The sequence below is a fragment of the Mesorhizobium sp. M0800 genome (assembly GCF_040320095.1).
Classification (GTDB): Bacteria; Pseudomonadota; Alphaproteobacteria; order Rhizobiales; family Rhizobiaceae; genus Mesorhizobium.
In genome coordinates, this window is sequence record NZ_JAMYOZ010000025.1 from 54,261 (window position 1) to 99,603 (window position 45,343).

50 protein-coding genes, 1 tRNA gene and 1 pseudogene (1 of these 52 running past the window's edge) are annotated in these 45,343 nt (G+C 62.1%); 30 read left to right on the forward strand and 22 right to left on the reverse strand.

The features are described from left to right. On the forward strand, positions 1 to 330 hold the 3' portion of the coding sequence (locus tag NKI18_RS24405) for a GlcG/HbpS family heme-binding protein (protein ID WP_023678502.1). It extends 102 nt beyond the left edge of the window; 330 of the gene's 432 nt are visible here — the last part of the coding sequence; its start codon lies off the left edge, out of view; its stop codon occupies positions 328 to 330. Positions 331 to 340: 10 nt separating this feature from the next. On the opposite strand, the gene NKI18_RS24410 is transcribed toward NKI18_RS24405, so the two are convergent. From NKI18_RS24410 to NKI18_RS24420, 3 genes are all read right to left on the reverse strand, one after another. Further along, positions 341 to 742: a hypothetical protein gene (locus tag NKI18_RS24410; RefSeq protein ID WP_352619710.1), complete on the reverse strand. Its 402-nt coding sequence runs from the start codon at positions 740 to 742 to the stop codon at positions 341 to 343. Between the two features lie 199 nt (positions 743 to 941). Next, positions 942 to 1,124, reverse strand: a complete 183-nt coding sequence (rpmF, locus tag NKI18_RS24415) for a 50S ribosomal protein L32 (RefSeq protein WP_006203806.1) — start codon at positions 1,122 to 1,124, stop codon at positions 942 to 944. Positions 1,125 to 1,263: 139 nt separating this feature from the next. Continuing rightward, the gene (locus NKI18_RS24420) at positions 1,264 to 2,022 is read right to left on the reverse strand and encodes a biosynthetic peptidoglycan transglycosylase (RefSeq protein ID WP_031212144.1); all 759 of its coding nucleotides are present in this window, start codon (positions 2,020 to 2,022) and stop codon (positions 1,264 to 1,266) included. Positions 2,023 to 2,101: 79 nt separating this feature from the next. On the opposite strand from NKI18_RS24420, the gene NKI18_RS24425 reads away from it, so the two are divergent. Then, positions 2,102 to 3,019, forward strand: coding sequence for a polyprenyl synthetase family protein (locus tag NKI18_RS24425; protein ID WP_352619709.1), 918 nt, complete (start codon positions 2,102 to 2,104; stop codon positions 3,017 to 3,019). Between the two features lie 169 nt (positions 3,020 to 3,188). Here the strand turns inward: NKI18_RS24425 and NKI18_RS24430 are convergent, their stop codons facing one another. The 3 genes from NKI18_RS24430 to tkt all read right to left on the reverse strand — a co-directional run bounded on the left by NKI18_RS24430 (position 3,189) and on the right by tkt (position 8,457). Next, positions 3,189 to 5,078: a potassium/proton antiporter gene (locus NKI18_RS24430; protein ID WP_352619708.1), complete on the reverse strand. Its 1,890-nt coding sequence runs from the start codon at positions 5,076 to 5,078 to the stop codon at positions 3,189 to 3,191. A gap of 217 nt (positions 5,079 to 5,295) precedes the next feature. Continuing rightward, positions 5,296 to 6,306, reverse strand: coding sequence for a type I glyceraldehyde-3-phosphate dehydrogenase (gap, locus tag NKI18_RS24435; protein ID WP_023678507.1), 1,011 nt, complete (start codon positions 6,304 to 6,306; stop codon positions 5,296 to 5,298). Between the two features lie 159 nt (positions 6,307 to 6,465). After that, complete coding sequence (tkt, locus tag NKI18_RS24440; RefSeq protein WP_352619707.1) at positions 6,466 to 8,457, reverse strand: transketolase; 1,992 nt, start codon at positions 8,455 to 8,457, stop codon at positions 6,466 to 6,468. Positions 8,458 to 8,717: 260 nt separating this feature from the next. Between tkt and NKI18_RS24445 the strand changes: the two genes are divergently transcribed. From NKI18_RS24445 to NKI18_RS24460, 4 genes are all read left to right on the forward strand, one after another. Further along, positions 8,718 to 8,990, forward strand: coding sequence for a DUF4164 domain-containing protein (locus NKI18_RS24445; RefSeq protein WP_023678509.1), 273 nt, complete (start codon positions 8,718 to 8,720; stop codon positions 8,988 to 8,990). Positions 8,991 to 8,994: 4 nt separating this feature from the next. Next, positions 8,995 to 9,360 carry a cell division protein ZapA gene (locus NKI18_RS24450; RefSeq protein WP_023678510.1) on the forward strand — a complete coding sequence of 122 codons (366 nt, stop codon included), beginning with the start codon at positions 8,995 to 8,997 and terminating at the stop codon, positions 9,358 to 9,360. Positions 9,361 to 9,534: 174 nt separating this feature from the next. Next, a complete protein-coding gene (locus NKI18_RS24455; protein ID WP_023678511.1) occupies positions 9,535 to 10,194 on the forward strand; it encodes a peroxiredoxin in 660 nt (219 codons plus the stop codon). Positions 10,195 to 10,344: 150 nt separating this feature from the next. Next, positions 10,345 to 11,217, forward strand: a complete 873-nt coding sequence (locus NKI18_RS24460) for an MBL fold metallo-hydrolase (RefSeq protein WP_352619706.1) — start codon at positions 10,345 to 10,347, stop codon at positions 11,215 to 11,217. Between the two features lie 190 nt (positions 11,218 to 11,407). Here the strand turns inward: NKI18_RS24460 and NKI18_RS24465 are convergent, their stop codons facing one another. The 3 genes from NKI18_RS24465 to NKI18_RS24475 all read right to left on the reverse strand — a co-directional run bounded on the left by NKI18_RS24465 (position 11,408) and on the right by NKI18_RS24475 (position 14,503). Beyond that, positions 11,408 to 11,917: a hypothetical protein gene (locus NKI18_RS24465; RefSeq protein ID WP_352619705.1), complete on the reverse strand. Its 510-nt coding sequence runs from the start codon at positions 11,915 to 11,917 to the stop codon at positions 11,408 to 11,410. 446 nt (positions 11,918 to 12,363) lie between these two features. Then, positions 12,364 to 13,275 (reverse strand): RNA polymerase sigma factor RpoH, encoded by a 912-nt coding sequence (gene rpoH, locus NKI18_RS24470; protein ID WP_023678514.1) that lies wholly within the window; start codon positions 13,273 to 13,275, stop codon positions 12,364 to 12,366. 187 nt (positions 13,276 to 13,462) lie between these two features. Continuing rightward, positions 13,463 to 14,503, reverse strand: coding sequence for an RluA family pseudouridine synthase (locus NKI18_RS24475; RefSeq protein ID WP_352619704.1), 1,041 nt, complete (start codon positions 14,501 to 14,503; stop codon positions 13,463 to 13,465). A gap of 26 nt (positions 14,504 to 14,529) precedes the next feature. On the opposite strand from NKI18_RS24475, the gene NKI18_RS24480 reads away from it, so the two are divergent. The 3 genes from NKI18_RS24480 (at position 14,530) to NKI18_RS24490 (ending at position 15,481) form a co-directional block, all read left to right on the forward strand. Beyond that, positions 14,530 to 14,913 carry a fimbrial protein gene (locus NKI18_RS24480; RefSeq protein ID WP_352619703.1) on the forward strand — a complete coding sequence of 128 codons (384 nt, stop codon included), beginning with the start codon at positions 14,530 to 14,532 and terminating at the stop codon, positions 14,911 to 14,913. Further along, complete coding sequence (locus NKI18_RS24485) at positions 14,910 to 15,317, forward strand: VOC family protein (RefSeq protein ID WP_352619702.1); 408 nt, start codon at positions 14,910 to 14,912, stop codon at positions 15,315 to 15,317. The genes NKI18_RS24480 and NKI18_RS24485 overlap by 4 nt, the downstream gene beginning before the upstream one ends. A gap of 89 nt (positions 15,318 to 15,406) precedes the next feature. Continuing rightward, positions 15,407 to 15,481: transfer RNA gene (locus tag NKI18_RS24490), tRNA-Glu, on the forward strand. 512 nt (positions 15,482 to 15,993) lie between these two features. Here the strand turns inward: NKI18_RS24490 and NKI18_RS24495 are convergent. Beyond that, positions 15,994 to 17,061 carry an adenylate/guanylate cyclase domain-containing protein gene (locus NKI18_RS24495; RefSeq protein WP_031212146.1) on the reverse strand — a complete coding sequence of 356 codons (1,068 nt, stop codon included), beginning with the start codon at positions 17,059 to 17,061 and terminating at the stop codon, positions 15,994 to 15,996. A gap of 116 nt (positions 17,062 to 17,177) precedes the next feature. Here NKI18_RS24495 and NKI18_RS24500 point away from each other — a divergent pair, with 116 nt between their 5' ends. The 4 genes from NKI18_RS24500 to tolA all read left to right on the forward strand — a co-directional run bounded on the left by NKI18_RS24500 (position 17,178) and on the right by tolA (position 20,278). Continuing rightward, entirely contained in the window at positions 17,178 to 17,618 is a 441-nt protein-coding gene (locus NKI18_RS24500) for an SRPBCC family protein (protein WP_352619701.1), read from the forward strand. A 417-nt stretch (positions 17,619 to 18,035) separates the two neighbouring features. Continuing rightward, positions 18,036 to 18,617, forward strand: a complete 582-nt coding sequence (locus NKI18_RS24505; RefSeq protein ID WP_352619700.1) for a VOC family protein — start codon at positions 18,036 to 18,038, stop codon at positions 18,615 to 18,617. Positions 18,618 to 18,644: 27 nt separating this feature from the next. After that, complete coding sequence (locus NKI18_RS24510; RefSeq protein ID WP_352619699.1) at positions 18,645 to 19,508, forward strand: glutathione S-transferase family protein; 864 nt, start codon at positions 18,645 to 18,647, stop codon at positions 19,506 to 19,508. 365 nt (positions 19,509 to 19,873) lie between these two features. Next, positions 19,874 to 20,278 (forward strand): cell envelope integrity protein TolA, encoded by a 405-nt coding sequence (gene tolA / locus NKI18_RS24515; RefSeq protein WP_352619698.1) that lies wholly within the window; start codon positions 19,874 to 19,876, stop codon positions 20,276 to 20,278. Between the two features lie 34 nt (positions 20,279 to 20,312). Here the strand turns inward: tolA and NKI18_RS24520 are convergent, their stop codons facing one another. Then, entirely contained in the window at positions 20,313 to 20,528 is a 216-nt protein-coding gene (locus tag NKI18_RS24520; protein ID WP_352619697.1) for a hypothetical protein, read from the reverse strand. 334 nt (positions 20,529 to 20,862) lie between these two features. Between NKI18_RS24520 and NKI18_RS24525 the strand changes: the two genes are divergently transcribed. Then, positions 20,863 to 21,834, forward strand: a complete 972-nt coding sequence (locus NKI18_RS24525) for a DUF2865 domain-containing protein (RefSeq protein ID WP_352619696.1) — start codon at positions 20,863 to 20,865, stop codon at positions 21,832 to 21,834. Between the two features lie 83 nt (positions 21,835 to 21,917). On the opposite strand, the gene NKI18_RS24530 is transcribed toward NKI18_RS24525, so the two are convergent. After that, positions 21,918 to 22,271: a hypothetical protein gene (locus tag NKI18_RS24530; RefSeq protein WP_352457960.1), complete on the reverse strand. Its 354-nt coding sequence runs from the start codon at positions 22,269 to 22,271 to the stop codon at positions 21,918 to 21,920. Between the two features lie 652 nt (positions 22,272 to 22,923). On the opposite strand from NKI18_RS24530, the gene pstS reads away from it, so the two are divergent. Genes pstS through phoB form a run of 6 tightly spaced genes read left to right on the forward strand, consistent with a single transcriptional unit; the run spans position 22,924 to position 28,134 of the window. Continuing rightward, positions 22,924 to 23,985 (forward strand): phosphate ABC transporter substrate-binding protein PstS, encoded by a 1,062-nt coding sequence (gene pstS, locus NKI18_RS24535; RefSeq protein ID WP_352619695.1) that lies wholly within the window; start codon positions 22,924 to 22,926, stop codon positions 23,983 to 23,985. 58 nt (positions 23,986 to 24,043) lie between these two features. Next, entirely contained in the window at positions 24,044 to 25,033 is a 990-nt protein-coding gene (gene pstC, locus NKI18_RS24540) for a phosphate ABC transporter permease subunit PstC (protein WP_353020789.1), read from the forward strand. A 3-nt stretch (positions 25,034 to 25,036) separates the two neighbouring features. Then, positions 25,037 to 25,888, forward strand: coding sequence for a phosphate ABC transporter permease PstA (gene pstA, locus NKI18_RS24545; RefSeq protein ID WP_352471130.1), 852 nt, complete (start codon positions 25,037 to 25,039; stop codon positions 25,886 to 25,888). Further along, entirely contained in the window at positions 25,885 to 26,688 is an 804-nt protein-coding gene (gene pstB / locus NKI18_RS24550) for a phosphate ABC transporter ATP-binding protein PstB (protein ID WP_352451144.1), read from the forward strand. Before pstA ends, pstB begins: the two co-directional genes overlap by 4 nt. Positions 26,689 to 26,720: 32 nt before the next feature. Continuing rightward, entirely contained in the window at positions 26,721 to 27,428 is a 708-nt protein-coding gene (gene phoU, locus NKI18_RS24555) for a phosphate signaling complex protein PhoU (protein ID WP_023678534.1), read from the forward strand. A 16-nt stretch (positions 27,429 to 27,444) separates the two neighbouring features. Then, on the forward strand, positions 27,445 to 28,134 hold the full coding sequence (gene phoB, locus NKI18_RS24560) for a phosphate regulon transcriptional regulator PhoB (RefSeq protein WP_031212149.1): 690 nt from the start codon (positions 27,445 to 27,447) through the stop codon (positions 28,132 to 28,134). A gap of 9 nt (positions 28,135 to 28,143) precedes the next feature. Here phoB and NKI18_RS24565 read toward each other — a convergent pair whose 3' ends face one another. Next, entirely contained in the window at positions 28,144 to 29,388 is a 1,245-nt protein-coding gene (locus NKI18_RS24565; RefSeq protein ID WP_352619693.1) for an ROK family protein, read from the reverse strand. A 286-nt stretch (positions 29,389 to 29,674) separates the two neighbouring features. Between NKI18_RS24565 and xylF the strand changes: the two genes are divergently transcribed. The 4 genes from xylF to NKI18_RS24585 all read left to right on the forward strand — a co-directional run bounded on the left by xylF (position 29,675) and on the right by NKI18_RS24585 (position 34,846). Beyond that, a complete protein-coding gene (gene xylF / locus NKI18_RS24570) occupies positions 29,675 to 30,715 on the forward strand; it encodes a D-xylose ABC transporter substrate-binding protein (RefSeq protein ID WP_352619692.1) in 1,041 nt (346 codons plus the stop codon). A 142-nt stretch (positions 30,716 to 30,857) separates the two neighbouring features. Then, positions 30,858 to 32,222, forward strand: a complete 1,365-nt coding sequence (locus NKI18_RS24575; RefSeq protein WP_352619691.1) for a sugar ABC transporter permease — start codon at positions 30,858 to 30,860, stop codon at positions 32,220 to 32,222. Between the two features lie 77 nt (positions 32,223 to 32,299). After that, a complete protein-coding gene (locus tag NKI18_RS24580; protein WP_292655543.1) occupies positions 32,300 to 33,094 on the forward strand; it encodes an ATP-binding cassette domain-containing protein in 795 nt (264 codons plus the stop codon). Between the two features lie 129 nt (positions 33,095 to 33,223). Continuing rightward, entirely contained in the window at positions 33,224 to 34,846 is a 1,623-nt protein-coding gene (locus NKI18_RS24585; protein ID WP_352619690.1) for a CHASE domain-containing protein, read from the forward strand. Between the two features lie 99 nt (positions 34,847 to 34,945). On the opposite strand, the gene NKI18_RS24590 is transcribed toward NKI18_RS24585, so the two are convergent. The 6 genes and pseudogenes from NKI18_RS24590 to NKI18_RS24615 all read right to left on the reverse strand — a co-directional run bounded on the left by NKI18_RS24590 (position 34,946) and on the right by NKI18_RS24615 (position 38,252). Continuing rightward, positions 34,946 to 35,191, reverse strand: a complete 246-nt coding sequence (locus tag NKI18_RS24590; RefSeq protein WP_006328050.1) for a YMGG-like glycine zipper-containing protein — start codon at positions 35,189 to 35,191, stop codon at positions 34,946 to 34,948. 82 nt (positions 35,192 to 35,273) lie between these two features. Continuing rightward, positions 35,274 to 35,480 (reverse strand): annotated as a pseudogene (locus NKI18_RS24595) (hypothetical protein); the annotation flags it as partial. Between the two features lie 57 nt (positions 35,481 to 35,537). Then, positions 35,538 to 35,708, reverse strand: a complete 171-nt coding sequence (locus tag NKI18_RS24600) for a hypothetical protein (RefSeq protein ID WP_352619689.1) — start codon at positions 35,706 to 35,708, stop codon at positions 35,538 to 35,540. A gap of 132 nt (positions 35,709 to 35,840) precedes the next feature. Next, entirely contained in the window at positions 35,841 to 36,875 is a 1,035-nt protein-coding gene (locus NKI18_RS24605) for a sensor histidine kinase (protein ID WP_352451150.1), read from the reverse strand. Positions 36,876 to 37,066: 191 nt separating this feature from the next. Continuing rightward, a complete protein-coding gene (locus NKI18_RS24610) occupies positions 37,067 to 37,231 on the reverse strand; it encodes a DUF1328 domain-containing protein (protein ID WP_023678541.1) in 165 nt (54 codons plus the stop codon). A 226-nt stretch (positions 37,232 to 37,457) separates the two neighbouring features. Continuing rightward, entirely contained in the window at positions 37,458 to 38,252 is a 795-nt protein-coding gene (locus tag NKI18_RS24615; protein ID WP_352451151.1) for a response regulator, read from the reverse strand. A 218-nt stretch (positions 38,253 to 38,470) separates the two neighbouring features. Here NKI18_RS24615 and NKI18_RS24620 point away from each other — a divergent pair, with 218 nt between their 5' ends. Together NKI18_RS24620 and NKI18_RS24625 are read left to right on the forward strand one after the other, a co-directional pair. Continuing rightward, positions 38,471 to 38,674 (forward strand): NepR family anti-sigma factor, encoded by a 204-nt coding sequence (locus NKI18_RS24620; RefSeq protein ID WP_023678543.1) that lies wholly within the window; start codon positions 38,471 to 38,473, stop codon positions 38,672 to 38,674. Between the two features lie 3 nt (positions 38,675 to 38,677). Next, the gene (locus NKI18_RS24625; protein ID WP_023678544.1) at positions 38,678 to 39,229 is read left to right on the forward strand and encodes a sigma-70 family RNA polymerase sigma factor; all 552 of its coding nucleotides are present in this window, start codon (positions 38,678 to 38,680) and stop codon (positions 39,227 to 39,229) included. A 30-nt stretch (positions 39,230 to 39,259) separates the two neighbouring features. On the opposite strand, the gene NKI18_RS24630 is transcribed toward NKI18_RS24625, so the two are convergent. Beyond that, positions 39,260 to 39,640 (reverse strand): response regulator, encoded by a 381-nt coding sequence (locus NKI18_RS24630; protein ID WP_023678545.1) that lies wholly within the window; start codon positions 39,638 to 39,640, stop codon positions 39,260 to 39,262. A 227-nt stretch (positions 39,641 to 39,867) separates the two neighbouring features. Here NKI18_RS24630 and NKI18_RS24635 point away from each other — a divergent pair, with 227 nt between their 5' ends. Together NKI18_RS24635 and NKI18_RS24640 are read left to right on the forward strand one after the other, a co-directional pair. Further along, positions 39,868 to 40,194 (forward strand): ElaB/YgaM/YqjD family protein, encoded by a 327-nt coding sequence (locus NKI18_RS24635; RefSeq protein ID WP_023678546.1) that lies wholly within the window; start codon positions 39,868 to 39,870, stop codon positions 40,192 to 40,194. 10 nt (positions 40,195 to 40,204) lie between these two features. Next, a complete protein-coding gene (locus NKI18_RS24640; RefSeq protein WP_352619688.1) occupies positions 40,205 to 40,684 on the forward strand; it encodes a hypothetical protein in 480 nt (159 codons plus the stop codon). Positions 40,685 to 40,740: 56 nt separating this feature from the next. Here the strand turns inward: NKI18_RS24640 and NKI18_RS24645 are convergent, their stop codons facing one another. Beyond that, complete coding sequence (locus NKI18_RS24645) at positions 40,741 to 42,267, reverse strand: sensor histidine kinase (protein WP_352619687.1); 1,527 nt, start codon at positions 42,265 to 42,267, stop codon at positions 40,741 to 40,743. Between the two features lie 146 nt (positions 42,268 to 42,413). Here NKI18_RS24645 and NKI18_RS24650 point away from each other — a divergent pair, with 146 nt between their 5' ends. Further along, positions 42,414 to 42,587 (forward strand): hypothetical protein, encoded by a 174-nt coding sequence (locus NKI18_RS24650; RefSeq protein WP_292659198.1) that lies wholly within the window; start codon positions 42,414 to 42,416, stop codon positions 42,585 to 42,587. A 58-nt stretch (positions 42,588 to 42,645) separates the two neighbouring features. Here the strand turns inward: NKI18_RS24650 and NKI18_RS24655 are convergent, their stop codons facing one another. Then, positions 42,646 to 43,566, reverse strand: coding sequence for a diacylglycerol/lipid kinase family protein (locus NKI18_RS24655; RefSeq protein WP_352619686.1), 921 nt, complete (start codon positions 43,564 to 43,566; stop codon positions 42,646 to 42,648). 252 nt (positions 43,567 to 43,818) lie between these two features. Here NKI18_RS24655 and NKI18_RS24660 point away from each other — a divergent pair, with 252 nt between their 5' ends. After that, the gene (locus tag NKI18_RS24660) at positions 43,819 to 45,195 is read left to right on the forward strand and encodes a PRC-barrel domain-containing protein (RefSeq protein ID WP_352619685.1); all 1,377 of its coding nucleotides are present in this window, start codon (positions 43,819 to 43,821) and stop codon (positions 45,193 to 45,195) included. Positions 45,196 to 45,343 lie beyond the last annotated feature (148 nt).

A 45,343-nucleotide genomic window follows, 5' to 3' on the forward strand; every position in this document is an offset into this window, starting at 1 on the left:
GCCGGCGCCCATCTGGTCGCGTTCCAGCGTCAGGACGGCGCCTCGTTCCTGCGTCCGCAAATGTCGGCCGGTAAGGCCTATGGCGCGCTCGCTATCGGCATGGGCTCGCGCCGGGTGGAAGCTTTCGCCAAGGAGCGCCCGCATCTGATCGCCGGCGTCTCCGACGTGTCGGGCGGGCGCGTCCTGCCGGTCGTCGGCGGCGTGCTGATCCGCGACAACGCCGGCACCATCATCGGCGCCATCGGTATTTCCGGCGACACGTCCGACAATGATGAAACGGCAGCCATCGCCGGCGTCGAGGCGGCTGGCTTCACCGCTGACCCGGGCTGAGTCGGGATCCTTAACTCATATTGATGTCGCGGGTGGCCGACCGCATCGACACCGAAAAGCCGGCCAGCACGTCGATCAGCGCTATGACCATCAGTGTGAAGAAAACGGAATGGGCGGCGCCCTTCACCAGCAGGAACTCGACCAGATAGGCCACAAAGACGAAGGTCGACAAAAGATGGTCCATGATCGAGGCATTTGTCGTGCGCGTCGACTTCACCACTTCGACGAACAAGAAGATCAGTGCGATCAGCACGATGAGGTCGCCGAGGGTCATCGAGAACACGCCACCCGACATCATCCGGACCGAAAACATTTCGGTGGCCCACGGATCGTCGCCGCTGCCGAATATTCCCAGAAGCCCGAGATTGTAGAGGATGAAAGGCACGATCAGCAGCGGGATGGCACTGAACATGTGGCGGCTCCGGTTGGACTGATCTTTGTAGAGTGCGCCCGGCGTTCGCCGTCAAGAATTTTCGTGCGGCCGATAAACACGGACAAAGACGGCGTGAAACAACAATGTCAGGCCCGGCTGATATGATCAGTTGTCGCAAACGCAAAAAGACCGGCCAATGGCCGGTCGTTTCGCAACCCATAAACCCTCGAAAGCTCTCTCAGCTTTCCTTCGGCTCCAGAACCTGGCGACCGCGATACATGCCGGTCTTCAGGTCGATATGGTGCGGACGGCGCATCTCGCCGGAGTTCTTGTCCTCGACATAGGTCGGGGCCTTCAGTGCGTCGGCAGAACGGCGCATGCCGCGCTTCGACGGAGAGGTTTTTCGTTTCGGAACGGCCATGGATATGCTCCACTACATGGTCAAAACGCCCCGGCGGCCCTCGTGAAAGGGCCACATCAGGGGCCGGAATCTGAGAAAGTCGGGTGCCTATACACGTCCGACGGCGTTTTGGCCAGCGTCGCCGTGTTTTTTTTTGACACTATCGCAGGCAACCGACATAGGCGCCGGCGCGGCCGGCGCGCCGTTCGATCAACGCGGCAAGCCGCCTCAGTCCCGGCCCGGGCTTCGCCGGATTGCGCACGATCGGATTCGGCAAGGTGACGGCAAGCAGCGCTGCCTGCCGGCGCGACAGCTGCTTTGCCGAGACGCCGAAATGATGCTGGGCGGCGGCCTCGATGCCGTAGATGCCCGGTCCCCATTCGGCGATGTTGAGGTAGATCTCCATGATCCGCCGTTTCGACAGCACCGCATCGAAATAGACGGCCAGCGGCAGTTCCACGACCTTACGGACCGAGCCCAACGGCCGCGACCATAGATAAAGATTCTTTACCGTCTGCATGGTGATGGTCGAGGCGCCACGTGTCATCTCGCCGGCGAGCGCATCGTCGACGACGCCGCGCAACTCGCCCAGATCGACGCCGCGATGGAAACAGAACTGCCCGTCCTCCGACATGATGACCGAATATGCCAGCACCGGCGCCACATCGTCGATGGAAACCCAGCGCCGATCGTAGCCAGAAAACGTCGCCAGGTCCTTCAGCATCAATGTCGACACCGGATGCACGAATGTCGGCAGGTACAGGAAGGTCAGCACCACCGGCACCAGCGCCAGCACGACCGCGACGGCGATGCCGCGCCGGACCCAGCGTTGAAGACCGATGCGGCTGCCGCGTCTCGGTCTCGCCATGTCCAACCCTTCGGTTTCGTGATCGACGATCGGTTCCGCCAAGCCACCCAGTCCGCGCTACTCCCTGCCCCCGGCATAATGGCGCTTGGCTTCTTGCGCAACGTCTGAGTGTCGGCTACCGCTCCCGGCCATGACGAAAGACGACCAAATGGCGTTCGAAGCTGCACTTATTGCCCGGGCAGTTCCGCTCGAGGCGCTGCTGAGGCGGTTGCTCGACGGACGGACGCTTTCGGGCGAGGTCGCGCGGCCCGAACGCCTGATGGCGGCAATGCGACATGGCGTGCTGAACGGCGGCAAACGACTGCGTCCCTTCCTGGTCATGGAAAGTGCTGCACTGTTTTCAGCCGACGGCGAGGCGGCGCTGCGTGTCGCGGCGGCGCTCGAATGCGTGCACTGCTATTCGCTCATCCATGACGATCTGCCGGCCATGGACGACGACGATTTGCGCCGCGGCCAGCCGACCGTGCACAGGGCTTTCGATGAGGCGACCGCCATTCTTGCGGGCGACGCCTTGCTGACACTTGCCTTCGACATCCTTGCCGACGAGGCGACAATGCTGCCGGCCGAGCGCAGGGCAACGCTGGTGCTGGCACTGGCCCGCGCCGCCGGGGCGGGAAGCATGGTCGGCGGCCAGATGTTCGATCTCGAAGCCGAACAAAGCCGGCCGGACGAGGCCGGCATCATCCGGCTTCAGGCGATGAAAACCGGTGCGCTGATCCGCTTTGCCTGCGAAGCGGGCGCTATCCTTGCCGGCGCGCCGTCGGGCGACCGCGAAAGGCTGGCCGAGTTCGGCTCGGCGATCGGGCTTGCCTTTCAGCTTGCCGACGATCTGCTCGACCTGACCGCCGACGCGCATCAGATGGGCAAGGCGACCGGCAAGGATGCCGCGGCCGGCAAGGCGACGCTGGTCGCGCTGCACGGACCGGACTGGGCGCGGGGCCAGCTCCATGGCCTCGTTGACCAGGCTCATGCGTTGCTCGAACCTTTTGGCGAGCAAGCTGCGCTTCTGAAACAAGCGGCGCAGTTCGTAGCGGCCCGCAACAATTAAGCGCGCCCCTATGGCGCGCCGGAGAATTGGCGACTGATCGGCCGGACGCCCTCGCAACCGGCCGATCGGGATCATTTCCGGCGATGTCGGACCACATGGACCCGCCACACCAGTTGCCGAGCCATTCTTCAGCCTCGCGGCAGGGTTCCGCGGCTCGGGTGGACAGCGGTCAGCCGTCGCCAGTTGTCTTTTCCACCACGGGCTGCGGAACCGGTTCCATCTCGGCCGCCGCCTCGACCGCCTGCGCCTCGGCCGGCTTGCGCCGGTTGCGGATGAAGCCGGCGATGCGGTCGCGGATTTCGCCGGCGCTGAGGAACACCGGAACGCGCGCCACCGGCGCGGTCGGCTCAAAGGACAGGCCAAGGCCGGTGATCCTGCCCTTGTCGTCGACGTCGCGGACGATCAGCTCGATCGGACCGAGCAGCACGCGGTCGGCGTATTCGGCGTGGCCGCCGAGCCGCGTAGTGACCAGGTCGCCAATGCTGAGCTTGCGTTCCGCTTCGGTCAGGCCCGGCGCGTAGGCGGTCTCCAGTTCCTCGGCGGGGCGTGACGGATCGACGGCGAAGGCCCCGAAGAAATCCGCGTCCTCGGGATCGACCACGGCACGGCTGGCGAACAGCTTGTCGAGCAGGCGCGGATAGCGGTCCGGCACGAAGATGTAGACATGGTCGCCGGCCGCCAGCCGGCCCATATCCTGGAAGCGCATCGAGCGTCCGTCGCGCAGCACCAGCGACGGCCGCGCCCAGCGCGGAATGCGTTCGCCGCGCGCCACCGGGCTGCCAGGTGCCACGCGGTAGGCGAGAAGCTCATGATGGGCGGAGCCCGGCAGTTCCAATTCGACCTTGTCGAGCGGTCCCAGGCGGGCCGGCACGATAAGGCCGAGACGGCGCGCCAGCGGCCCGACGGTCCATCCCTGGATGATCAGCGAGACCAGCACGATGATGAAGGCAGTGTTGAAGATGAGGCGGCCGTTCTCAAGACCGCCGAGCAGCGGCGTGATGGCAAGCAGGATCGACACGGCACCACGCAGGCCAACCCACGAGACGAAGGCGACTTCCGGGCGTGGCAGACGGAACGGCACCAGGCAGAGCCAGACGGCGATTGGCCGTGCCACAAATACCAGGAACAGGCCGAGCAGCACTGCCGGCACCAGGATCGCCGGAAATTGCGAAGGCGTCGCGAACAGGCCGAGGATCAGGAACATGATGATCTGCGCCAGCCACGACATGCCGTCCTGGAAGCGCTTGAGGATGGTGACGGCCCGGATATCGGAATTGCCGGCAATCAGGCCTGCGAGATAGACCGCCAGGAAGCCGGAGCCCCCGACGGCACCGGCGGCAGCGAACACCATAAGCGACAGCGTCAGCACGAAGATCGGCAGCAGGCCGTGATCGAGATTGAGGCGATCGACAAGGCGCACGATGGCCATGCCGCCGAGAATGCCGATGACCGCGCCGAGCCCCATGTTGACAAGGAAGCCGACGGCAAGATCGGTGACCAGCACCTTGGCCTCGGGGTGGGTATTGGCGGCGATGACCTCGACCAGCGTGATGGTCAGGAAGATGGCGATCGGGTCATTTGTGCCGGATTCCACCTCGAGCGTGGACCGCACGCGCTCGCGCAAATTGATCTCCCCGGCGCGCAGCAGGAAGAACACCGCCGCGGCGTCGGTCGAGGCGACGGCGGCACCGAGCAGGAAGGATTCCAGCCAGGTCAGGTCGAGCAGATAATAGGCGGCGGCGCCGAAGAGCCCGGTGGTCAAAAGGACGCCGAATGTGGCCAGCGACAGCGCCGGCCCGGCCGCCTGCCGCAAGGCGTTGAGCGGCGTGCCGAAGCCGGAATCGAAAAGGATGACCGCCAGCGCCAACGAGCCGGCAAAATAAGCAACTCGGGCATTGTCGAAATGGATGCCGAGACCGTCGGTTCCGGTGGCGAGGCCGATGCAGAGAAACAGCAGCAGGAGAGGGGCGCCGAAACGGAAGGCGATCAGGCTTGAAAACGCGGCGGCAACGACAAGTGCTGCGCCAACGAGCGTCACAAGATAGATACCATGCTCCATTCGTTGGTCGCCCCTAGTCGATATGCTCCGGCATCACGGGAGAGTGGGGCGAAGACATGGCCGCTGCAAGGCAGCAGCGTGGCTTTTTGCCCCACGCTGCCGATCGTCGAAAGTTTTGGCACCCCCGAGCAGCGGAGCGTGCGTCGGCGGTTCGTGCTGCAATGAAAAACGCCCGGACTGAGCCGGGCGTCTCCAGGTCGAGAAGCTGGCTCTGCGATCAGGCGATGGTCTTGCCGAAGGCGACGGCGGTATCGCCCATGCGGTTGGAAAAGCCCCACTCATTGTCGTACCACGACAGCACCGAAACGAAGTTGCCGTCCATGACCTTGGTCTGGTCGAGCGCCACGATCGAGGAATGCGGATCATGGTTGAAGTCGATCGAAACATTGGGGTGACGGGTAACGGCGAGGATGCCCTTCAGCTTGCCGTTCGAGGCGGCGATCACCGCGTCATTGATCTCCTGGACGGTGGTCGGCCGCTTGGCGATGAACTTGAAATCGACGAGCGAGACGTTCGGGGTCGGCACGCGGATGGAGATGCCGTCGAGCTTGCCCTTGAGTTCGGGCAGTACCAGGCCGATGGCCTTGGCAGCACCGGTCGAGGTCGGAATCTGCGACAGCGCGGCGGCGCGGGCGCGGTAGAGGTCCTTGTGCATGGTGTCCAGCGTCGGCTGGTCGCCGGTGTAGGAATGGATCGTCGTCATCATGCCCTTCTCGATGCCGACCGCCTCATTCAGCACGGCCGCCAGCGGCGCCAGGCAGTTGGTGGTGCAGGAGGCGTTCGAGATGACGATGTGGTCCTTGGTCAGCTTGTCGTGATTGATGCCATAGACGACGGTGAGATCGGCGCCCTCTGCCGGAGCGGAGACGAGAACGCGCTTGGCACCGGCGGTCAGATGGGCGACGGCCTTGTCGCGGGCGGTGAAGATGCCGGTGCATTCGAGCGCGATGTCGATGCCAAGCTCCTTCCAGGGCAGTTGCGTCGGATCCTTGATCGCGGTGACCTTGAATTTTTCCTTGCCGACGATGATCTGGTCGCCGTCAACCGTCACCTCATGCGGAAAGCGGCCATGCACGCTGTCGAAGCGCAGCAGATGCGCGTTGGTCTCGACCGGGCCGAGATCGTTGACCGCGACGACGTCGATATCCTTGCGGCCGGATTCATGGATGGCGCGCAGGATGTTGCGGCCGATGCGGCCGAATCCGTTGATGGCAACTCTGACGGTCATTGTTCTCTCCCTGGGAGTTGGAGGCCGAAGATCAAGTCCGCAGCTTCATAACGGCGGACGGGCAAAGAATCCAGCCGCCGAGGCGTGGATTTAAATCGATTAGTGCTCCCACCGCCCGGCAAAACCGCTATGCCAGCCTTTGCCGGGCGGGGCTCACTTTCATTTGCCATGCAGACGGGCTTCCGCCGCCTTCACCGTTGCCTCGGCTGTGATGCCGAAATGCGGGTAGAGCTGTTCGATGGTGCCGGAGGCGCCGAAGCCGGTCATGCCGACAAAGATGCCGTCGGTGCCGATGAAGTGATCCCAGCCCTGACGGATGCCGGCTTCGATGGCAATCTTGAGCCGCGCATTGCCAATCGTCCTGCTGCGATAGTCGGCGCTCTGCTTGTCGAACAATTCGAAACACGGCACCGAGACGACGCGGGTCGCGTGGCCGTGCTTTTCCAAGGCCTCGCGGGCGGCCAGCGCGATCTCGACCTCGGAGCCCGAAGCGAAGATCGTCACCGCCGCCTCGCCACTGGCGGCGGCAAGTTCATAGGCGCCGCGGCTGGAGAGGTTTTCCGCAACGAAGTCGTTGCGTACCGTCGGCAGGTTCTGCCGGGTCAGCGCCAATGTCGAAGGCGTCTTTTCCGACTCAATGGCCAACTGCCAGCATTCCGCGGTTTCCACCGCGTCGGCGGGGCGGAAGACATTGTGGTTCGGAATGGCGCGAAGTGCTGCCAGATGCTCGACCGGCTGATGGGTCGGGCCGTCTTCGCCAAGGCCGATGGAATCATGGGTCATGACGAAGATCGAGCGGATGCCCATCAGCGAAGCAAGCCGCATCGCCGGACGGGCATAATCGGAAAAGCACATGAAAGTGCCGCCATAGGCGATAATGCCGCCATGCAATGTCAGCCCGTTGAGCGCGGCCGCCATGCCGTGCTCGCGAACGCCGTAATGAACGTAGCGCTGGCCGTAATCGTCGGCGGTGATGTTCTTGGTCTGGCTGGTCTTGGTGTTGTTGGAGCCGGTCAAATCGGCCGAGCCGCCGATGGTTTCGGGCACGGCGCCGTTGATGACCTCCAGCGCCATTTCCGACGACTTACGGGTGGCGACCTTCGGCTTGTCGGCGGCGAGCTTTTTCTTGTAATCGCCAATGACGGCGTCGAAGTTGGCCGGCAGCGTGCCACTGATGCGGCGTTCGAACTCTGCGCGCAATTGGGCATCAGCCTTGGCAAGGCGGCTCTCCCAGTCGGTGCGCGCCTTGACGCTGGTCCGCCCGGCGGTACGCCATGCGTCGAGGCTGTCGGCCGGGACCTCGAAGGGCGGCGAATCCCAGCCGAAGAATTTTCTGGCGCCGGCGATTTCCTCGGTGCCGAGCGGCGAGCCATGTGCCTTGTTGGTGCCGGCCTTGGTCGGTGCGCCGAAGCCGATCGTCGTCTTGCAGGCAATCATCGTCGGCTTGTCGGAGTGGCGGGCCGCTTCGATGGCATAGGCGATCGCTTCCGGGTCCTGGCCATCGATATGGCTGGCGTTCCAGCCGGACGCCTGGAAGCGGGCGACCTGGTCGGTGTTGTCGGCCAGCGACACCGGGCCATCGATCGAGATGTTGTTGTTATCCCAGAAGACGATCAGCTTGTTCAGCTTCAGATGTCCGGCAAGCGCGATGGCTTCCTGGGATACGCCTTCCATCAGGCAGCCGTCGCCGGCCAGCACATAGGTGTAGTGGTCGACGAGATCATTGCCGAAAGCGGCATTCATGATGCGCTCGCCGAGTGCGAAGCCGACCGAATTGGCAAGACCCTGGCCGAGTGGGCCTGTCGTTGTCTCGATGCCGGCGGCATGGCCGTATTCCGGGTGGCCCGCGGTCCTCGACCCCAATTGGCGGAACTGCTTGATCTGGTCGATGGTGATGTCTTCGTAGCCGGTCAGATAGAGCAGCGAGTAAAGCAGCATCGAGCCGTGGCCGGCCGACAGGATAAAGCGATCGCGGTCCGGCCAATGCGGGTTCTTCGGATCGTATTTGAGAAAGCGGGTGAACAGCACCGTGGCGATGTCGGCGCAGCCCATGGGCAATCCGGGATGGCCGGAGTTTGCCTTCTCCACAGCGTCCATGGCGAGAAAACGGATCGCATTGGCCATCCGGTCATGTTGTTCGCGCGAAGTCATGCTTCCTCCAAAATGGGGGTTTGGGCCTTGGGAAAGCCCTTGAAAAGGGTGCGCGACACATAGCAGGCGCGGCCTTTTAGTCAACAAATCGGTGTGCTTTTGCCGGTCTTGTGATGGCCATGCGCGACTTACATTAGCGTTAGCAGGGGACAGTCGCGACAGCTTTATTGACGTGCGGTTCACACGACGCGTAATGTTTCAGGGATAACGCGTTCTGAACGTGGATGATTCGGTGATGGGCAGGGCGCAGGACGAAAGCCATGACCGGGGAAACGACCCTCAAGGAAGTCATTGCCAGGCTGGGTAAGGCCATCGACGGGCTGGAAAACGCCGTCGCGGCCAAGCTCGAGCATGAGCGGGACTATTCGGAAGCCGAGGCCGAAGTGCAGCGGATGAACGCCGACCGCTCGCGGCTGGCGCAGGAGCTCGACAATTCCGAAGCTCGCGCCGAACGGCTGGAAGATGCCAACAAAGAAGTGTCGCGAAGGCTGGTGACAGCCATGGAAACCATCCGCGCGGTACTGGACAGGTAGGCTAATGGCACAAGTCACGGTTTCCATCGACGGCAAGCAGTATCGGATGGCCTGCGACGAGGGCCAGGAAGAGCATCTGATCGATCTTGCCGAGCGCTTCGACCGCTATGTTTCGCATCTGAAGGATTCTTTTGGCGAGATTGGCGACCAGCGGCTGACCGTGATGGCCGGCATCATGGTCATGGACGAGCTTTCGGAACTGCAAAAGCGGGTCAAGGGCATGGAAAGCGAAGTGCTGACGCTGCGCAAGACGCGCGACGACGCACTGACCAAGGCCGACAAGAACGATTCCGCGCTGACCGGGGCGCTCGGCGCGCTGGCCCAGCGCATGGAAGACCTGGCGACGACGCTGGCAGTGAACAAGGCCTGAGCCAGCGCAGCGAAAATTCCTGCGGCATTTGCCGAGAAGCAATGAAAATATTTCGCCGCCGGCCTTGATGCCGGCGCAACAGGCATTTGAAGGATGACGCCGGAGTGATAGAAAGGCAAAAGCAGCGCCGGTCAACGCCGGCTGCGATCTGCACGCACAGGGTAGGGACACGCCATGAGCCTTCGTATCAACGATATCGCACCGGACTTCACCGCTGAGACCACGCAAGGACCGATCAGCTTCCATGAATGGATCGGCGACGGCTGGGCAGTATTGTTCAGCCATCCGAAGAACTTTACGCCGGTTTGCACGACCGAACTCGGCACAATGGCCGGGCTCGAAGGCGAGTTCAGGAAGCGCAACGTCAAGATCATCGGCATCTCGGTCGATCCCGTCCAAAGCCATGAAAAGTGGCAGAACGACATCAAGACCGCGACCGGTCATTCGGTGAACTACCCGCTGATCGGCGACAAGGATCTCAAGGTCGCCAAGCTTTACGAGATGCTGCCGGCGGGTGCCGGCGAGAGCTCGGAAGGCCGCACGCCCGCCGACAATGCCACGGTGCGTTCGGTTTACGTCATCGGGCCCGACAAGAAGATCAAGCTGGTTCTCACCTATCCGATGACGACCGGCCGCAACTTCGACGAAATCCTGCGCGCCATCGATTCCATGCAGCTGACCGCCAAGCACCAGGTGGCGACGCCGGCGAACTGGAAGCAGGGCGAGGACGTCATCATCACCGCTGCCGTCTCGAATGAGGATGCCATCAAGCGCTTCGGCGCCTATGAGACGATCCTGCCATATCTCAGGAAAACCAAGCAGCCTTCCGCCTGAGCAGGCAGAGGCGGCACAGAGAGTTTTCGGTTTTCCTGGCCGTGTGAGCATGGGGTGCTTGACGATGCCTGGTTGACGGACAACCATGCCTTTAATTTGCCGTGGCAGAGAAAATCCTTCCTGCCGTGGTGAGGGGCGAAGGAGGCTGGATTGGACGCATTATCGGCCAGGTCGCAGGTCACCGGCTTCTATGACAAGCCGAGCGGGTCCGTCCAGTATGTGGTCGCCGACATGGCGACGCGCCGATGCGCCATCATCGATCCGGTGCTCGACTTCGACGAAAGGTCCGGTGCAACGGCAACGAAGAACGCCGACGCCCTGCTCGACTTCGTCAGGGAAAGCGGGCTGGAGGTCGAGTGGATCCTCGACACGCATCCGCATGCCGATCATTTCTCCGCCGCCCATTATCTGAGGGGGAGAACCGGAGCGCCGACGGCGATCGGCGAAAAGGTCATCGACGTCCAGAAATTGTGGAAGGTGATCTACAACTGGCCGGAATTCCCCGCCGACGGTTCGCAATGGGACAGGCTGTTCGCCGACGGCGCAACTTTTTCGGTCGGCGGCCTTCCGGCAAGAGTGCTGTTCTCGCCGGGCCACACACTGGCCTCGATCACTTACGTCATTGGCGACGCCGCCTTCATCCACGACACGCTGTTCATGCCGGACAGCGGCACCGCAAGGACGGATTTTCCGGGCGGCAGTGCAGAGCGGCTCTGGCGTTCGATCGAGGACATCCTGGCGCTGCCGGACGAGACACGTCTGTTCGTCGGTCACGACTACCAGCCGGGCGGTCGCGAAGCGCGGTGGGAAAGCACGGTCGCGGAGCAGAAAGCCGGCAACATCCATGTTGCCGGCTGCAAGGCGGAAGCCGACTTCGTCGCGCTCCGCCAGGCCCGCGACAGGACGTTGCCGATGCCGCGGCTGATCCTGCACGCGCTGCAGGTGAACATGAATGGCGGACGCCTGCCGGAACCGGAATCCAACGGGCGGCGTTATCTGAAATTTCCGCTCGATTGTCTGTGAGGAGATGGGTCGCTGGCACTACAATGCCATTCAGACTCGGCGCCGCCCTCATCGTTCTGCGATGGTCATCCAAGTTATTGATCCTGATTCGATTTTTGCGATGTTTGCATCCGATAGGGCCATGCGGGAAGACGGTGGCGGCAGCTGGATGAGGAGCGGCGCAGACGCCAGCTAAGTGTTTACTCCAGCGTCAGGGTTTTGTTCGGCGGGCTAAATGTTCATACGTGATTTGCCAAGGGTCGCTCTCGGAAGATCTCTCCTCGCCGATCCAATGGAAGCTGTTGGCAGTGATCTCGGTGAAACGCCATCGAGTTTGCAGACCGCGCGAGTCATTGCCGAGCTGGACAATGTCCTTACCCTCGGCCCGCCCGATCTGGCGCGAGTGATCCCGGTTGAGCGGGTCGTTCCATATGATATGCCAGCCATCGATCCCAGGGTCGAAGATGCGCAAGGTTGTGCCATACATCGCGGACGGCGCAGGGCGCTTGGGCCTGATCCAAACGTCCTGAATCGCGCGGCCTTCGAGCACCCAGCCAAAATGGCATTCGCCATCCCATTTCTGGATTGCGCCGTCGTCGAGGTAGTGGACCGAGTCCAGTTCCCAGCTTCCAATTAGCCATCCATACAGGGCCATGTCTTTCGCTCGGTCGGCTGGCGGACCTTCGGATACGAGAGCGGCCAGAAACGGAGAAATGGTCATCGTCCCACTACCTTTCGTTTTCAATAGACGAGCTCAACTGCCCGGCGCAGCCCCGGCGGACCGTTGTCGCGCCCGCCTGCCGCAAGCGCCGGGTTGTGGAATGCCCCGGTCGGCGCCGCAACATTGCCGCCACAGCTTGCAGCCTTGCGGTTTTCAGGGCTTGGGGAAAATTGCGACAATGCCGCTATCAATGAGATCGTCTGCAGACGCCTGGCAAGGCTACTGAGCAGTTATGGCGACGGATCGGACATCCGCGAAGGCGCCGCGGAACCGGCAACCCGCTAATGCATGTCGCGCAAAAGTGTGCAGCGGTTTTGCGATAACGACATGCATAAAAACAAGAATCTAAAGCGCGTCGCACAAGGCCGGCCGAACACGACGCGCTTTAGAAAAAAAGGCGGCGCCAGTTACCTGACGCCGCCGTTATTTGTTTCTACCGGAAGGCCTTACGCCGCCGGCTGCGCCTCGATGGTGCGCAGCGCCTGCGTCTGGCGCTTGGCTGCGGCCTTGACCGCGTCCTGCACCTTCTCGAAGGCGCGCACCTCGATCTGGCGCACGCGCTCGCGGCTGATATCGAACTCGGCCGACAGCTCTTCAAGCGTCAACGGCTCATCGGCGAGGCGGCGCGCCTCGAAGATGCGGCGTTCGCGGTCGTTGAGCACGGCAAGAGCGCCCGACAGCATGCCGCGCCGGTTTTCCAGCTCGTCCTGCTCGATCAGCATCTCTTCCTGGCTTTCGTGGTCGTCGACCAGCCAGTCCTGCCATTCGCCGGACTCGCCTTCACTGGCCCGGATGGGCGCATTGAGCGAGGCGTCGCCCGACAGACGACGGTTCATCGACACGACTTCCGCTTCCGAGACGTTCAGCCGGGTGGCAATCTCGGTGATCTGATCGGGCTTCAAATCGCCTTCGTCGAGCGCCTGGATCTTGCCCTTCACCTTGCGCAGGTTGAAGAACAGGCGCTTCTGGTTGGCGGTGGTGCCCATCTTGACCAGGCTCCACGAGCGCAGGATGTATTCCTGGATCGAGGCCTTGATCCACCACATCGCATAGGTGGCGAGACGGAAGCCGCGCTCCGGTTCGAATTTCTTGACGGCCTGCATCAGGCCGACATTGCCTTCCGAGATCACCTCGCCGATCGGCAGGCCATAGCCGCGATAGCCCATGGCGATCTTGGCGACGAGCCGAAGGTGGCTGGTGACGAGCTTGTGCGCAGCCGTGGTGTCCTCATGCTCGGCGTAGCGCTTGGCGAGCATGTACTCTTCCTGCGGCTGAAGCATCGGAAAGCGGCGGATTTCTTCCAGGTAGCGGCTGAGACCGCCTTCGCCGGAAACGATACTGGGTAATGACTGGGCCATGATAGCGCCCCCTCTCTATTGGAGTGATGCCCCCGAAACGCGGCGGGCATGTGGCGCGAATGCCAAAGGCACATTCGCGCCAACCGACATATATAGGAACAAAACCAGAAAGACAGGCATTTGTTCAACACGAAACAGTGTGTCACGTTGAAGTGAACAACGCCGGTCAGGTTTTCAGGTGGTTGGCTCAGAGCTTGCGGAAGCCGTCGACGAGTTCCTCCATGTCCCACGGTATCGGTGCTTCGAACCTCATCGTTAGATGGGTATCGGGATGGCGAAATGCAAGGAGGCGGGCGTGCAAAGCTTGTCGCGGAAACGCCTTTACCTTGCTTCTTAGCGGCTCGGGCAACCGATTGGCCTTGGTGCGGAAAGCCTGGCCGTATTCGGGGTCGCCAATCACCGGATGGCCGATGTGGGCCATATGGACGCGTATCTGGTGAGTGCGACCGGTTTCCAGCCGGCATTCGACCAGGCTCGCCGTGGCGAATTCCTGCTGCTGCTCGCCAAAGCGCTCGACGACGGTGAAATGCGTTACCGCGTGGCGGGCATCGTCGCGGCCTTGCGGCACCACGGCGCGGCGTACCCGGTCGGCGGCGCGGCCGAGCGGCGCGTCGACCGTCCCGGTCGGTCTTGCCGGTATTCCCCAGACCAACGCCAGATAGGCGCGTTCGAGATCGCCGGTCAGGCCGTGGTCGGCAAAGGCCTCCGACAACGCCTTGTGGGCGCGATCGGTCTTGGCGACGACCATGACACCGCTGGTCTCCTTGTCGAGGCGGTGGACGATGCCCGGCCGTCTCACCCCGCCGATGCCCGACAGGCTGTCGCCGCAATGATGGATCAGCGCGTTGACGAGCGTGCCGGTCCAGTTGCCGGCGCCGGGATGCACGACCAGCCCGGCCGGCTTGTTGATGACGATCAGCTCGCTGTCCTCGTAGAGGACGTCCAGCGCAATGTCTTCGCCTTGCGGCTCCGCCGGTTCCGGCTCCGGCATGTCGACCGACACGCTGTCACCTTGTGCCATCTTGCGCTTCGTTTCGCTGGCTGGCTTGCCGCCGATCCTGACGGCGCCCTGCTTTATCAGCATCTGTACCCGGCTGCGCGACATGTCGGGGCCGAGCCTGGCCGCCAGCCATTGGTCGAGCCGCTGGCCGGCCGCATCGGCGCCCGCCTCCAGGACGATCGGTCCGGCCCCTATTAATTGTCTGACCTCTTCGTTATGAGCGCTCATCGAAAACAGTTCCGGAATCTGCTGCCATGGCCCGGCCGCTTGCCGACGAAGACGAGGAAAAGCCGCTCGACCCCGAGGTCGAAAAGGTGCGGAGGAAGCTCGTCCGCTTCGTCGCCATCAATCTCGGCCTGCTGTTCCTCGCCCTTATGGTGGTGATCGCAGCACTTGTCTACAAAGCGCGCAACGCGCCGCCTGCCGCCCCTCCGCTAAGCAGCGACATCCAGGTGCCGATCGGCGAAACGGTCAACGGCGACATCGTGCTGCCGGTCGGCGCCAGGGTGGTCAGCCAATCGCTCTCCGGCAATCACCTTTCGATCGACGCCGAGCTGCCCGACGGCAGCCGCGCCATCTTCGTCTATGACATTACCGAGCGTCGCATCGTCGGCCGTTTTTCCATCAGGAACAAATGACCGGTTTTGCCGAACACCGCAGCATTGCCACGGTCGCGCTTGTCGTCGCAAATTATGATGAGGCGATCTCGTGGTATGTCGACCGGCTGGGTTTTGTCCTCACCGAAGATATCGATCTCGGCGGCGGCAAACGCTGGGTCACGATCACACCGCGCAAAGGGCTGGGCGCGCGGCTGCTTCTCGCCGAAGCATCCGGCGATGCACAAAGGCACGCCGTCGGCAACCAGACCGGCGGGCGGGTCTTTTTGTTCCTCGAAACCGACGATTTTGCCCGTGACCATGCGCTGATGCTCGAAAAGGGCGTCGAATTCCGTGAGGCGCCACGCCATGAAGCCTATGGCACTGTAGCGGTCTTCGCCGATCTCTATGGAAATCTCTGGGACCTGATCGAGCCAAAACGATAGGCTTGCATCGATATTTCACCGGTGCGATCGGCAGCCTTAAGCCTAGTTGCTTTTTCCCAGCCGTCAGCCTATATCGCCGGTTCTTGCACGCGCCCATCGTCTAGCGGTCAGGACACCGCCCTCTCACGGCGGGAACAGGGGTTCGATTCCCCTTGGGCGTACCAAGTCTCTCCAAGCTCTCGGCAAACCATCAATCCGATCCATCGCCTTGGGTCGCGGCGGGTTTGGCTCATTGCCGCTTCTGGCGCAGCGGAGCCGATTGCATTAGCATTGCATCGTGGGTCTTGAGGCACAGCGTTAGCGGCGCGCAGAACGTCGCGCTGAACAGGGCAGTCGATGCCACGCGGGCAGGAGCCAGATACAGAAACTACAATCGCAAGGCGTCCATCACGCTGGTCGGCACTGCCTGGAGCCGACCTGAGCTACAGCTGCCGGCGGCGGATCGTTTTGGCGAGCTCGGCGAAGGCGCCTCTCCCTCGAAGGGTGGATGCCGGGAAGGCCCTTAGCACCGGCCAGCGAAGCTGCGCGCGACGCGCATGGCTGGGCTCTAAACGCGCCATACTTCAGTTGCAGTATCGTAGCTTCTTTGCCGTTCGAATTTCTCTCGGTCATGGCTTCGCACGATACCAAGATATGCTGCGAACGACACATCCACGGCGGGGCTCAACCATTCGATCTATTCCGGCAAGCCGAAAAGTGTTTGCGCGCCTGCTATTCCTCCGAGCGGATGACTGCCCATGGCGATCATCCGCTCGGTCGTTTCTGCCTCGAACACTGTCGACGCGAGCACCGTCCGTCCCAACGGCTTGCACAGCCCTTCGATGCGGCTGACAAGATTTACAGCCTTGCCGATCGCGGTGAAGTCCAACCTGCCGGCAGTGCCGATATTCCCCCAGAGTATCTCGCCGACATGCAGGCCAATGCCATATCCGAGCTCAGGGCCGCCATTGCGGCGCCGAGTTTGGTTGAGATGATCTATCCCGGCGCGCGTGGCCTTCACGGCGCGTACCGCAGCGTCACATGCGGCATTTGCATCGCGCTCGCCAATCGGGAAAATCGCGAGGACGCCATCACCTATAAACTTGAGAACCTCACCACCAAATGCGTGCACCGCGCCGGCGACGCAATCGAACCAGGCATCAAGTACCAATACGATCTCGTCTGCATCATGAACCTCGGATAGATCGGTGAAACCTCGAAGGTCCGCGCACAGAAGCGCAGCCCGTATCGTCTCTCCCTTTAATCGACGAGAATGACCGTTGAGCACATGTGCTGCACTGCGCTTTCCCAAATATGCTTCGAGCAATGCGCGTTTCGCGGACCGTTCTGCGAGTGCGGTCATCGGAGCCGCAGCAAACCGGGAGATTTGCCGCAGCAGCTCTGACTGCGCCTCATCCGGAGTATGATCGAACGCCCACACCAAAGTCGGTGCGACACCGCCCGCTCGCTCGTCGAACACGATCGCCCGCGTCGTGCCAAGCCACTCCCGCAGCACGAGCCGGGGATCGGCATTCTGGCGGTCGGCGCCTATCCCCAAACCCTCGACCACTTCACCCCCAGACGCTCGCCAGAGCCAGATACGGCGTGAAATGATTGGGTCGGGAGCATCCTGCGCCAGCGCGCCGGCGATGATCGGCAAGCCGTCTTCCAGCAAATGCGTTGAGAGCTGCAATAGAAGTCGCCCACCGTCGCCAATATGCGCGGCGTCGTCCAGAAGGAATGAAAGCGACTTTGCGAGAAGCATCGGTAGAAGGTCACTCGGCACCGGCTTATGCTTACGCCTCGAACATCTTCTTGCAACTCCCCACATTCGCTTCAATCATGCACGGTATTCGATGCGGATGTGACCTGGAGTGAGCGATGGCGGAATCGGTTTACACAGAGATTGAGGTCGCCGCGCCACAAGCGACCGTGTTCGCGCTTTTGACGGATCCGGACCAGATCGTGCGATGGATCGGGACCGAAGCGAATTTGGATGCAACGCCGGGCGGTCTGTTCCTCGTCAATGTCGGTGGTCGCCATATGGCGCGCGGTGAGTTCACCGAGGTGATCCCGGTCCACCGTCTTGCCTACAGTTTTGGCTGGGAAGACAACGAGACCGTGCCGCCCGGCTCCAGTCATGTCGAGATCGACCTGATCGCGAGGGATGCGGGGACACTGATCCGCTTCACGCACAGCGGACTGCCGAACGCAAAGGAGCGTGACAGCCACCGAAGGGGATGGGAGCACTACCTCTCAAGGCTGAAGATCATTGCCGATGGGGGACATGTCGATCCCGACGTGCCGATGAAGAATATGTGATTTTCATCTAAGGGCCGCGGATGCCCGTAATCCGAACCAGGCGCGGCATGCGTCAACGAGCCCCTTTGACCTGCCGTCGCCAAACCGGCCGCTCGGGAAACCCAGCGACCTGCGGGCCGCCGCACCATTACAGCTGCCGGCGACGGATCGTTTCAGCGAGCTCGGCGAAGGCGTCCGCGATCCCGGTGCCGCTCTTGGCGCCTGCGTGGAGTTCTTGAAACTCAGCGCTTCTGGCGCAACGTCTCGGATTGAATTAGCATCCGTTCATCAAAGCTCCGGCCGCACTCCTGCAGGATGCGGAATGCGGAGCGCAGGCGAGCGAGGCCGGGCGCGGTCACATGCCGGGCGCCGATCCAAGCGCGACTGGGCATCCGAACTTCCGTTCGGCGGCAAGACGGCGTGGCCGGGAGGAGTCAGATGCAAAAACTACAATCGCAAGGCGTCCATCACATCACGCTGGTCGGCGCCGGACGTCAGACCTCCATCGATTTCTGGGAGGGCGTGCTCGGCATGCCTTTCATCTTCGAGCAGCCCAACCTCGACAAGCCAAGCGAAAGCCATCTCTATTTCGATCCGGGCGACGGCCGGCTGATCACCGTCTTCACCGACGAGAGCCGCACGCCGGTCAAGCGGCGCACGCCGACCGATACGGGCTGCGTCCATCACATCGCTTTCGCGGTGTCGCGCGTCACCTTCTTGCAGGCGGTCGCCCGGCTCAACGAGCGTGAAATCAAGCACAGCGGCGTCAAGGATCGCGGTTTCATGGATTCGATCTACTTCGAGGATCCGCTCGGCCTGCTAATCGAGCTCGCCTCCTACCGTTTCGAGCCGCCGGCGGGCTTCACCCATGCCGACGTGCTGATGCAGGCGCACAAGATCCGCGTCGCGCGCGGCGATTACAACATCGCCGAAGTGCACCTTGCCGATGCGATCCAGGCGCTTGTCGAGCACTTGCGCGCAACCTTGTCGGAGGATCGCGCACCGAAAAATCCATACTGACGACACGCCAAACAAAGGGAGGACATAATGGCAAAGACAGCAACGAAGAGTGCGAAAAAGCCCGCCGCCAAGGCAGCCAAACCAGGAGCGAAGCCGGCGGCCAAAGCCGCCGCCAAGTCAGCGGCGAAAGTGGCAAAGCCGGCGACGAAGGTCTCCGGCAAAAAGCCCGCGAAGGCCAAGGCGAAGCCTGCGAAAAAGCCGGCGCTCACGCTCAGCATGCTGAAGCCCAGCGTCAACAATATGAGCGTTCGGGTGTTTGCACGCGCCGCCGGGCTCGATCATTCCGAAACCGACGTTTGGGGCCTCACGCGCTCGCCCGAATATATGGCGCGAAACCCGGCCCATCTTACGCCGATGATCGAGGACAAGGGCCTGCCGAGAGGTGTCTTGTGGGAAAGCTGCGCCATCATGCAGTATCTCGCCAACAAGCACGGGCTGGAGAAATTATATCCCAAGGCGCCGGCCAAGCGGGCAATGATCGACAGCGCCATGTTCTACCTGATCGGCACGCTCTACCCCTATGTGGCGCGCGCCACATATCCTGTACTGAATTTCCCGCAATATGCCGGCGAGGTCGGCCACAGCGACGCTCATCCCGACAAGAAGTCGGAAGCCCAGAAGGCCGCTATAGAAGCGATAGCCGAGCCGCTGGAGGTGTTTCACAGCTTCTTCAGGAACGGCAAGCCGTTCATCGGCGGCAAGAACCCGTCGATCGCCGACATCCGTTTGGCGGCGACGCTCGAGTTCCTCGCCGTCATCGACTACGCGCTGCCCCAATGGGCAAAAGACTATATGGCGGCGATCGAGAAGAAGCTCGGCAAGGCCTATGCCGAGCCGGCCGGCGACGTGCGCGGCTATATCGCCTATGTGCGGTCGCAGGCCAACGCCTGAGGCACGTGCAGGCCGGCGATCGTCCGCACGTTCTGCGGGAGCCGGTAATGATCTGGGGTAATTCTTTCTTACTCTCCCCTGTTTGCACGATGTGGGGAGCTTAAGGTTTCGTTAACCGAAACCCTTTCTACTGGTATCCACCTCCAGCTTGCGACCACGGATGTACTGGCGCGGATGGAAAGCAAAGGTCGGCTGCTCGCCGGCCTTTGCTTATTGCAGCCCTGCCGAAGTTTGCGGCTGACGGCGCTTCACGACGCCTGAAATGGCTGATGAAGCGCGTTGCCGGCATCTTGCCATCGCCGATGTGGGCCCTACCATCGAAGTAGTCCCGTCCTCGATGGCGGTTCAAGGACAGAGGCCCTGTCATGAAAAGCATTGCTGGAATGATGGTGATTGCAGGCGCCATACTGGCGGATGCAGCCGGTCAATCGAATGCAGCGACGCTCAACACCATGCCCGAGGTCGGGGCTGCCATCCAGGCGTGCTGGACCCCTCCGGCGAATGCCGGGAATTCCACCGTCACCCTGAGCTTCAGCTTCAGGCGCGATGGCACGCTGATCGGCCGGCCCAAGCCGACCGCCATCCGCGTCGCCGGCGAGGAGAAGACGCGCCAAGCTTTTGTCGACGCGGCGGTCGCGGCCGTGGACCATTGCCTGCCGTTGAGCTTTTCACCGGCGTTGGCTCAAGGCATCCCGGGCAAGGTGTTCACTCTGCAATTCAACTCGCCCAAACAAGAACAGGCTGCACCGCGAGTGAAGGCTTCGCCTTGATCTTTTCCAAAAACCGGATTCCACTTTTCGGGATCTAGTGGCGCCTTCGTCTCGCCTCGACATGTCGCGCCAGTTCCGGCACCTCGAAGACATAGTCGCTCCAGGCCGATTCCGGTATCTGGCCGGCGAGATAGCACTCCAGCAAAAGCCTCTGCTCGTGGTCGAGTGGCCTCGGTGCGCGTTCATGGTCCAACCCAAGTGAATGGAACAGATTCCTGGTCAGGTCCGCGACAGTGAAGTGGATCGACATTTGCGGTCTCCTCCTTTGGCCGCTCAACGCCGATCCCAGGGCTAAGGTTTCAGCAACGGCCGGCCGGTAACGCCGGATTGATCGCGATGCCGAACCCGCCGCGCGCATCAAAGCTTCGCCGTGGCGGGCGTCCGCCGGCGTTGCTGCCGGTTCGTCTCAATCTTGAAATAAAAATGTAATATTGAATTTACACGAGTGGATCTAATACACTAGAGCTAAAGTCTCTGGTGGCGATTTGATCTACTTCAATTAGGAAAGACTGATTTAGCTAGTACTTATCCATAGTCGACAAAGAAATCCTGTTCTCGGTGCAACAAGGATAATGGTCGTTCCAATGACACGCTTCTGGCCCCTCACGATTCTGATGCTGGTGTCGGCAATAGCCGTTGCGCTCGGCACATCCTTCTCCTACGCGGATAGCTGCGGTGCCATCAGGAGCCAATTGCTTTCGGCGGGGCGCAGCGGCGGGACCAGCCCCGAGCTTGCCCAACTGCGCCGGCAACTCGCCGCGATTCAAAAGCTTGAGAGACAACGCAGATGCACGGCGAAAACGGCCGGCTTCTTCTTCAATCCCTGCGCCGACCTGGTCAGCAGCAAGGCGGAGGTGCAACGGCAGATCGCCAGACTGTCGAATTCGAGCAGGGACACGTCCGGATTGAAGGCCAGGTTTGTCGCGCTGGGCTGCGCCGCCCCCGCTGCCAAGAAACAGCCGGCGCAGCAACGCACGGCACCCAAGGCCCAGTCCGCAGGCACAACAATTGGCGGCAATCGGATGCTGTTTTGCGTTCGCTTGTCGGACGGATATTTCTTCCCCGCGCCAAAATCGCAGTTCGCCAAGAGCGACGATCTGAAGGAAACGGTCGATCAGTGTCGCTACATCTGCGACGATGCCGGCGTCGACCTCTATACGCTGAGCGACGCCACTCGCGAGACCGAGGAGATGGTCGCGCTCGAGTCGGGAAAACCCTATGTGGAGCTACCTGCCGCGTTCCGGTACCGCGACGACGCGAACTTCAAGGCCTGCGACGTCAAGCGCTATTATCGGCGCGTCGCCGAGCTCAGGGCACGAACCGTGACACCGGCCAACATGACCAATGCCATCATACCGTTGCCGACGGCAAAGCCGGATTTTGGCATCGTCGCGGAAATTCCTGAATCCGGGATCGAAACCGCCGGTGCCGTTCCGGAAGAGGCAAAAACGCAGGCTGCCGAAGTGCAGGGGGTTGCCCAGCATCAGTCGATCGAAAGAGCGATCGGCGCGCGGCCGGTGAGAGTGGTCGGGCCGGCCTTCTTCCCGGCGGACTGACCAAGGCGGGCGATGTTCCGAGACGGCTGGCCGGATAGCCGCTTCAAGGCCTGGAGCCGTGCGCATCGACCGACGTCGGCTGGTTATTCGCAGACCATGCGGGCCCGTTTGCCGGGCTCGCTGACATTCTTGCAAGTTAGCGGCTTCGTCGGCTCCGGCGACAGCATGGGCGGGTTGTTGGTGACCCTCCTCCGAGGCGCTGCAACGGAAGCCGCGCTCCTGCGCACCGCCGGCCTTTTCGGCGTTTGCGGCGCCACTGGAAAGACGTCGGTCTCCAGTTGCGACTGTTCGGCTTGCGCCTGCGGCGAAGGCCTGTCCCAGAAACGGCGAACATCGAGCGGCTTGGGAATGATGACGGTGCCGTCATAGCTGCGCGCGCAGCCGCTTCCCAGAGGCAGCGCCAGGCACAGGAAGACAGGCAGAATCCGTCGAGACATCAGCAATACCCCTGCAAGCTTATAACGCTGCTTCGGCCTAACCGACAACCGGCGGAATAGGGCGAAGGGAGTAGATACCGTGAAGTAGAGTCGTCGCATTTCCAGTCGAAGGCGTTGCTCGAAGATCGAGCGCCGGGTCAGGCGCGGATGGAGGTCCAGCGCGAGTTAGAACCTTGCGATTCGTCAACGCTTCCAGCGTAAGGCCATGGTGCGATCGCACCATACCAAAGCGGCGCTCAGTGGCGACAATGGGATATTCGAAGTTCCGCTCCTCCAGTTACGGGCGGGAGCAGCGACCGCCGGCAAGAAACAGGGTCAGATTTACCCCAACGGACCTGTTTCGGCGATGGCGCGGCCATGACACGTTCTGGCTGCATGCAACGCGCTCCCGTCCGGCTTTTTTCTTTTAAAGCCGGTGGCTACGATCGCCGAGCAGACGATGCCGGCCGGAATTCACGCAAGCTGCTGATTCCAGCGGCAAACCGCGGCCCATGCCGACAAAGCCCGCGGCCGCTCCTTCTTAACCCGGCTGGGCGACGTTACCGGAGCGACATGAAACTGTCATGCGACTGTAATAATCGGGGGCTATTGGCCTCAGCGGGCGCCGGAGGAATGGCGCCGAGAGACCATATTCCGAACAGGAGCAGGCCACATGAGACATTTCATCCGCTCGGCGGCCGTTGCGATTGCAATGGCTGCGGCGACGACCACCCTCACCCTGTCCGCCGCGCTCGCCGCGGACATCTCCGGCGCCGGCGCCACCTTCCCCTACCCGATCTATGCGAAGTGGGCCGACACCTACAAGAAAGACACCGGCGTTGGCCTTAACTACCAGTCGATCGGTTCCGGCGGCGGCATCAAGCAGATCAAAGCCAAGACCGTTACCTTCGGCGCTTCGGATGCGCCGCTCAAGGGCGACGAGCTTGAAGCGACCGGACTGGCTCAGTTCCCGATGGTGATGGGCGGCATCGTTCCCGTCGTCAATCTCGAAGGCATCAAGCCGGGCGAGTTGGTTCTCGACGGCCCGACGCTGGCCGACATCTTCCTCGGCAAGATCACGAGCTGGGATGACGAAGCGATCAAGAAGCTTAATCCCGACGTCAAGCTGCCTTCGCAGGCGATCGCGGTCGTTCACCGTTCCGATGGTTCGGGCACGACGTTCAACTTCACCTATTACCTCGGCGACGTCAGCGCGGACTGGAAAGAAAAGGTCGGCGTCGACAAAGCCGTGGAATGGCCGGTCGGCATCGGCGCCAAGGGCAATGAGGGCGTTGCCAACAACGTCTCCCAGACCGGCGGCGCGATCGGTTATGTCGAATATGCCTACGCCAAGCAGAACAAGCTCACCCACACCGATATGATCAACAAGGACGGCAAGAAGGTCGAGCCCACCGCGGCGGCGTTCTCGGCGGCAGCGGCCAATGCCGACTGGAGCTCGCAGCCGGGCTATGGCGTCATCCTCGCCAACGAGCCGGGCGCCGAGTCCTGGCCGATGACGGCGGCAACGTGGATCCTGCTCTACAAGAAGCCGGATGATGCCGCGACCACCGGCGAAGCGCTCAAATTCTTCGCCTGGGCATACGACAAGGGCGACGAGATGGCCGGCGAGCTGGACTACGTTCCGATGCCCGACAAGGTGGTTGAGAGCGTCAAGGCCATGTGGGCCAAGGAAGTCGTCGGCGACGACGGCAAGCCGCTCTACTCGGCTATGTAATCTCCTCAGGGAGGGCGTCGATGGCGCCCTCCCTGTTGCCTTTAATCGCGAGGACCCAATGACCATCGCTTCCGATGCCATGCCATCATCTGCAGCAGCCCGGGCCAGGGAAGCTACGGTGCGGCGCTTCGCGCTCACAGATGCCATATTCCGCGGACTCACCCGCGCTTCCGCAATTCTTGTGCTGGTCATCCTCGGCGGTGTCGCGATCTCGCTGTTTGCCGGCTCGTGGCAGGCGCTGTCGTCCTTCGGTTTCTCCTTCCTGACGACTGAAAGCTGGAATCCGGTCACGGAAAAATTTGGCGCACTGGCGCCGATCTACGGCACGCTGGTGACGGCGGCCATCGCCATCCTGATCGCGGTTCCGATCGGCATCGGCATTGCAGTTTTTCTCACCGAGCTCTGCCCGCGCCCGCTCAGGCGCCCGATCGGCATCGCGGTCGAGCTATTGGCCGGCATTCCCTCGATCATCTATGGTATCTGGGGCCTGTTCGTGTTCGCGCCGTTCCTGCAGACGACGATACAGCCCTTCATCATCAACGTCTTCCACGGCGTGCCGGGACTATCCAGCCTTTTCGCTGGCCCTCCTTACGGCATCGGCCTTCTGACCTCGGCGCTGATCCTCGCCATCATGGTGCTGCCCTTCATCACCTCGATCACCAAAGACGTCTTCGATACGGTGCCGGCGGTGCTGAAGGAATCGGCCTATGGCATCGGTTGCACGACCTGGGAAGTGACCCGGCGCGTGGTCATTCCCTATACCCGCATCGGCATCATGGGCGGCGTCATGCTTGGCCTCGGCAGGGCGCTCGGCGAGACCATGGCGGTGACCTTCGTCATCGGCAACGCCCACCGCATCAGTGCCTCCCTGTTCGCGCCGGGCACGACGATCTCGGCGACCATCGCCAATGAATTCACCGAGGCCGACGGCGACCTCTACACCTCCTCGCTGGTCTCGCTCGGCCTGATCCTCTTCGTCATCACCTTCCTGATCCTTGCCGCCGCCCGCTATATGCTGATGCGGATCGACGCTCGTACGGGAGCCTGACCGATGTCGACATCCTCATCGCTCCACAGCCGCCGCAAAGCCAGGAATTCGGTGATGATGGCGCTTTGCGTCGTCGCCGCCGGCATCGGGCTTGCCTGGCTGGCGCTCATTCTCGGCGCACTGGTCTATAAGGGCACAGCCGGGCTTTCGCTCGCGGTCTTCACCGAGATGACGCCACCACCGGGCGAGGCCGGCGGCCTGCTCAATGCCATCGCGGGCAGCCTGCTGATGACGATCATCGCCGTTGTCGTCGGCACGCCGGTCGGCGTGCTGGCGGGAACCTACATGGCCGAGTATGGACGCTTTTCGCGCATCACCACCGTCGTCCGCTTCATCAACGACATCCTGTTGTCGGCGCCGTCGATCATCATCGGCTTGTTTGTCTATGAGCTGATGGTGCGGCCAATGGGACATTTCTCGGCCATTGCCGGCGCCGTTGCGCTTGCCATCCTGGTCATTCCGGTGGTCGTGCGCACCACTGAAGACATGCTCAACCTGGTGCCGAACGCGTTGCGTGAAGCCGGTGCCGCGATCGGCGCGCCACGCTGGGTGGTGATCCGTTCGGTCGCCTACCGCGCCGCATTGTCCGGTATCGTCACCGGCATATTGCTGGCGATAGCACGCATCTCCGGCGAGACGGCGCCGCTGCTCTTCACCGCGCTCAACAACCAGTTCTGGAGCAGCAATATCAACGCGCCGATGGCCAGCCTGCCGGTGACCATCTTCCAGTTCGCTCTCAGCCCTTACGAGGAATGGCAGCAACTGGCGTGGACCGGCGCACTCATAATCACCCTGACGGTTCTGGGCTTGAGCATCCTCGCCCGCAGCCTTACCGGACGCAGAGAGGACAGATGACACAGATGTTGTCCCCAGACATGACGATGGCCGAAACGGTCGCCGAGAAGACGAAGATCGAGGTCAAGAATCTCAACTTCTACTACGGCCAGAGCAAGGCGCTGAAGGACATCAGCCTGTCGCTGCCTGAGCGCAGTGTCACGGCCTTCATCGGCCCTTCGGGCTGCGGGAAATCGACGCTGCTGCGTGTGTTCAACCGCATCTATGAGCTCTACCCAAAACAGACGGCCGAGGGCCAGGTGCTGCTCGACGGCAAGAACATTCTCGACCGGTCGCAGGATCTCAACCTCCTCAGGACCAAGATCGGCATGGTGTTCCAGAAGCCGACGCCGTTCCCGATGTCGATCTACGAGAACATCGCCTTCGGCGTCAGGCTCTACGAGAACCTCGGCAAGTCCGAGATGGACGGCCGCGTCGAACAGGCGTTGAAGCGCGCCGCGCTGTGGAGCGAGGTCAAGGACAAGCTCAACGCCAGCGGCTTGAGCCTGTCCGGCGGCCAGCAGCAGCGGCTCTGTATCGCCCGCACCGTGGCCGTGAAGCCGGAAGTCATTCTGCTCGACGAACCGGCTTCGGCCCTCGACCCGCTGTCGACTGCCAAGATCGAGGAACTGATCGACGAATTGCAAGCCGACTACACGATCGTCATCGTCACCCACAACATGCAGCAGGCGGCGCGTGTGTCGCGCCAGACCGCCTTCATGTATCTGGGTGAACTGGTCGAGTTCGACCGGACCGAGAAGATCTTCACGTCGCCCCGCGAGAAGCGCACGCAGGACTACATCACTGGCCGCTTCGGCTGAGCCGTTCCGATCATGCATATGAGGACAGGACCATGGGCGAACACACAGTCGCTTCTTTCGACGAGGATCTCGAGCAGATCAGCAAGCTGATCCGCGACATGGCCGACCTCGCCGGTTCGATGGTCGGCGGGGCGACCAAGGCCCTGTTGAATTCCGACAACGTGCTGGCGCAACGCGTCGTTTCCGACGACGCCATCATGGATGCGCGTCAACGCGAACTGGACGACCGCGCCATCACCCTGATCGCCAAACGCCAGCCGATGGCCCACGATCTTCGCCATGTGGTCGGAGCGATCCGCATGGCGGGCGACCTCGAACGCATCGGCGACCTTGCCAAGAATATCGCCAAGCGCGTGAGTGCGGTCGGCCTCAGCGCCACGCCGCGGGACCTGTCGCATTCCATCGACGCGATGGCGCAGCTGGTTCTCATCCAGGTGCAGGGTGTCATCGAGGAATATGCTGCAGGCGATGCGGCCGCGTTGGCCAAGCTGCGTGCCGCCGACGAGCGCATCGACGTCAAATACACGTCCGTGTTCCGCGAGCTCTTGACCTACATGATGGAAGATCCGCGCAACATCACCGCTTGCACGCACCTGCTGTTCTGCGCCAAGAATCTGGAGCGGATCGGCGACCATGTCACCAACATCGCCGAAAATGCGTATTATGTGCTGACCGGCGAGCAATTGCCGGTCAATCGTCCGAAGCAGGACGAAACGACAATGTCCGCACCGGTGACATGATGGGGGTGCCCAGCCGATGATCGCACCACGCATAATGGTGGTGGAGGACGAGGAGCCGTTGGGTGTGCTGCTCCGCTACAATCTCGAATCCGAAGGCTACCAGGTCGAGGTGGTGACACGCGGCGACGAAGCCGAGATCCGTTTGCAGGAGAATGTGCCCGACCTTTTGGTGCTCGACTGGATGATACCAGCGGTTTCCGGCATCGAGCTCTGTCGTCGGTTGCGGGTGCGCCCCGAAACCGAGCGGCTGCCGATCATCATGCTGACCGCGCGCGGCGAGGAGAGCGACCGGGTGCGCGGTCTTTCGACCGGCGCCGACGACTATCTGGTGAAACCGTTTTCGACACCAGAATTCATGGCCAGGGTCAAGGCGCTGCTGCGGCGCGCCAAGCCGGAAGTGCTGTCCAGCGTGCTGAAGGTCGGCGACATCGTGCTCGATCGCGAATCGCACAGGGTCTATCGCAAGAAGAGCGAAATCAGGCTCGGGCCGACCGAATTCCGGCTGCTCGAGTTCATGATGCGGCATCCGGGCCGTGTCTTCTCGCGCAGCCAGTTACTCGATAATGTCTGGGGCGAGACAATCTACATCGACGAACGCACCGTCGACGTGCATGTCGGGCGGCTGCGCAAAGCCGTCAACAACGGCCGGATGCCGGATGTCATCCGCACCATCCGCGGTGCCGGCTATGCGATCAGGGAAGATTGACCCGCCTGGTCAGGCTACGTTCTTTCTGACGCTGGGCCTCATTTGCGCGCCCGGCGCGAAAATCTCCTGGTCGACGAAGCTTAACGCCCGCATCGCGCAGCCTTCGCGGATCAGCGGCAATTCGTTCGGCTCTGTATCGAAGGAGATCGAGCCTGAATGCTGACCGCCGGCGGTCTGGGCGATTGCCTTCCGCAAGGCCGGCTCGATCAGATCGAAGGCGGCGGCACTGGCGCCGACCATCGCGACCGGTGCCGGATCGATCAGCGCGAACAGCGAGCCGAGACCGAAACCCAGCGCCTCGCCGGCCTTGCGGTAGGCCTCGCGTTCCGGCCCATCTTTCTCGCGCGCCCGAGCCGCCAGTGCTCGCATGTCGGCGTCGCTGACGTCGGCGACCGGTTCGCTGTCGTCGCTCATCTGCCTGGCGTTGCGCCAGATGGCGTAGTTGCCGGCATAGGCCTCGATGCAGCCGCGCCGCCCGCAACGGCAGAGCGCGCCGCCCGGACGATGGATCATGTGGCCAAATTCGCCGCCCGAGGAATGCGTCCCGGTGAACAGTTCGCCCTTCAGCACCAGCCCCATGCCGATGCCATGCGAAAGCAGGATGGCGATGAAGTCGTCGCGATAGCGATCCGGATTGCGCCAGCGCAAAGCCACCGCCATCATGTTGCAGTCGTTCTCCACCGTTGCCGGGATGCCGAATTCGCCCTCCAGCATGTCGGCAAAGGCGATGTCGGTCTGCGGCGTGATCGGCGACCACAGCATGGCGCGTGCAGGGGAGTCGGTAATGCCCTGAATCGCCAGGGCGATGCGGGCGACACTGCGGACGTCAAGGTCTGGATCCTGCAGCCGGCGCCGGACGATGGCCATGCATTCACGGATCAGCTCGTCGCGCGGCATGGTCAGCGTGTCCAGCCGGCGCTGTTCCTCGGCGACCACCTGTCCCGTATAGTCGATAATGGCGGCCGACAGGAAATTCAGCGACAACACCACGGTCAGCACCGCCGCCGCTTCCGGGTTGAGGGCGAGGCCGACCTGCGGACGACCGCGTTTCAACGAAACGGGCTCACTTGCCTTGCTCTCGGCGAGGATGCCTTCCCGTATCAGGTCGGAAGAGATCGCCGATATGGTCGAATGACTGAGGCCGGTGGTAGCTGCGATCTCAGTACGCGATGGCTGGCCGGCCCGGCGCACCGCCGAGATCACCATCGCCCGGTTGCGCCGGCGCAAATCGTCATGGCGGATTCCGACCGACATTGTTTTGCTTTCCTCCCGGTTGCCGCGGCCGCTCATGAACCGGAAGCCGTCGGTAATGTCCGACAAATAGTGTCGGATGCAGGCAAATAGTGTCAGATGCAGGTGGCGCTGTCATCGTTTATTCCGACGCTCGAAAAAACTCGCAGAGTCATCAAAATCCATCAGAATCGATGTTGACAGCAGCCGGAGATCGGGCCAGTATTTTTTCGAGGCTCGAAAAAATTAGAGCTTCTAAGCTGGTCTTTGAGCCAATTGGTCACGCCGTACGCGGCGCAGGGAGGATATGATGAAGAAATTCACGACCGCCATTCTGGCGGGTGTCGCCATGACGCTGGCGCTGGCGTCGGCGGCGCAGGCTAAAGACAAGGTCATCGGCGTTTCCTGGTCGAACTTCCAGGAAGAGCGCTGGAAGACAGACGAGGCCGCAATGAAGGCGGCCATCGAGGCCGCAGGCGACAAGTATATTTCCGCCGACGCACAGTCCAACCCCGGCAAGCAGCTCACCGACGTCGAGAGCCTGATCTCGCAGGGCGCCAACGCACTGATCATCCTGGCGCAGGACGCCTCGGCCATCGGGCCGGCCGTGCAGAAGGCACTGGACGAAGGCATCCCGGTCGTCGGCTATGACCGGCTGATCGAGAACAAGGACGTGTTCTATCTGACCTTCGACAACAAGGAAGTCGGCCGCATGGAGGCCCGCGAAGTCTTCAAGGTGAAGCCGGAAGGCAACTACGTCTTCATCAAGGGTTCGGGTTCCGATCCGAATGCCGATTTCCTGTTTGCCGGTTCGATGGAGGTGCTGAAGGAGGCCATCGACGGCGGCAAGATCAAGAATGTCGGCGAGGCCTATACGGACGGCTGGCTGCCGGCCAACGCTCAGAAGAACATGGAACAGTTCCTGACCGCCAACGACAACAAGATCGATGCCGTGGTCGCCGCTAATGACGGCACTGCCGGCGGCGTCGTCGCCGCGCTGACGGCGCAAGGGCTGGCCGGATCGGTTCCGGTTTCGGGCCAGGACGGCGACCACGCCGCGCTGAACCGCATCGCGCTCGGCACACAGACCGTGTCGGTGTGGAAGGATGCGCGCGAGCTCGGCAAGAATGCCGCCGAGATCGCCTCGCAACTGGCCGACGGCAAGCAGATGACCGACATTGCCGGCGTGAAGGATTTCACCACGCCCGGCGGCAATACCGTCAAGTCGCTGTTCCTGACCCCGGTCGCCATCACCAAGGACAACCTCAACGTCGTCATCGACGCCGCCTGGATCAAGAAAGAAGAAGTCTGCGCCGGCGTGACGGCTGGCACTGTTGCAGTCTGCAACTGAGCCGACGTTTCCGAGAAGTCCGAACGCCGCGGCCGCTCGCCGCGGCGTTTTTTCAACAAGAGTTGTTTTTCCGCTTCCGGCGGATAACCTCTAGGCTACTTCCGGCATCCGCGGCAGACGGCAACCCGGCGGGAGAAACATCATGACCGACACGACGTCCAACACGCCGGTCGACAGCACGGCAGACCGGGCACGGGAATCCGAGCTCGGCATCGTTGCTCGATTTCTCAAGGCAACCGAACTCGACACGCGCATGCTCGGCATGATCGGCGCGCTGCTGGTCATCTGGGTCGGCCTGCATGTCATTTCTAGCGTACGGCTCGGCGTCAATCCGTTCGACTTCGACAGCCGGACCTTCCTGACGCCACGCAATCTCTGGAACCTGTCGGTGCAGACTTCGGCCGTGGCCATAATGGCCGCCGGAATGGTGCTGGTTATCGTCATGCGCAATATCGACCTGTCGGTCGGCTCCGCCGAAGGCCTGATCGGCGTGGTCATGGGTTTTGCGCAGGTGCATTTCCTGGTGCGAATGGTCGGTCTGCAATTAGGCAACCCCTGGATCTGGATCCTGGCACTGGCCATCGGCCTGGCGCTTGGCCTTCTGATCGGAGCGTTCCAGGGATACATCATCGCTTATCTCGAGGTGCCGGCCTTCATCGTGACGCTGGGCGGCCTTCTGGTCTGGCGGGGTGCCGCATGGTGGGTCGTCAGTGGGCAGACGATTGCGCCGCTGGATGCCACTTTCCAGCTGATGGGCGGCGGACCGACGGGTTCGATCGGCGCGCGATGGAGCTGGATCGTCGGAATTGTCGCGTGCCTGGCGGTTGTGTTCATGCTGCTCAACGGGCGGGTGCAGCGCAAGCGGTTCCGCTTCCCGTTACGCCCGATCTGGGCCGAGACGTTCCTCGGGGCCGTCACTTGCCTTGTCATCATGGGCGCCATATGGCTTGCCAATTCCTATCCTTGGCCGGTCGGCATCGTGAACAGATATGCGGCGGCCAACAATATAACCGTTCCCGAAGGCGGGCTGTTCATCGCCCATGGCATCGCCATACCCGTGCTGATGGCTGTAGCCGTAGGGCTGATCATGACCTTCATCGCCAAGCGTACCCGTTTCGGCCGCTATGTCTTCGCCATCGGCGGCAATCCGGAAGCAGCCAACCTTGCCGGTATCAACACGCGCTGGGTGACCATGAAGGTGTTCATGATCATGGGCGTGCTGGCGACGATCGCCGCAGCGATCTCGTCAGCCAGGCAGAACTCGTCGACCAATGCGCTGGGCACGCTGGACGAGCTCCTGGTCATCGCGGCGGCGGTGATCGGCGGCACGTCGCTCGCCGGCGGCTCCGGCACAGTGCTCGGCGCCCTGCTCGGCGCGCTTTTGATGCAGTCGCTGCAGTCCGGCATGGTGCTGCTCGGCATCGATTCGCCGCTGCAGAGCATCGTTGTCGGAGCCGTGCTGGTGGTCGCGGTGTGGCTCGATACCGTCTATCGCAAACGGGTCTGAGCATGATCCCGCAAGGTGGAAACCGGTTTTCGTACAACTTGATGCTCAAGCAGGATCTATAGGGAGGAAGGACGAGCATGGCAGACAAAACCGCTCCCACGCCGCTGATCGACATGCGCAACATCTCCATCGCTTTCGGCGGCATTCGCGCCGTCGACGATGCCTCTGTCGACCTCTTCCCGGGCGAGGTGATGGCTTTGCTCGGTCACAACGGTGCCGGCAAATCGACGTTGATAAAAATCCTGTCCGGCGCCTACAAGCGCGATGCGGGCCAGATTTTCGTCAACGGCGAGGAGGCTTCGATCTCCAATCCCCGCGACGCCAAGAAGTACGGCATCGAGACGATCTACCAGACGCTGGCGCTGGCCGACAATGTCGATGCGGCCGCCAACCTGTTTCTCGGCCGCGAGCTGATGACCGGCTGGGGTACGCTCGACGACGTCGCCATGGAGGCCGAGGCGCGCAAGGTGATGGGCAGGCTCAATCCGCGTTTCCAACGCTTCAAGGAGCCGGTGGTAAAGCTTTCGGGCGGCCAGCGGCAGTCGGTGGCGATCGCCCGCGCCATCCTGTTCAATGCTCGCATCCTGATCATGGACGAGCCGACGGCGGCACTCGGGCCGCAAGAGACGGCGCAGGTCGGCGAACTGGTCAGGCAGCTCAAGGCCGACGGCATCGGCATCTTCCTGATCAGCCATGATATTCACGACGTGTTCGAGCTTGCCGACCGTGTCTGCGTCATGAAGAACGGTCGGGTTGTCGGAACGGCGCGCACAACCGACGTCACCCAGGACGAGGTGCTCGGCATGATCATCCTCGGCAAGTGCCCACCCGGCGCCATTCCGGGGCCGGGCGCGCTGAAGATCGCCGCATGAACGAGAATTAGCCGGCTAATCACAAGCCGCCAAAATGTGCCAGCCGTCACCATGCTTTGGCCTCGCCATTGTGTTGGCGTCGGGACTTGCCCATAAAGATGCCGAACCGTCCACGGGACGTATCAGCAATTGAAGAAGCTTTTTCCGACCGTCGCTTTTATCGCCGTCGCGCTGATCAGCCTGACGATGGCGGGTTTTGCCTATTTTGCCACCCAGGAGGCGGCCCGCATTAAATTCGAGGCGACGGCAGACGACGCGCTTAACCGGATCGAAAGCCGCATCGACCTGGACCTGTCGCTGCTGCGTTCGACCCGGGCGCTGTTCGACGCACGCAATGGCGGTATCTCACAGGGCGAGTTCAAGGCTTTCTTCAACGCGCTCGACATCGACAATAATTTCGCCGGCCTGCGCGGCATCGGCTTCCTCCGCCTGACGAAAACTGGCAACGAGGCGGCGGTCGAGCGCGACATCCTGCACGATCACGGCGCAAGCCATCCGATCTATCCCGACACGAACTTACCGTGGCGTACGCCCATCGTGCTGTTCGAACCGCTGGATCCGTCCAACAAATCCAGCATCGGCTACGACATGTTCACCGGGCCGGCGCGGCGCGAGGCGATCGAAAAGGCGATGGCCGACGACCAGCAGCACGCCAGCGGGCTCGTGCAGTTCGGCAAGGATACGGGTGCCGCGCAGACCTTTACCGGGTTCCTCGTCTTCGTCCGGCTCAATGTCGAAACCGCGCCGGACGCCGTGAACGCGACGAGATCCTCGACTGCCGGCTTCCTTTATGCGGCCTTCCGCGCCCGTGATCTGTTCCAGGCTGCGCTCAGCCGGGCACCATTGCTGCCGGTCAACACCGAGATCTATGACGGCACGGTGGACAGCGACAACCTGCTGTTCCAATCGGAAACGCCGCCTGTTTCGAGCCTCGGCGACAGGCTGCTGGTCACCCGCAAGATCACCGTCGCCGGCCGGCCGTGGGTCGTCCTGTTCAGGCCGACAAGTGCTTTCTCGCAACCTTCCTCGCGCGCCATCCCGGTGATGCTCGGATTGTTCGGACTGCTGCTTGCGGGCGCCATCGCGCTGGTGGCCCGCTATCAGGAGCGGGCCTATGAGGCGGTCTCGCTGCTTCACGAAACGACCGAAAAGAGCCTGCTGGAAAAAGACCTGATGCTGCAGGAGATGAAGCATCGCATCAAGAACTCGATCACGCGGGTGCTGGCAATCGCGCGCCAGACAGCATCGCACACCACCGACGTCCAGGAATTCTCGGCTTCTTTCTCGGCCCGGCTGCAGGCGATGGCGGCTTCCCAGGACATGCTGACGCGCTCACGCTGGCAGAAAGCCGATCTCGGCGACCTGCTGCGCATCGAGCTAGGCCAGGTGTTCGGCAGTGAGCTTCCTGAAGGGCTGCTGTCGGGACCGCAGGTTCTTCTCGATGAAAAGACGACGCAGGCACTCGGCCTCGTCTTTCACGAACTGGCGACGAATGCGCTGAAGCATGGCGAAGCCGGCAGTTCAGTCGGTGCGCTGAAGGTCGACTGGTCGCTCGAAGCCCGTAGCGGCACCCGGACATTGGCTCTCAACTGGCGCGAGGCCGGTCAGAAGAAGCTCGAGACACCGGCAAAGAGCGGTTTTGGCACCAGACTGATCGATCTCAACGTCACGCGCGAATTGCGTGGCACAATCAGGCGCGATTTTCGCGAAGATGGCTTGAACGTGGAAATCAGGGTTCCGCTGCCGGCCTGAAACGCCGTCTCGTGGGCCGCGTCGCAACAGCGCTCTAAAAGGGCAAACGCGGAGACAGGTGGCCTGCCTCCGCGTTTGCTGTTCGCCTGGAGCTCGAAACTAGTTGCAGCGAGCTGTGTAAATCCGGCCGTGACGATCTCTGTATTGGCAGTAGCCATTTTGCAGACGGCGAACGAGCAGACCGCCAATCGCACCAGCGCCGGCGCCGATCAAAGCGCCCTTGCCGCCGCCGACAGCGCCACCAATGAGCGCGCCGCCCACAGTGCCGATACCCACGTTCTCTTCCGTGGTGGTGCAGCCGCTGACCGCAACCACGGCAACCATGGCAATAATCATCTTCCGCATGGAGTCATCCTCACTTTTGTCCTCACTTTAATAAGCTCCAGCCGCCATTTAGCATGAAAGTACGGCCTTTGCCTGCACGATTTCATTGTTGATTAAGATAGTCTTTTTCGGGGCGTGCGCCGTTCGATGCTACCACGAACCCGGAAATCTCCAAGGACGCATCGAGCGTGCCGCTGGGACGCACGTTCCAGACGATCCTGTCATAGTCGTTCTCGAGCGCCGGATCGACGGCAAGGCATCTGGCGACGACATGTTGGGCCTGGCCCTGCAGGTCGGTGACCGCGAACGGGCACGGCCGAGCACTCGGGCAGTGGTTTCAAAGCGATCAAGCAGAGGCGAGTTCGATTCAGATCAGTTGGGACGCGGCGGTCAGGACGATCGCGGCCATAAGCGCGATGGTGGCGAAGCGGAGGGGCGAAGCACGAGGCGCGGGCGCTGCGGACACGTCGGGATCCTGAAAACCGCCCATCGAGACGCGAGCGGCCTGTTCCAGTCTGTTCAAGTCGGCAGCCGTCAAGGCCCATTCCCTTCATTTTGTGCCAAACTCAATCCGGTGGATCGGCACGTTCGCACAGGATCGGACTTTATGGTGAACAGTCGGTTAAAGATGGCGATGCGCAGCAAGCCTTCGCGCGGCGACCGCCGCTCGTTAATCCGTCTCGAAATTACCGTGAGGAACGACAAGGCGGTATTCGAGGCGGTTCCCGGTGATCTCAAGTGTCGCCGTTCCATTCAATGAAGTGGGCACGACGCGTTCGAGCGCGACGCTGCCAAAACGCTTCTCACTGCGCTGATTGTCGTTGGCTCCGATCACTTCGGCCCATGTCAGCGACAGCGCAGGCTCGCCAGCGGAAGCTGCCGTCAGATCGGCCGTCACCTCGACGAAACCGTCGCTGCGCGACAGTGCGCCATAGCTGACGGAATTGACGGCAAGCTCATGCATGGCCAAGCCGATGTGCAAGGCGGCATTGGGGTTGAGATATGGATTTGCGCCGCGGAAGCGTAGGCTGTGCAAGGGATCCGCGCCGTACCTGCCGACCTGACCGGAAACCAGCTCGCGCAGCGCCGCTCCCCGCCAGTTGGATGACGTAACCAAATCCTGCGAGGAGGCCAACGACTGCAATCGGCCCCGGAAGCGCGTCAGGAAATCGTCAATGCTGCCGGAATAACGGCCCGTCTGGGTGGCGATGCTCTGGATGATGGCCAAAAGGTTCTTGGAGCGATGACTGACTTCGCGCAGCAGCGCCTTCAACGTCTGCTCCCGGCGTTTCTGCTCGGTTGTTTCGACCATGGTGGTCACGACGCCCTGCACCGCGCCGGTCTCGCTGCGGTCGGCGTCTATCCACACCTGAAACCAGCGGGCGCCGTCATCGGCCGGCACGCTGAGTTCAAGATGTTGAGGATTGCCGGATACGATGACGTCGTGCTTGGCGGCGCCGATACGCTCTGCCTGCGCCGGCGGCAAGATGCCGTTGTTGTCGGAGGCATCGGAAGTCCAGGGCGCGCGCATGTTGCGCGCCCACACCGTCTTCATCTCGCGATCCTGGTACAGGACGGAAATCCCGGCATTGTGCAGTGCATGGAGAAGGGCCCGGCCAAGCTGCATCCCGCTTTCGGCGGGATGCAAAGCGATGATCTCATCACTCTGGCCGCGGTCTTTCATTTTTCCGACTCTGGAACGCATCGGTCAATTTGCTCAACCCATGTCGGGCTGAACGGTTCGCGGAAAAATGGGTTCCAAAAGGAGGAGGTTCGTATCAAGCCTTAAAAAGCGGTCCGCCGAGCGGCATCCCGTTGGAGGACACTGCCCGGCGGTGGCTGGAAACCGTTTGAGGGGTGCGGCTTCCAGTGTTCGCTTGAATGGCCGCTTGGCATTCACGCTCGTCTGATCAGGCCGGCAATAAGCGATATGATCAGGAAGGCGAGAAAGATGAAGAACAATATCTGCGCTATGCCGGCCGAGGTGCCAGCGATGCCGCCGAAACCAAGCGCACCGGCGATTATCGCCACGACGAGAAATACGAGCGCCCAGTAAAGCATGATCGATCTCCTTCCAATGCTGCGGTGAAAACGTGATTCGCCTCCGTTTGTTCCACCATTTTCCGAAAAAGACGATGCTGAAAATCTTCAGGGCCCGAATTGCCGCGGTGTGTGGAAAGGTCCAGTTGGTTGCCCCAGTTGGTTGCCAGTGAATTGAGCCGGCGTCACGCCCATCTGATCCGAGGGAGCGGCTGTCTCGGCGGCCGCAGTTCGGCCGCCCGCTGTTTCATGCCGCGGCTTTCGCGTGCCGGTCAAAGAACAGGGCCTGGCTGATAAGAGCCTTGACCATGTCCGGATTGAACGGCTTGGTAACCAGGAAAGCCGGTTCCGGCCGCTCGCCGGTGAGCAGGCGCTCGGGAAAGGCGGTGATGAAGATCACCGGCACCGAGGTGGACGACAGGATCTCATTGACGGCCGCAATGCCCGAACTGCCGTCGGCAAGCTGAATATCGGCAAGCACCATCTTTGGCCGCGCCTTGCCGAACATCGCCACCGCCTCGGCGTGGGTGCGCGCCGTTCCGACGACGCGGTGGCCGAGGCTTTCGACCATTTCCTCGATATCCATGGCGATCAGCGGCTCATCCTCGATGATCAGCACGTCGGTTGCCACCTGACGGGAGATCTCGTTGCTCGCCTGCGCGAGAAGTTCGGAGAATTGCTGTTCGTCGACGTCGAGAATCTCCGCCGCCTCGTCTTCGCTGAAGCCTTCGACCGCAACCAGCAGAAAGGCTTGGCGGGGACGAGGCGCAATTGCATTCAGATTGGCCGCGGCGCGCTGTTCCCATGCCGACTGGGCATGCTCCTGCGGAACGCGAATGGCCACCGAGGTGAAGAGCTTGGCAAAGACCTTGTAGAGCGCGATGCGGTCGTTCGATGCGTCCGGAAAGATGTCGACATCGGCAATGATGGCCTCGAGCATTGCGGCGACCAGCGCGTCGCCGCTCTCTTGCGATCCGGATACGGCGCGCGAGAAGCGGCGCAGGAACGGCAGGTGCGGAGCGATGGTTGCTGATAGGCTCATAGTGGACGTCTCCCTCATATGACGTGATTGCATGTTACAGCTAAAAACGGTTTGCAAGCCTAGCAATTGAAACGCTGGCTCCTTGAAAAAGGTTCCAATCGTGCGGAACTAATATGTGAGGCTGGCGTTTAAAGGCGGGTTGGGCAAACCAGACGAGGCTGCCGCTTGCATTGCGTTATGTGTTGAAGGGCGGCTTAAGGCTGGGACAAAAGGGCGAAATGAAGAACATGACGAAAGCTACCATGGGTGGCGTTGGCAACGGGCGCCGGGCTGCTTCCCGCGACCCGCTTGGGCCGAACTCGGAAATCGGCCGCAAACTCAAACAATACTATGACGAGCTGGTCTCCGACAATGTGCCGGATCGCTTCGCCCAACTGCTCAGCCAGTTGGAAAAGGCCGAACCTGTACAAAAGAAGGACTGAGGCATGGCGGCCGTCTCCCAGGGCTTCAAGACCGACTTGCTCGGCTCGATCCCGAGCCTGCGGGCTTTTGCCGTGTCGCTGACGCAAAACGCCGACAAGGCCGACGACCTGGTGCAGGAAACATTGGTCAAGGCCTGGGACAAGCATGAAAGCTTCCAGCCCGGCACCAACCTGAAGGCATGGCTGTTCACGATCTTGCGCAACGAATTCTATTCGCAGATGCGCAAGCGCGGCCGCGAGGTGCAGGACAGTGATGGCGTCATGACGGCCAGGCTTGCCGTTCACCCGGCCCAGCACGGCCAGCTTGACCTCGAAGACTTTCGCGGCGCGCTCGAGTTGCTGCCAGAAGACCAGCGCGAAGCCATTATCCTCATCGGCGCGTCGGGCTTCTCCTACGAGGAAGCGGCCGAGATCTGCGGCTGCGCCGTCGGAACGATCAAGAGCCGCGTCAGCCGCGCCCGCACACGGCTGCAGGAAATCCTGAAGATCTCCGGTGAAGACGAGTATGGCCCGGACGCAATTTCGGCTCAGGTAACCGGGTCGACTGCTGCGTGAAGCGCCGGCGTGTTCGAACCGCTCCGCGCCTCAGCGAAGAGGCGTGCGCCTGCAGGCCGTTACCACTGCCTCGACGAGATCGTCTCCCGAATAGGGCTTGGTGACCAGCCTGACGCCGGGAAAGGATTTCTTGATCTCGTCGGTATCCGAATAGCCCGAGGCGAAGACGAACGGGATGCCCGCTTCACGCAGCCGCGAAGCAAATTGGAGCGTCGAAACGCCGCTCAGCATGAGGTCGACGATGGCCACATCGAATTGCGCGGCAACGTCTTGCTGTTCGATCTCAGTCAGATCACGGGCGATGACCACATCGAGCGCGCCGTAGTCGCGGCAAAGCTGCTCGATATCCATGGCAATCAGGAACTCATCTTCCAGGATAAGAATCCGCAAACCGTCAAGCGATGGGCGCACGCAGCAATATCTCCTTAAATTCGTCTCTATCGTGAAACGGGGGAAGTCATGATCGTTATTTGGCATGCTGTCATTTAAAAAAGACGTGCCGGCGCGGATGCGTCGGCGTCGGCCCATGCAAGGCATTTGCAACGCGCGCTGCTGGAGATAGGGTTAGAAGAGGTTCGTGCCGGAACCTTGGGGTCTGTCGGGCGTTTCGACCGAGCAAAAGCATGGAGAGTGAAGCAATGGCGACTGCCGCAGGAAAGGCCGCGAACGAAGCCCGCACGAATTCCGATATTGAGGCCGACATCGCACAATTGAAGGCCGACATCGACCAACTTACCAAGCTGTTGGCCAAAACTGGCGAACATGGCTACGGGGCAGCACGGCGAGCCGCCGCCGAAAGCGTCGAGCAGTTGCGAACCCAGGGCGAGGCAGCCTTCGACAGCCTGCGCAGCAACGCCAGGGACATCGAGGCGCAGATGATAGCGCATATGCGCGAAAAACCGGTGACTTCGCTGGCGATCGCCGCAGGCGTCGGATTCCTCTTCGCTCTTCTCGCGCGCCGCTAGTTCTGCACGCATGGGAATGCTTGCATCGCTGATCTCGGGCCTCGCCTCGGGCGAAACCATTGCGGCGGTGCAACGCGCACGCGTCGCTGCGATTGTCTATTCGATCGCAGCGCTCGCGGCGCTGTGCGGCCTCGGCTTCCTCGTCGGGGCGGCCTATATCTGGACGGCGGCCCGCTATGGGCCGATGGCAGCTTCCCTGAGCTTCGGGATCGGCTTTCTGGCAATCGCCGGTCTCATCCTGCTCGTCTACCGGATGTCGGCCGGCTCGCGCGCCAGGCGCCGGGCGAAGCGACGCAACGCCGACATGAAGGCTATCGGCATCACTGCGGCACTCGCCGTGCTGCCGGCGCTGCTCAAGGGCAAAGGTGGCGCGGGGAAGGCCGGACTGGGCGCGATTCTCGGCCCGGCGATAGCACTCGCCGCCTACGCTATCTACCGCGAGAACGTGAAGCGCGGCTCCGATGATCCGGATACTGGCAAACGGGAATAGTTCGGAGGGGATAGTTCGGGGCAAACGATTCTGGCGCCGGTCGCAAAATGCTGGCGTCACAAATCTTCGAGCGGAATCGATATTTCGGCGACCACGCCGTCCGGCCGGAATTCATGGGTCACCTCGCTGGAAATGACCTTGGCCAGGCTGCGGCGGATCAGGATCGAGCCGAAGCCATGGCGTTCGGGCGGCGCAACCCGCGGGCCGCCGCTTTCACGCCAGGCCAGCAACAGACGCCGTGCGCCTTTCCTGCCTTGTACCCTCCAATCGAGATCGACCTTTCCGGAGGAGACCGAGAGCGACCCGTATTGCAGTGCGTTGCTTGCCAGTTCATGCAGGATCAGCCCGAGCCCGACTGCCTGGTCGGGTGACAGCAGGACATCGGCGCCGGAGATCGCCATGCGCGATTGTCCGGCGGCTTGGAACGGCTTTAGCTCGATCTCCACCAACTCGCGGATGCCGATACCGCGCCACTCGCGGTCCGACAGCAGGCTGTGCGCAACGCCCAGTGCCTGCAGCCTGGCGCTGAAGGCTTCGAGGAATTCGCTTGGCTGGCGGGCATGGCGAACGGTCTGCGTCGCCAGCGCCTGTACGGTTGCCAAAGTGTTCTTGACGCGGTGATTGAGCTCGCGCAGCAACAGTCGTTGACGTTCGTCGCCAAGCTTGCGTTCGGTAATGTCGTAATTGACGCCGAAGATCAGCGTCGGCTTGCCCTCGCCGTCGCGCTCTATGACGCGGCCGCGCGTTGCGATCCATCGCGGCGGATCGAGGCCTTTGACACGGTATTCGCCAAAATAATCGTCGCTGCCGGTCAGCGCGTCGCGAAAGCGTGTTTCGGTCTGGTGAACGTCGCGCGGGTCGATGGCGGTCAGGATGTCGCGTGCCCTCAGCCTGTTCGACTTCGGCAGGTTGAACAATTCGGACAGCAGGACATCGCAGTCGATCATATCGCTGCGGATATCCCATGCCCAGCTGGCAAGCGAAGCCGCGTCGAGCGCGATAGCGCGCCGCTTTTCCTCTCGAACCAGTGCTGCCTTGGCAATCGCCGCACTGCGGGTTGCATCCTTCAGCGTGAACAGGCTGGCGGCAAGGCCGGCCAGCGCCGACAGGTGGTCGAGCTGGACAGAGGAGGGACGTGCGTGCGGCTTCCGGTCGAGCACGCACAGCGTGCCGATCAGCGCGCCGTCGATTACGATGGGCACGCCTGCGTAAAAGCGGATATGATGCTCGCCGGTGACCAGCGGATTGGCTTTAAACCGCGGATCCGCCGCCGCGTCGGCCACCACCATCGGCACGTTGCCGGCTGCGATGGTATAGGCGCAGAACGATGTCTCGGTTGCGGTTTCGGTCTCGTCGAGGCCGATACAGGACTTGAACCACTGCCGCTCGGCATCGACCAGCGTGATCAGTGCGACAGGCGTTTGCATCGCCGAAGCGGCAAGACCGCCGATACGATCGAAATCAGGGTCGGCAGCCCCGTCCAGCGTGTCGAGGTCGTGCAGCACGGCAAGGCGGTCCGCGGCGCCCACCACACGGCGAATGTCGGCCGGCAGGCCCGGCGTGTTCTGGCTATTGTCGTCCACTATGCCCCCGGTGGCCGGCTCCGCTGATTGGTCAGGCCAACCGGCCCGTCTGCCGCCTTGCAGAGCCGGAACTTTCGCGGCGGGGGACCGTTACCAGCCAACGCCCCGCCAGTTACGCCTGCCGGCGCCAAATATGGAGCCAGACAATGCCAAAAACCATTCCTGAAAACAAAGCCCGTCAAGGGCGGCGGGGTCGGCATGTCCTTCGTATCCTGATCGCCGCGCTGTTGCTGGCTTTTATCGCCTGGGGCGTCGCCGAAATCTACGGCTGGATGATCGAGACGCCGAAGACCGAACAGGGCAACACGCCCAGCGGCTAGGTTCTCTCCATCGCTCGCGCCAGTTTGCATCACGCAACCCCACATCACGCATCCCACGTCAGGCAACCTTTGCCTCGGCGGCGCGCGCCGGGACTAGAACATTCAACGCGCGCGGATGGATTTCGACGGTCGTCTCGCGATCGAGCTTTACCAGTTCGCCGTCCATGACGGCCTGAACTTTCCTGTTCGTCGAATGGATTTTCAAAACGGCGCGGTTTGCCTGATGGATTTCGACATGCTCGTTGCCGCGCCATTTCCCACGGGCGACGTCAAAGAGGAACCTGATCAATTCGCCGCGCCGCCGCGCCACGGTGACATAGATGCCCAGCACGCCGCCTGCCGGATTATCGGCATAGGGCAGGTGGCCCTCGCCAAACAGATTGTTGGTGATGCCGATGCCGGTGATCCGGGTTCTGATCTCGGCCTCGCCGATCGTCAGCGTTACGTTCATCGCCGGTGGATTGTTGATCGTCGCCCAAGCGGCTCGCACCGAGGCGCGCATCTTCCCCAACCGCGAGCCGAATTCCATCTTCTGGCGCAGTTGCACCATCCTGGCGTGCATGCCGATCGAGAATTGATGCACGAAAGGCCGGCCGTTGGCTGTTGCAATGTCAATCGCCATCACCTCGCCGTCGGCAAACGATTTCAGTGCCGCATCGAGGGTCTGCGGGATACCGAGGCCGCGCGCAAAAAGGTTCATTGTGCCAGCCGGCAGAATTGCCAGCGCCTTCTCCCCATTCATCAAACGGGCTGCCGCGGCCGAAATGGTTCCGTCGCCGCCGCCAGCCAGCACGACGTCGATGCCGCGCCTGGAAGCTACGCCGTCCAGCGTGGCGACGATATCCTTGCCGGCGACGATTTCGATATCGATCGAGTGGCCGGCAGTCTCAAGCGTGCTGCGCATCCGACTGGCGAAGGCCTCAAGATCGATGGTGCGCAGGGTGCCCCCGTCCTTGTTCAGCACCGCTGCAAACTGCATGGCCGTTCCATTTTCCAGCACCTATCGGACCGGGACGGAGCCCCAGCCGGGAGTGGAACGGGGCGGCCGAGAAAATGTTCCTTTCGACCAACGAGGCGAATCCGAGAACCATTGACATCGCACCGGGTGCACCACGGCTTTTTTCGGAACAACAGTGTGGTCACAACGTTGTGAACATGCAGAAGACGCTGCGCCCGCAGTGAGGCTAGGCGGGCAGGGCGTGCACGAAATCACCGACGAGGAGACACTAAGATGATCCGCACCCTTTTAACCACGACAGCAGTCGCAACATTGATTGCGACGGGTGCATTTGCGCAATCGGCGACGACCCCGGCGCCGGCGCAAGCACCCGCCGTAGAGAATTCCGCTCCAGCCGCTCCGGTGCAACGCGCCGAGGGCAGCCTTGTCACCAATATCATCGGCGAGTCGGTTTATAACGGCACCGGCGACAATGCAGAGAATATCGGCAAGGTCACCGATATCGTCTTCGACGAGCGCGGCCAGGTAAAATCCGTCGTCATCGGCGTCGGCGGGTTCCTTGGCATTGGGACCAAGAACGTCGCCTTCGACTACAGCAAGATGCAATGGGCCGAAAGAAATGGCGATCGCTGGCTGATAGCGCAAACGACGAAGGATGAGCTGACGGCTCATCCGGATTTCGACCGCAAGCCCTATGATCCGGCGCCTGCGGCGACAGACACCACGGCTACGGCTCCTGCCGCTCCGTCGACCTCCACCGATACGGCGCAGAACGCCCCGGCGGCGCCGACCGGTAACAACCCCGCTCCGGTCGTGAAGCGCGCGGAAGGCAATCTTGCCACCAATATCATCGGCGAGACCGTCTACAACGGTACCGGCGACGACGCCCAGAACATCGGCGACGTAAACGACATCGTCATCAACAAGGAAGCCAAGGCGCAATCGCTGGTCATCGGTGTCGGCGGCTTCCTCGGCATAGGTGAAAAGAACGTCGCCTATGATTTCGACAAGGCGCAGTGGGCCGAGAGGAACGGCGATCGCTGGCTGGTTGCCCAAACCACCAGGGAAGAGCTGACGGCGCAGCCGGATTTCGACCGCAAGCCCTATGATCCGGCCCCGGCGACCACAGCGTCGAACGATGCCGCGGCTAATGCGCCAGCCGTCGTCACGCCTACTGTGACGGCCAGCAACACTGCCACGACCGATAACACTGCGACGACCAACAACACTGACCAGACCAGTATGACGGCTCAAAATGCCCCAGCGCCCGCAACGACGGCGGACCAGACCAAGACCGGGTCGATCGACAAGTCGACGCTAACGGAAATGCCGATGGGCGAAATCCGGGCCGAGGATCTGGTTGGAACAACCGTTTACGGCGCCAACGATGTCAACGTCGGCGAGATCGGCGATATCGTGCTGGGCGGCGACAAGAAGGTCGACGCAGTCATCATCGACGTCGGCGGCTTCCTTGGCATCGGCGAGAAGGAGGTGGCGGTCGGCATGGACAACCTGAAATTCATGACCGACAAGAACGGCAAGCGCTATCTCTACACGAACTTCACCAAGGAGCAGCTTGAGGCGCAGGCCGCCTATGACAAGGGCAGCTATGCGCAAAATCGCGACAAACAGCGCATGATCATGCGCTAAGCTGCACATTGGCCGACAGAGAAGCGGGCGCCCGCCCCCGCGCCGGGGGGCGCGAGGTGTGGGGGAAAGCAGGCCGGCGGCCACGGCCGCCAAGCCCCCCCGCCGCCCAAACGGGCGCGCCCCCCCCGGCGCGAGCGGGGAGGGCCCC

Excerpts from the sequence above, each read along its gene's own strand:
- NKI18_RS24520 (WP_352619697.1), bottom strand. The coding sequence starts at position 20,528 with ATGTCGATCCACTTCACTGTCGCGGACCTGACCAGGAATCTGTTCCAT.
- pstB (WP_352451144.1), top strand. The coding sequence starts at position 25,885 with ATGACACAGATGTTGTCCCCAGACATGACGATGGCCGAAACGGTCGCC.
- NKI18_RS24480 (WP_352619703.1), top strand. The coding sequence starts at position 14,530 with ATGGCCCGGCCGCTTGCCGACGAAGACGAGGAAAAGCCGCTCGACCCC.
- NKI18_RS24505 (WP_352619700.1), top strand. The coding sequence starts at position 18,036 with ATGCAAAAACTACAATCGCAAGGCGTCCATCACATCACGCTGGTCGGC.
- NKI18_RS24465 (WP_352619705.1), bottom strand. The coding sequence starts at position 11,917 with ATGACCATTTCTCCGTTTCTGGCCGCTCTCGTATCCGAAGGTCCGCCA.
- pstA (WP_352471130.1), top strand. The coding sequence starts at position 25,037 with ATGTCGACATCCTCATCGCTCCACAGCCGCCGCAAAGCCAGGAATTCG.
- NKI18_RS24455 (WP_023678511.1), top strand. The coding sequence starts at position 9,535 with ATGAGCCTTCGTATCAACGATATCGCACCGGACTTCACCGCTGAGACC.
- NKI18_RS24450 (WP_023678510.1), top strand. The coding sequence starts at position 8,995 with ATGGCACAAGTCACGGTTTCCATCGACGGCAAGCAGTATCGGATGGCC.
- NKI18_RS24575 (WP_352619691.1), top strand. The coding sequence starts at position 30,858 with ATGACCGACACGACGTCCAACACGCCGGTCGACAGCACGGCAGACCGG.
- NKI18_RS24475 (WP_352619704.1), bottom strand. The coding sequence starts at position 14,503 with ATGAGCGCTCATAACGAAGAGGTCAGACAATTAATAGGGGCCGGACCG.
- phoB (WP_031212149.1), top strand. The coding sequence starts at position 27,445 with ATGATCGCACCACGCATAATGGTGGTGGAGGACGAGGAGCCGTTGGGT.
- NKI18_RS24660 (WP_352619685.1), top strand. The coding sequence starts at position 43,819 with ATGATCCGCACCCTTTTAACCACGACAGCAGTCGCAACATTGATTGCG.
- NKI18_RS24525 (WP_352619696.1), top strand. The coding sequence starts at position 20,863 with ATGACACGCTTCTGGCCCCTCACGATTCTGATGCTGGTGTCGGCAATA.
- NKI18_RS24610 (WP_023678541.1), bottom strand. The coding sequence starts at position 37,231 with ATGCTTTACTGGGCGCTCGTATTTCTCGTCGTGGCGATAATCGCCGGT.
- tkt (WP_352619707.1), bottom strand. The coding sequence starts at position 8,457 with ATGACTTCGCGCGAACAACATGACCGGATGGCCAATGCGATCCGTTTT.
- xylF (WP_352619692.1), top strand. The coding sequence starts at position 29,675 with ATGAAGAAATTCACGACCGCCATTCTGGCGGGTGTCGCCATGACGCTG.
- NKI18_RS24655 (WP_352619686.1), bottom strand. The coding sequence starts at position 43,566 with ATGCAGTTTGCAGCGGTGCTGAACAAGGACGGGGGCACCCTGCGCACC.
- gap (WP_023678507.1), bottom strand. The coding sequence starts at position 6,306 with ATGACCGTCAGAGTTGCCATCAACGGATTCGGCCGCATCGGCCGCAAC.
- NKI18_RS24635 (WP_023678546.1), top strand. The coding sequence starts at position 39,868 with ATGGCGACTGCCGCAGGAAAGGCCGCGAACGAAGCCCGCACGAATTCC.
- NKI18_RS24510 (WP_352619699.1), top strand. The coding sequence starts at position 18,645 with ATGGCAAAGACAGCAACGAAGAGTGCGAAAAAGCCCGCCGCCAAGGCA.
- NKI18_RS24485 (WP_352619702.1), top strand. The coding sequence starts at position 14,910 with ATGACCGGTTTTGCCGAACACCGCAGCATTGCCACGGTCGCGCTTGTC.
- NKI18_RS24650 (WP_292659198.1), top strand. The coding sequence starts at position 42,414 with ATGCCAAAAACCATTCCTGAAAACAAAGCCCGTCAAGGGCGGCGGGGT.
- NKI18_RS24625 (WP_023678544.1), top strand. The coding sequence starts at position 38,678 with ATGGCGGCCGTCTCCCAGGGCTTCAAGACCGACTTGCTCGGCTCGATC.
- NKI18_RS24500 (WP_352619701.1), top strand. The coding sequence starts at position 17,178 with ATGGCGGAATCGGTTTACACAGAGATTGAGGTCGCCGCGCCACAAGCG.
- NKI18_RS24495 (WP_031212146.1), bottom strand. The coding sequence starts at position 17,061 with ATGCTTCTCGCAAAGTCGCTTTCATTCCTTCTGGACGACGCCGCGCAT.
- tolA (WP_352619698.1), top strand. The coding sequence starts at position 19,874 with ATGAAAAGCATTGCTGGAATGATGGTGATTGCAGGCGCCATACTGGCG.
- rpmF (WP_006203806.1), bottom strand. The coding sequence starts at position 1,124 with ATGGCCGTTCCGAAACGAAAAACCTCTCCGTCGAAGCGCGGCATGCGC.
- pstS (WP_352619695.1), top strand. The coding sequence starts at position 22,924 with ATGAGACATTTCATCCGCTCGGCGGCCGTTGCGATTGCAATGGCTGCG.
- NKI18_RS24530 (WP_352457960.1), bottom strand. The coding sequence starts at position 22,271 with ATGTCTCGACGGATTCTGCCTGTCTTCCTGTGCCTGGCGCTGCCTCTG.
- phoU (WP_023678534.1), top strand. The coding sequence starts at position 26,721 with ATGGGCGAACACACAGTCGCTTCTTTCGACGAGGATCTCGAGCAGATC.
- NKI18_RS24565 (WP_352619693.1), bottom strand. The coding sequence starts at position 29,388 with ATGTCGGTCGGAATCCGCCATGACGATTTGCGCCGGCGCAACCGGGCG.
- NKI18_RS24640 (WP_352619688.1), top strand. The coding sequence starts at position 40,205 with ATGGGAATGCTTGCATCGCTGATCTCGGGCCTCGCCTCGGGCGAAACC.
- pstC (WP_353020789.1), top strand. The coding sequence starts at position 24,044 with ATGACCATCGCTTCCGATGCCATGCCATCATCTGCAGCAGCCCGGGCC.
- NKI18_RS24425 (WP_352619709.1), top strand. The coding sequence starts at position 2,102 with ATGACGAAAGACGACCAAATGGCGTTCGAAGCTGCACTTATTGCCCGG.
- NKI18_RS24615 (WP_352451151.1), bottom strand. The coding sequence starts at position 38,252 with ATGAGCCTATCAGCAACCATCGCTCCGCACCTGCCGTTCCTGCGCCGC.
- NKI18_RS24445 (WP_023678509.1), top strand. The coding sequence starts at position 8,718 with ATGACCGGGGAAACGACCCTCAAGGAAGTCATTGCCAGGCTGGGTAAG.
- NKI18_RS24590 (WP_006328050.1), bottom strand. The coding sequence starts at position 35,191 with ATGCGGAAGATGATTATTGCCATGGTTGCCGTGGTTGCGGTCAGCGGC.
- rpoH (WP_023678514.1), bottom strand. The coding sequence starts at position 13,275 with ATGGCCCAGTCATTACCCAGTATCGTTTCCGGCGAAGGCGGTCTCAGC.
- NKI18_RS24580 (WP_292655543.1), top strand. The coding sequence starts at position 32,300 with ATGGCAGACAAAACCGCTCCCACGCCGCTGATCGACATGCGCAACATC.
- NKI18_RS24605 (WP_352451150.1), bottom strand. The coding sequence starts at position 36,875 with ATGCGTTCCAGAGTCGGAAAAATGAAAGACCGCGGCCAGAGTGATGAG.
- NKI18_RS24430 (WP_352619708.1), bottom strand. The coding sequence starts at position 5,078 with ATGGAGCATGGTATCTATCTTGTGACGCTCGTTGGCGCAGCACTTGTC.
- NKI18_RS24620 (WP_023678543.1), top strand. The coding sequence starts at position 38,471 with ATGAAGAACATGACGAAAGCTACCATGGGTGGCGTTGGCAACGGGCGC.
- NKI18_RS24410 (WP_352619710.1), bottom strand. The coding sequence starts at position 742 with ATGTTCAGTGCCATCCCGCTGCTGATCGTGCCTTTCATCCTCTACAAT.